The following is a 48,040-nucleotide window of genomic DNA, read 5'->3' as shown; positions in this document are numbered from 1 at the left end:
TCAGAAGTGAAACGCCGTAGCGCCGATGGTAGTGTGGGGTCTCCCCATGCGAGAGTAGGGAACTGCCAGGCATCAAATAAGCGAAGAGGCCATCCTGACGGATGGCCTTTTTGCGTTTTCGTCCCTCAGTAAATCAGGCATATTCCCAGTGCCCGTCAGAATGAAGACTCTCTCCAGCAGCAGTGCAAGCATATCTCACGCTGAGGATGTGCAGGTTTCCAGGCTAAGATCCTGAAATCATAGCAGGCAAATCATTTACACTGTATTTACTTTTGACCGGGGCGTAATCTGATTTCTCCAAAAAATCATGATTAAAAACAGGGGAGAAATATGGCAGAGGCTAGTACCCACCAGGGAGATAACACTGGAGATTTAACTGATGTGCGCCGCCGGATCTGGGCAATTGTTGGTGCTTCCTCTGGTAACCTCGTCGAATGGTTTGATTTCTACGTATATTCGTTTTGCTCACTCTATTTTGCCCATATCTTTTTCCCTGCCGGTAATACCACGACACAGTTACTCCAGACCGCGGGTGTTTTTGCTGCTGGATTCCTGATGCGCCCCATTGGCGGCTGGTTATTTGGCCGAATAGCAGACCGACGCGGGCGCAAAGCCTCGATGCTGATTTCGGTATGCATGATGTGTCTGGGTTCACTGGTAATTGCCTGCCTGCCGGGCTATGAGACAATTGGTACCTGGGCGCCCGCCTTGTTATTGCTCGCTCGCTTGTTCCAGGGACTTTCCGTTGGCGGAGAATACGGTACCAGCGCTACCTATATGAGTGAAATCGCGGTCGAAGGCAGAAAAGGTTTTTACGCCTCATTTCAATACGTCACGTTGATTGGTGGGCAGTTACTGGCACTGCTGGTTGTGGTGGTTTTACAGCAAATCCTGGATGATGCCGAACTTCGTGCATGGGGCTGGCGAATTCCTTTTGCCATGGGTGCTGCCCTTGCTGTTGTCGCGCTATGGCTACGCCGCCAACTGGATGAAACCTCAAAACAGGAGGTTCGTGCATTAAAAGATGCAGGCTCATTGCGAGGGCTATGGCGTAACCGCAAAGCCTTTATCATGGTGCTGGGGTTTACAGCCGGTGGTTCGTTAAGTTTCTACACCTTCACCACCTATATGCAGAAATATCTGGTCAACACTGCCGGAATGCATGCGAATGTGGCCAGCGTGATTATGACCGGCGCCCTTTTTGTCTTTATGTTGATACAGCCCGTGATTGGCGCGTTATCAGACAAAATTGGTCGCCGTGCATCCATGCTGTGTTTTGGCGGGCTCGCCACACTCTTTACTGTCCCGATACTGAGTGCTCTGCAAAGTGTGACTTCACCCTGGGCGGCTTTTGCTTTGGTTATGTGCGCACTGATTATTGTCAGTTTTTACACTTCAATTAGCGGGATCCTGAAAGCGGAAATGTTCCCGGCACAGGTGCGTGCTCTGGGCGTTGGCTTATCTTATGCCGTGGCGAATGCATTATTTGGTGGTTCAGCTGAATATGTGGCGTTATCACTTAAATCGGTAGGAATTGAAACAGCGTTTTTCTGGTACGTTACGGCATTATGCGGGCTGGCGTTTATCGTCTCACTCATGCTGCATCGCAAGGGAAAAGGGATCCGGCTTTAATCACGCGCCAGTTGCCAGACGGCATAGCCTGTCGTGGCTCCGGCCACGTCCCAGGCAAAATCTTTCCAGCTCCAGCCGCTTCCTTCCGGGCGGCTATCCCAGAGCTCTTTTGATGCCCCCAGGCTTATGGAAAACAACAGGCCATAAACTGCGCTGCGATCGCTGCTGATACCCTGATGTTGTGCGTATTCATTACCGGCTGCGGCTAACATTGCAGAGGCGATAAAATGTTGGGCCTTATCCTGACCGCTCCAGCGATCGTTTGCCGTATGAGCGCAACCCGTCAAAAGTACGATGCAGGAAAAGAGTAACGCTCGCATATCGGAACCTGAAAAAAAGCCCCATCGTAAGATGAGGCTGAGGATGTTAAAGGATACGGCTGATAAGCTTGTCGATGCGGATCCGACGCAGACGGCGGATCAGTTTACGCACCTTCACGGGATAATCAGCAATACTTTGCAGGTCACGATAGTGGTTGACTACCGTGGTATGCGTGCGAATAAGCTCCAGCTCTTTATCCCGTTGGGCGGTTAGTTGATGCTGTGGATCGTGGATCAAAATGGCATTTTCCAGATCCAGACGCCAGGCGCGCGGGTTAAGGTTATTCCCGGTAAGCAGCACCCATTCATCATCAACCCACATCCCTTTGAGATGGTAGCTGTTATCCTCGTCTTTCCACAGGCGCACGATCAGCTGATCGGTATTGACGTAATATTGCAAACGACTGAGGAAACGACGCAGGTTTATCTCATAAAGATAAGGCAATGCGCCGATAATTTTAAACGGCTGATCTTCGGGGATAAAAAAGTCATTTGCTGTTTTGTCACCGACAATAATCTCGACTTTTTTGCCATCCCGCAGGAGCTGAATAATATTACGTACCAGCACCGCCGGCAGGTTGAAATATGGCGTACAAATAATCAGTTTGTTTTCTGTGCAGGGCATCAGATGGAAGATGGTCTTATTTAACAAACTGGATTTGCCGAGTCCAACCAACGGCGTTACTGCCAGTTGATCGTTGTCCGCATCGCCCTGGAAGTGGTACGTCGCATCACGTAACTCCTGGCGATAAAGACGAATATCATTTTTAATTTCCGGGCTTTTTGGTCGTTGGGGATTATCCAGACGGTTAACCCCGCGTCCCTCAACCAGGTTTTGTTTCACCCAGTTGAGCATAACGTCAGCCATCTGCGGGTTGCGGATAAGCTGATAACGATCGTAGCGATATTTATCGTGCTGGTGCAGGTAGACATCATTAAGGCTTGCACCGCTGTAGAAGACGCTATCGTCGATAATAAAACCTTTGAAGTGCAGCACACCGAGCGCTTCACGCGTATTGACAGGGACGCCGTACACCGGGATCTCAATGCCTGGGTTTTCCTGCGCCATGCGGCAGTACCAGTCGGCATTGGTATTGGATGCCGCAGCACCGATACGGCCTCGCTGGGCACGATGCCAGTCAACGAGAACGCAAATGTCGAGTTCCGGGCGCAGACGTTTTGCATCATAAAGCGCGCTCAGAATCGCTTTTCCGCCATCATCCTGCTCCAGATAAAGAGCAATAATGCAGATGCGACGTGTGGCGCTGGCGATTTTTTCCAGCAGATTCTCCCGGAAATGAGAGGGAGAGTAAAAAAACGCTACATCATCAACTGACTGAGTAAGCTTAGGTAGTTGGGCAAGGTGTTGTTGATGTTTATTACGCTTAAATTTTGACAACATCACAGTGCGTATCTTCTCTGTTTATTGAAAGGGCCTCTGTTCGATGGAATCGACAGAAGCGGACGATGATAACACCAGTACCTGGTAAAGTGGGTAACATTTCCAGTACCTTACTTAGGTTTCACCGATCGGTACCAGATCTAAAGATAAACTCACAATCCCATCTTCCAACTGGATGCCAACATCGAATCCCAGTTTCTTCGCCAGCGTTACCATGCCGCGATTGTTTGGCATAGTAATACCATTCAAACGCTTAAGTCCGTGATCCCGCGTGTAACTGATGAGCTTTTCCAGCAAACGTCTGCCAAGGCCCAATCCCTTCAAATCGGAGCGTACCAACACTGCAAATTCGGCATCTATATTATCAGGATCCGAAATCGCACGGGTAACCCCTAAAATTTCCTCGAACTCGCCACTCTGTCGTACCGCAACAAACGCCATTTCCCGATCGTAGTCGATTTGCGTCATATTCGCTAAGTCATCATGGGCAAATTCATTGATCTCGTTGAAGTAACGATAATAGAGATCTTCCCGGGTAACCTGCGCAATAAACTGCTGCAGCTGCGGTTCATCTTCAGGAAGGATCGGGCGAAAGAGGGTCGTCTCGCCATTTTTAAGGGTGACATGTTCTTCAAGGTGTTGAGGATACGGCCGAATGGCAAGGCGGGTCTCACCATTACCGGCAAAGGCGGCAACGGTCAGGGTCACATCAAGCGCCGTAAATTCACTGCCGGAGACTAAAAGAGGATGAATATCGAGTCTCTGGATCTCCGGGCAGTTAACAATAAGGTTTGATACCTGCACCAGAAACTGACTCAGACCGGCAATATCCAGCGAACGTAGCGCGCTACGACCACGGATCTTCTTGTTTTTAATCGCCTGAATAACCAGATAACGGGCAAGATTCATATTTAGCGGCGGCAATGCAACCGCCGCTTGATCCTGAGCATGCCACTCAACGCCGCCTTCGCCCAGCATTATCAATGGACCAAAAACCGGGTCGGACTCCACCACGACACGAAGCTCTTGCGCCCCTGCGCGAATAGCCATGCTCTGGACTTGCAGACCATGGATCCGCGCCTGCGGCCAGTTCATTTTTACACGATCAAGGATGGCATCTGCCGCCTGCTGAACCTCGGTGGCGGTGCGTAAATAGAGCATCACCCCCTGCACTTCAGACTTATGCGGAATATCCGGTGAGCGTAATTTCAGTGCCACCGGATAACCAATTTGCCCGGCAATATGCACTGCCTCCGCGCTGTCGCCGGCTATCCATGTTGGCAGGGTCTGAATGCCCCAGGTGCTCAGAATGGGCTGCACTTCATGGGTATCGAGCGTCGTTGCCCCCTCGGCTATTGCCTGCTGCAACAGTCGGTGAGCCTCGGCGCTATTGGCCGTCAGGTGGACGGGAAAGGCCGGTGTCTCGCGCAACTGTTTCTGGTTACGGCGATACTCGACCATATGCATAAATGCCGTGATTGTCCCTTCCGGGGTGCGATAGGTCGGGAGGCCGGCACCGCTGAATAATCGCCGGGCCTCCTGCGATGAAAACTCCCCGCACCAGTTGGTTAAGACGGTAACAAATTTGCCACGCGGATGAAGCCTGAGCGTATTAATCAGCGTCTGGGCCGTTTCATTACCCGGCGCGGCAACGCTGGGGGAGTGGATCACCATCAGCGCATCATATTCCTGGCTATCGAGCAGAACATTTAACGCCGCGGCGTAGCGCTCATTACTGGCATCATCACGCAGGTCGAGAGGGTTCCCCGCGCTGACGTAATCTGGCAACTTCTCCTGTAGCAGCGCCAGCGTTTCTTCACTGAGTGAGGCCAGTTTGCCGTTACGCGACCAGAGTTCATCGAGGGCTAAAGCAGCAGGAGCCGCGCCGTTGCTGACTATCATCAAACGCTCACCGCGAAGTGGGCGCATGTGACTTAAGGTTTCGACAGCGGAGAAGAGTTCATGCGTGTCCTGAACGCGCAGCAGCCCGGCGCGTTGAATCGCGGCATCCCATGCCAGATCGAGGCCTGCGTGGGTTTGCAGCAACCGTTGCGCTTCCGGGCTACGGCCACTTTTGATGACCAGAATAGGTTTATTGCGGGAGGCACTACGGGCGGCAGAGACAAAGCGCCGGGCATCGCTTAACTGTTCCAGATAGAGCAGGATCGCGCTGGTTTTACTGTCACGGGCGAGAAAATCCAGCAACTCATCGACGTCAATATCCAGACTGTCACCGAGCGCAATAAAGTAGGAAAACCCCATCTCACGTTGTTGTGCCCAGTCGAGGATGGTATTGGATACCGCCGCCGACTGGGAAACAAACGCCAGTTTACCGCGGGTGATGGGCACCGGAGAAAAGCTGGCGTTAAGACCCTGCCAGGGAGCGAGCAACCCCATGCTGTTAGGGCCGAGTAACCGCATCTGGTAGCGGCTGGCGCAGGCCAGTAATTCGCTATGCTGTTCCGGCGGCGCGGAAAGGATAATGCAGGTTTTGCAGCCTTTTTTGCCCAGATCTTCCAGCAGTGAAATATTACGCTTTGCGTGGGTGCATAACACCGCGAGATCGGGCACGTAGGGAAGTTGGCTCACATCAGGCCAGGCGAGAACCCCCAGAACGGCTTTATAGGCGGGCGTCACTGGTAACACCGGCCCGGCAAATCCGTCACCCAGCAGATTACGCATCATCAGATAGCCAGCGCGGTCAGGTTTCATCGATGCACCAATAACCGCAATGGATTTAGGACGTAGTAGCGCTTCCAGCCCGCGTTGGCTCATACAGGTCTCCGCTTAAGAGTGACCTGATGATTTTAAACGTTTTGTGCTGAGTTTGCTGTGATACGGGCTGAATGATGCGCTTTTCCAGCAAGATAACGCTCGCGAAAGAGGCTGAAATGATCCCCCAGCCCTTTTGCCGCAAGGTTGTCACCTGCGATATCCAGCAGGGCGATAGCGACTTCAGCCGTACAGTATTGATCCTCAGCATGCGCTTCGCGCAGATGGTAAGCAGAAACGCGTGACAGATCGACTGAGATAACCGGCAGTGCATCCAGATAAGGGCTTTTGCGAAACATCTTGCGTGCTTTGGTCCAGGTGCCGTCGAGCATAATAAACAGCGGCGGCTTCCCTGAGGCGGGGGCCGCTAATACCTGACGCTCGCTGCCGGCATAGGAGGCCGGAAACACCACCATTGGCTGATATTCATCACTGGCGCATAAATCCACCAGCGCCTGGGGCGGCTCGGTTCGCGACCATAAAAAGGCCGTGGTTTCCGGCAGAATATCTGCAATTAAGCGTCCGGTATTGCTGGGTTTCAGGGGCTCGGTGTCAAACATCACCAGGCAAAAACGGCTGCGGGCGGCTACGGGTTGTACCGTCGCGCACAGGCAGCGTTTTTTGGGCAGCAGGCAACCCTGGCAGCGAATAACCCGATTACCACGAGCAAGAAAGGGGCGTGTCGAACGGGCAAGACGCTCCGCGCGAAGTTGAAGAACAGCGTTATCAGTCATGAAAGTTGCGTGAAAAACGCCATTGTCGCAGAGCTGAAAACGGGGCACAAGTGATGCCCCGTCAGGATCAGAGTGATTCGTTCAGCCAGCTATCAAACGGCGCCTTTGGCACCGCGCCGCTGAGCATATCGACCACCTCACCGTTCTTAAACAGCATAATGGTTGGAATACTGCGAATGCGAAAACGCGCGCTGAGCTCACGTTCGGCTTCGGTATTCACCTTCACAAAACGTACCTTGCCGCTGCGTTCTTCCGCCACATCTTCAAAGATTGGCGCGAAGCTTTTACAGGGGCCACACCATGGAGCCCAGAAATCGACAACAACGGGAAGGTCATCTTTGAGCAACTTATCCAGAGTGGCGCCGGTTGCATTGATGACATCACCATCAAATAGCTCATGCCCACAACGTCCGCATTTCGCGGCATCGTTTACCCGCTCATCGGGAATACGGTTTAACGCCTGGCAGCTTGCACATACGGTATTCATAACTAACCTCAGGGAAGCGTGGGTACAGAATGGCTCAGGGCCGATATGTTTCTAATATGTTACACATTATCGATGAGGAGGTTCTAAACGACAATGCGATTTATTCAATGAATATAATAGTCAGTAGCTTTTGAACGAATTAATGGCTAAGCGCCAGCACATCAGGTAATCTGCGCGCTTCGCGCAGCGCTGGTGGAGAAAAGCATGAACGATGAACTGAAAAACAAAAGCGGCAAAGTCAAAGTGATGTATGTCCGCAGTGATGATGATTCCGATAAACGCAGCCAAAACCCGCGTACCGGGAAAGGGCCAGCTCGTAGCGGATCGTCTCGTACCGATGCCGGCCGTCGCCCCGCTCGCGAAGAGAAAAACAGTGGTCGCCGTCCTGCTCGCGATGAAAGAAGCAACGATCGCGATCGCAACCACAAACAGAGCGATTCGCCGTGGCGTACCGTTTCTCGTGCGCCTTTTGAAGATGCTTCTGAGAAACCCGATCACGGTGGTATCAGCGGTAAAAGCTTTATCGATCCGGAAGTGTTACGCCGCCAGCGCGCTGAAGAGACGCGCGTCTATGGTGAAAACGCCTGCCAGGCACTGTTTAACAGCCGTCCGGACTGCATTGTTCGCGCCTGGTTTGTACAGAGCGTGACCCCACGCTTTAAAGAAGCACTGCGCTGGATGGCGGCTAACCGCAAAGCTTACCACGTTGTCGATGACGCAGAGCTGGCGAAGGCTTCCGGAACTGAGCACCACGGCGGTGTTTGTTTCCTGATCAAAAAGCGCAATGGCACCAGCGTCCAGCAGTGGATTTCGCAGGCGGATGCTGAAGATTGCGTGCTGGCGCTCGAAGATATCGGCAACCCACACAACCTCGGCGCGATGATGCGTAGCTGCGCGCACTTTGGTGTGAAAGGCGTGTTGTTGCAGGATGCGGCAGTGATTGAATCCGGCGCGGCTGTACGTACGGCGGAAGGCGGTGCTGAGCACGTGCAGGCTATTACGGGTGATAGCTTTATCGACGCGCTGGATGGATTCCGTAAAGCGGGTTATGCCATTGTGACCACCTCCAGCCACAAAGGCACGCCGCTGTTTAGCGCGACGCTGCCGAAGAAAATGGTGCTGGTGCTGGGCCAGGAGCGTGATGGTCTTTCTGATGCGGCGCTCGATAGCGCTGACCTGAGCGTTTCCATCAATGGCTCCGGCAACGTTGAAAGCCTCAACGTTTCTGTTGCAACCGGTGTGTTGCTTGCAGAATGGTGGCGTCAGAACAAAGCCTGACGACTAAACCAGCATGCCGCCCGGCGTGCTGGTTATCAGACTTTCACATCTGTGCATGAAAACCTGGGTTTACATGTACAGATGCCCTCTCAGAATGCATGCCGCCATAATCCATGCTGGTTACACCAGCTATACGCCGTGAAGCCCCGCTTACAGTTAAATTTGCATTTATTTCCCTTGCAGACCGGACGGTCGCAATAAACATAAGCATCGTTGCCAGCCAGCGCAAAGGTGGCTTCAGGTTCGTCTCCAGGCCGCAAAAATTTAAATTGCCCCCCCTCGAACGTATAGACATAGATCCATGCCAGTTGATGTTCAGGCGTCATAGGATGAGGTGAATCACCAACATTGACCCTGAGGGTGTTTGCCTCAAATCCGCCGGAAATGGTCATCATTGGGAGGTGCTGTTCTGCCAGCTCATCAGACGCCGAATGGGCAATGAGCGCACTTAAGGTTGCGCCGCAGCACTGAATATGTGGACTATCAAAACTGGTGTTGATGGTCACGAGGAACTGCCCGCAGCCTGGGCAGTGGTAAAATGTTGGCTCAGACTGAAGAAACGACGGCTTAGTGCTGTTCTTGATCCGGGTCGAGGTTCTTAAAGCCGGGCGAGTACTCCCCGACGCACTGTTTTTATTCAGCACCTGTCTCTCCTTTTCACTCTGAACCGACTTTGTCGAGAATGAGGTTACTGCTTTCACACTCAGCCAGCGTCAACCGTTTTATAATGTCTTTGCGTAAAAGGAACTTTTTGACTTTCCCCGAGGCGGTGCGGGGAAGAACGTCTGTAATGACCAGATATTCTGGATATTTATATTTGGCGATGCGTTTTGTCGCGAAGAAGGCGATAACGTCGGAAAGGGTCATATTCTTTGCCGAATGATTCAGGACGACCCAGGCACAGGAGCGTTCCCCCAGACGCTTATCAGGCATAGCAACGACGGCGGCATCGGCGATGTCCGGGTGTTGTAGCAGAATATCTTCGACCTCACGGCTACTGATATTTTCTCCGCCGCGCACAATAATATCTTTTTTGCGGCCAGTGATTTTTATATAACCTTGTTTATCGAGCCGACAGTAATCACCGCTGTAATACCAACCGTCGTCATCCAGCGCCTGGGCGGTTAATTCCGCTTCATCAAAATAGCCGACAAAAACATTGGGGCCGCGGGAAGCCTCTTCGCCTTCGCTGCCTTCCGGGAGGTTATTTCTTTTTTTATCGACGACTTTGATCTCAACGCCCGCCACCGCGCTTCCGTCAGTGTTGACCTGACGCATAAGCGAGTCATAAGGGCGAACAATGGTATGGGGCGCACTTTCGGTACTGCCATAAACGCCCAGCAGAGGAACGCCTGCTTTATGATACTCGCGGATCAGTTTTGCCGGAATCGTTGTTCCGCCACACAGGAAAAAACGTAATGAGGGGGGAATATGTTGCCGGCATTGCATGACTTTGAGTAAATCGCAGGCAAATGGCGTGGCTCCCATGATACAGGTGCACTGTTCCTGCTCCAGCAGATCGAGGCACCGATCGGCGACAAAAATATCCATCAGTATGCTTTGCGCGCCGATCATAAAAGGGGCTGTCACCCCATGCATAAAGCCCGTTGCATGGGCCAGGGGCGCAGGCATCAGAAAGACATCCGTCGCATTGAGATTCAGTGTCGCGCAGTAAGCCCGTTCACTGGCAATAAGGTTGTTATGCGTCAGCATCACCCCTTTCGGGCGTCCCTCGGTACCGGAAGTAAAAAGCAGAACGGCCAGATCGTCACTCCGGGTGGCGATGTCGTTAACCAGCGGCGTAGAGCTTGTGAGTATCTGGTTTAGCGTGATGCCGTAACCGGCAGGCTCCAGCTTTTCGACTGCGACAACGCTCTCCAGATAAGGAAGCAATGGCCGCAGAGCCGGGAGCATCTGAATGGGGCGGATATTTTTAAAGCGCGTAGGCGTAAATAACATCCTTGCCTGGCATTTATTCAAAATCCACGCCAGTTCCGACTCCCTGAATGCAGGAAGCAGGGGGACAACAACAGCCCCGCTTTTCAGACAGGCAAGATAGATAAGCGTAAATTCACACCAGCCGGGTAATTGCAATGCAACCCTGTCCCCTGGCTGAATGCCCTGTTCCACCATCCAGGCTGCCAGTGTGCCCGCTGCACGGTCCAGCTCGCTGTAGGTATAACGGGTGCCATGGTTGTCACAGACCGCCTGCTTATCTGCAAATGCTTTTGCCGACAGGCGCCAGCAGTCTGCAAGCGTAGCATCTCCCCAGTATCCCTGTTGCCGGTAGCGCGCTTTCAGCGTTTCATTGATTTTCATCGTCGCCATTTTGTTTTTCCGGGCCTGAGGCCGCTTAATGGGAGTTCGCAATAACCAGGCGCTGTTTCTTGCAGTACATCGCCAGCGCGCCTGCCAACAAAGGGAGTGGAAGGAACAGAAATACGTCACTAAATGTCCATCCTGCGGCGAGCATCATAGAGCCAGCCCCCGCACTGGTTATCGCCCCCAGTCGACCAATTCCCGTGGCCCAGCCCACCCCGGTTGCACGAATAGATGTGGGGTAGAAATGCGCCGCTAAGGCATAACAGCCTGGGCTGATACCGTTGATGGTAAAGCCGAGCAGCAATACCAGCAGACATAAGCCTGCTAACGACGGAGCATGTAATCCCAGAATAAGCGCTCCGCAGGCGCCCCCTAGCAGGGTCATGATGATGGCGCAGTGTTTGCCCCAGCGATCCATCTCTATCCCGATACAGAAGTTGCCTATTATCCCGCCAATCTGGAATACCGAACCCATCAGAACCGCCTGAGACAGCGTCAGCCCGCTATCTCTGATCATCAGCGGTAGCCAACTGGATAACAGGTAAACGCAGAACAATCCGCTAAACAGGGTTATCCAGAGAGCCAGGGTGCCCAGGGTGTATGGAGGATGAAAGAGCGATCTCGCCGTACTGGCATGTGCTTTTTGCGGCTCAGTGGTGAAAAAGTGGGTGTTTTCATCCGCAATACCAGGAACAAACGTGTTGAGCAACCTGCGCAGGTGCCGTTTATTTTCGCCATGTTGTACCAGGTAGTGCATGGATTCAGGCAGGTAGCGCAGCAATATCAGCGCCAGCAACAAAGGTAAGATGCCGCCAGTAATCAGTACTGAACGCCAGCCGTAAGTGCCGAGTAACTGCTGGCTTAGCAGGCCGCCCAGCGCGGCACCGGTATTGAAACCGCAGTGGATTAGTGTTGATAAGCGTGAGCGGTATCGCACGGGGGCATACTCGGCAACCAGCGTGGTGATATTTGGCATGGCTGCCCCCAGCCCCAGCCCGGTAATAAAGCGGAAGAACGTCAGACTGGATAAGTTCCATGAGCAGGCTGACAGCAGGCTGCTACAGCCGAAAAAGATCACTGACCCGATGATCAGTTTTTTACGCCCGTAACGATCCGCCAGCGGTCCGGAAATCAGCGAGCCGCCCGCCAGACCAAATAAACCACTCATCATCACCGGGCCTAACATATGACGTGATATTTGCCAGTCATCGATTAACGCCGGGGCAATAAATCCAATCGCCGTGACATCAAAGCCATCGATACCCAATACCAGGAAGCCCAGAGCAACAACCAACCACTGGCGTCGACTAATGGGGCGTTTATCTAAAACGCTGCTGATATCAATTTTTTCCTGAGCAGTCATAAATCCTCCCCTTATCCGGAGAGCGATGTTCACCAGTGAGGGTGGAAGGGGTTTGTGAAGGTGTTAGCCAAAGCGGAAATCAACACCAAATGTTCCCTGTGGGTATTCCCATTTTTCGAGTATTGTTCCTTCGCATAACACCCGGCATGTGCCGCACTCAAGGCATCCGGCATAATCAAAATGAATATTTCCTGCTTCATCCTCGCGATATAACCCGGCAGGGCAGGCGTTAATCAGTTTGCGGAATTGCTCGCGGTCGGGATCCGCGACCAGGATAATATGCGGATGCGTTTCATCAACCCTGAACTTGTTGACGCCCAGTTTTACATCGACATTTACCGTGCTCATAAAGCGCGTCCTCCGGTGATGCAGTCTTTAACGATATTCATAAGTCCGACAGGTTTGCTTCGTTTAAGCAATGTCGACCAAAGCGGCGTGGGTTTCGCTCCGTCAATCGTGAAGAGATCGGCCATAATATTCGCCACCATCTGCGGATACTGTTGAAATATTCGTGGATTCTCCATCAGCGCGGGCAATTTGCGGTAATGCCGCATATCCTGCATCACACAGCTTTGATCCAGTTTCTGTTGATATTGCGCCAACTGCCCGGCGCTGAAATCATTGCGCTCTTTGGCCGCAATGACCGTTTGCGCGGCAAGATCTGCCGCGGTAATCGCCAGATCCATTCCTCTGACGGTAAAACCCAGATTCAGGCACATACCTGCGGCATCGCCAACCAGCAATACGCCATCGCCCACCAGTTTCGGCAGCATAGCAAGGCCACCTTCTGGCACCAGATGCGCTGAATATTCCAGTAAGGTTCCGCCTTCAATCAGCGTTCTGACAGCAGGGTGCTGTTTGAAATCTTCAAGCATTTGTGGGACGGACTTGCAGGCTTTCTCAATCTCGCCCAGGCCGCAGACCAGTCCGAGTGAGACCGACTCGCGATTGGTATAGAGAAAACCACCGCCCATCAAACCGTCTGAGGGTGAGCCTGCAAACAGCCATGCGGCCCCTTCGTCGCCCGTGACACCGAAGCGATCCTGAATAGTTTTGGCCGGAAGCGAGATGAGCTCCTTGACGCCGACGGCATAGTGATGTGGATTAGATTTCTGCACCAGGCCGATGGAGCGCCCCAGCAACGAATTGACGCCATCCGCCAGCACCACCACGCTGGCTTCCAGGATATCTTCCCCGGCCTGGACACCCGTCACCCGCCCGTTTTCCTGAATCAGCGAATCCACTCTGACTCCGGTAATAAACTGTGCGCCAACGGCTTCTGCCTGCTCCATCAGCCAACTGTCGAAACCATGGCGTAAGACGGTCCAGGATTCTTTTGCCGGCTGTTCTTCGGCAGGTTGTGCCTGATAATCCAGCGTGACGGCGCTGGTGGTTGTCAGAAACGAGATTTTCTCTTTGGTTATCTTTCGCTCGACGGGGGCCGAGTGAGCAAACCCGGGCATAATGCTTTCCAGACTGTGTGCGTAAAGCCGCCCACCGGTCATGTTTTTGCTCCCGGCGGTGTCACCACGTTCAATCACCAGTACATCCAGACCCGCTTTTGCCATCACGTATGCGGCGACACAGCCTGCAACGCCTGCGCCAACGATAATGGCATCAAATTTTTCATCCGACATGCTCTGCACTCCTGAGCCGCCATCATTGATGGCGGCTTAATTATTATCGTTTTAATTATTTTTTTAATAACTCCGTTAACCCAGGTACGACTTTGTAAATGTCACCCACCAGTCCGTAATCCGCGTACTGAAAAATAGGGGCATTTTTATCTTTGTTAACGGCGATAATGGTCCTGGCGCCGTTACCTCCGACCATGTGCTGAATTTGACCTGAGATCCCCAGCGCAAGGTAAATATCGGACTTAAGCAGTACGCCGGAAACGCCAACATAACGTTCGCGATCCATCCAGTGCTCACCCTCTGCTATGGGGCGAGAGCAGCCCACTTCGGCGTCCAGCGCGGAGGCCAGATTCCATACCATCTCAAGATCGTCTTTTGCGACCAGGCCACGGCCAACGCCAATGACCCGACGGGCTTTGCCAAGGTCAACGCTGCTGGCGGTTTTGGCTCGCCGCTCCCGACACAACAGTTCATCCGGCGGGGCTATGTAGTCCACCAGCGTCAGTGGCGGCGTGCGGGTCGGGTTTTCTGCCAGCGGCTCATAGACACCACCTGCCAGCGTCATAACTGCGATTGGGGTGTTGATTCTCTCTTGTCCGAATGCCAGACCGCCGTACATACGGTGCTCTGCGTACAGCGTGCTGTCATGGTGTTCCACCAGGATAACGTCATTGACCAGCGCCGCCTGCAACAGCACGCTGAGTTTTGCCGCCAGATCTTTCCCGCGCCGCGTCGCTGCCAGCAGAACGACGGCTGGCCCTTGTGTTTTTGCAACCAGGGTTGCCAGCGTCTGTGCGTAGTTTTCAATACGCTGACTGGCATTTTGTCCGGCCAAAAGATAAACCGCATCTGCCTGTCTGACCTGAGTGATGTCACCTTCATTCCAGATCACCGCATTGACGCACTCTCCCAGTTGTCGCGCCCCGGCGAGCAGGTCTGCATAGCGATCTGTGCTATCGCTGAACACCCAAACATTACTGATTTTGCTCATGATTCGCTTCTCCGCAGCCGTTAGCTTAACGCGTTAGTCAGATAGTCACGCAGACGGGCGATCTCGTCCTGCCCATCGCCCTCGATGATGATGTGTTTGCGTTGAGTTTCCTGTGGGGCGTAGACGCTGAGCAGATCGGTACGGGATTTATCCGGCGTCCAGCCAATATCGTCGGCATGCCATTGGGTAACGCTTTTCTTCCCGGCACCGAGAATGGCTTTCATTGACGGAATACGCGGGACATTGATATCGGATGAGACGCATATCACCGCCGGGAGTGGGACATCCAGCACTTCCACTTCGTTTTCCAGCGTACGTTCGACGGTGATATATCCTTCATGCTTCTCAATATGGCTAACCGCATTGACCGCCGGAATATGTAGCAGCGCACCGACCAGCAGCCCTGTCTGTTGTGCGTAAAGGTCGCCAGAGCCTTCGCCAAAGATCAGCAGATCGAAGCCAATTTTCTGGCTGGCCGCAGCAATCACGCGCGCTGTTTCGTGAGGCAATGAACTCGTAAGGCGTTCATCGCTGACCAGATAAAGCGCATTTGGCCCACGAGAGAGGAGGTCTTTACGCAGTTTGGCGTTATCCAGGGCTTTCCCTCCGACACTTAACGCCAGCACTTCATCATCTTCGCCAGCCAGTTGCACTGCGGCTTCAATCGCATTCAGATCAAAGGGGCTGATTTTTTCCCCGGTCTGGTTTGTTGCCAGCGTCCTTTCGGCGGTGATCACGATGTCCTGTTCTTCAGGCACCAGTTTGTAGCAGGTAATTAATCTCATGGCTTATCCTGGTCTTATTCGTACTGTTTAAGGATCTGGCGAGCGGAGATGTAAACCATGATCTCGTCAGTGCCGCCGCCAATGCGGTTTACACGGGTATCCCGCCAGAAACGGGATACCCGGCTGTCGTCGGTATAACCCAGTCCGCCCAGGATCTGCATGGCGTCATCAATCACTTCGCAGGCCGATTGCGCGCAGTACAATTTGCACATTGGGGCAGAAAGGCGCATTGATATCTGGTTGTCGCACTCCCAGGCGGTGCGATAGACCATGTTTTTCATGTTCTGAATTTTGATGGCCATCTGAGTCAGTTTGAGCTGAATCATCTGGAACTGGCCGATGCTCTTGCCGAACTGGACGCGCTGGTTGGCATAACGGGCGGCATCTTCAAAGGCGCATTCTGCGACGCCCAGTGAATGAGCGGCGATCACCAGGCGTTCAATGTCGAAGTTTTGCATCATGTGGATAAAGCCATAGCCCTCTTTGCCCACCATGGCGCTCTCTTCCAGCTCCACATTATCGAGAAATACCTCGCAATTGCTGACCATATGCCAGCCCACTTTATGCAGGTTGTTGCGTTTCACTCCCGGCGAGTTAGGGTCCAGCCACCACAGGGTAAAACAGCGTTTGGGATCTTCGGGTTCAGGATTGCGAGCCAGGACCAGCATGTAGGGATAATCTTTCGCCCCGGTGATAAATGTTTTTTGGCCGTTGAGATACACTTTGCCGTTTTTACGGGTGTAGGTGGTGGCGATACGGTTGTTGTCGGAACCGGCCTGGGGTTCGGTAAAGGCCAGTGAATAGGCCGGGATCCCGGTTAAGCCCACCTCGGCAGTTTTGGCCAGTTGCTCTGCATTACCAAATGTCTGCATGTTATGAATGCATTGCCCTTCGGTCATTATGTATGCCGGGGCGCCCATCCGCGCTATCTCTTCCAGCACCAGCACCTGGGTCATCATATCGGCTGGCACACCGCCCAGTTCCTCGGGGATGCCTAATAAACCTATTCCGCTTTCGGCCAATGCGTTGAAGAACTCACGCGGGAAAGTTCGCGTCTCATCGCATCTCTTGAAGTACTCCTCGGGAAAGTCGCGGGTAATAAGCTCCCTGATACTTGCTAGCAGCAATTCTTGTTCTTCGCTCAGGCTAAAATCCATGACGCATCCTCATTGATAGGTTCTCCGCTGGGAATTGGCACAATAAAAACATTCCCCGGTACACTGTTTATTACCGATTGTTATTACTGATTTTGCTACCTGTTCAGCCAGTATGTTTATTAATTAATGGGTAGTGTTCGTTTTATCTTAAATAGTAATTAGCCGGGGTTAGGGGATATATAGACATATTTGACTTAATCCTGGACAAAACGATCATTGGAACGACTTTTGTGAACTGTGTTGGTAATTTAACAATTAATTTATTCCGTATTTTTGTAGTTTAATCTTTTGTTTTTATTGTGGTTTTCGTTATTTAACTTACCGATGGTATGTTCGATTTGTCCAATAATTGGTTGGATATGTCAATATCAAGGAACTTAGGGCTTTTTTATAATCGCCAGGTCAATTCGTGGAGAAGGGCGACAGAGGGTCCCGGAATTCATTTCAACCTGCATTTTTATCGTCTTAATTCTTCAATGGTGAGCTAATCATTTAATGTGAAGTGGGGTTGTCTATGTCCATATTATCTCAACAGCAACTGGAAGCACTGAAACAGAAAGTCAGAAAAGTAACGGAAACAGAGCTGGAGGAGATCCAGCTGGTGGTTGAGCGAACGAATGTTTTCCCGGACTCTTATTACGACGTCTGCCGTAAGAACGATCTATTCCGACTGGCAATTCCTGAAGAGTTTGGCGGACTGGGACTGAACTGCGAGCAATTTTTCTCAGTGATGGAAGAGTTCTGCCGTGGCCCGGGCGGTATGCGTATGAATCTTCATCATGCCAATGGCCTGAACTGGCGCATTATGTACGATCATGGCGCTGCCGATCTGCGGGCAAAATGGTTGCCGCTGCTGGCAAATAAAGATGCCTACATCAACTTTGCTCTCACTGAAGCAGAGTGCGGATCTGGCGCAGACATTCGTACTACGGCGGTGAAAAAAGGCGATAAGTATGTCCTTAACGGCACCAAAACGCTGATTTCACATACTGATATTTCTGACGGCAGCTATGTCATTGCCGTCACGGATGAAAACAAACGCAAAAAAGGCGGCCTGACGGCGTTCTTTATCGAAACCAACACGCCTGGCTACTACATCGATCCTATGCCGCACATGATGGGTTGTCGCGGTGCGGGCCATGCTTATTTGCGTTTTGAAAATTGCGAAGTGCCTGCGCATAACATCATGGGTAAAGAGGGCGATGGTCTGGATATTTTTATGGATGCGTTAGCGCACTCCAGAGCCATGATCGCCGTGACCTGCCTGGGTATGTCGCAGCGTTTCCTTGAACTGGCGATCGCCAGGGCAAAAGATCGCGTGACCTTCGGTAAGCCGCTGGTTGCCCGTCAGGCTATTCAACAGACGCTGGCCGATATGGGAACGCAGGTGCACGCCCTGCGCGTCATGCTACGCGATTGTGCACAAAAATTTGACCGTGGCGAAGATATCGAGATGGTCTCAGCGATGTGCAAACTGCATGGTATCGATACGGTGCGCACTGTCTCTGACAGTTGCCTTGAGATCTTTGGTGGCATTGGCTATTTCGAAGATAACCCTTACGGCCCGGTGGAGAGAATGTACCGCGATGCCCGCGCACTGTGGTTTGAAGAAGGTCCACGTACCGTTCAGCGCCTGACGATCGCACGTCCGCTGATTGCCGCGGCGGGCGAGATCCGCTAACCCGGCAGATCCCATACAACGAACGGGTATTGTGAGTCAGTGATAGTCGCTATACCCCGCCTGCGATCGCACATCATGCGTGTACTGCTGAGTGCGATCGCTCTTATTTTCTCGCGAGAGTGATCTATGAGTACATCACCAGGGAATAGACGTTGGGGCATTATTGTACTGCTGATTTTTGATTATTTTGTCATGTTTGTGGCACGTAGCAGTATGTCGATGTGCGGGCCAGCGCTGATGCAGGAATACGGCTGGACTGCTATCCAGTTTGGCTGGGTGTCTACCGCATTTTTCATCGGCTATGCGATAACGATGTTGCCGGCAGGGTTGCTGGCGGATCGTTTTGGCGGTGGGATCGTGCTGGTGACGGGCACATTGTGGTGGGTGGTCTTTACCTTTCTGACCCCGCTGGGTTCGACGCTGGGCGTCATGATGTTGCTGCGTATTCTGGTCGGTATCGGGCAAGGGTTGCTGGTGCCCGCCAATTTCTCGCTGGCTGCCCGCTGGGTGCCGAAAAGTGAATCCGGGAAGGCGACAGGATTCCTGCAGATTGGCTGCCCGGCAGGTATCGCTTTTGCAATGGTGCTGGCAGCCTGGATCATTCAGGCATGGGGCTGGAAATCGGCTTTTTATATCGTCTCAGCGCCAGGCCTGGTGTGGTGCCTGCTATGGTGGTGGTTGGGCAACAGCCGTCCGCAACAGGACAAACGCATCAACCCAAACGAGCTGGAGTATATTGAGGCCGGTCAGGTGCCTGCCACTAAGGCTCAACCGGACCAGAAAGCGGCTGGAGCATTAACGAAGGGCGATATTCTGGCGACGCCCTCAGTGTGGGCCTGTTCATTATGTTATTTCTGCACTAACTATCTTTTCTTTCTGTTTATGACCTGGTTACCCACCTATTTTGCGATGGGGCGTGGCATCGATCTTAAACAGAGCGCAATTTATTCCATGCTGCCCTATCTGGTGGCGATTCTGGCTTATCCGCTGGGCGGGCTGGTTACGGATGCCGCCTGCCGCCGCTTCGGACAAAACATTGGGCGTAAGCTGTCTCCGGTGCTGGGACTGCTGCTGGCCGGACTGTTTCTGATCCTCGGGACGCAGGCCAATAGTCTGTGGAGCGCCGCAACGCTGATTTCAGCCTCGAATTTCTTCCTGTGTTTCACCATGGCTGCGCATTTCTCCATTCCCATTATTTTCTCGCAAAAAGATACCGGCATGCTGGTGGGATTGAACGGCGTCTTTGGCACGCTGGCGGGTATTCTCTCCCCGGTGCTGGCGGGGTGGGTTATCGAAATCACCGGGCAATACGAATATGCGCTTTATCTGGGGGCCAGCGTGGCCATTGTGGGTGCATTTTTCATGCTCATCGCACGGATCAAACCCATTGAGAAAAAAGGTTCACGTAGTCATACATCTGCCGGAGGTACTGCCGACGGGTTTGCTGGCCACCAGGGCTATTCAAAACAGAAGGAACATGACTGATGAGACCATTAGAAGGAATTAAAGTTGTTGATCTGACTTCATTTCTGGCAGCACCGACGGTCGCTCGTATTCTGGGGGACTGGGGGGCTGATGTTATCAAAATCGAACCGCCAACGGGCGATCCCGGGCGTACTCAGGCCTCGGTTTTCAATATGCCTTACGCCGATGATGAAAACCCGGCGTTTGATATCTCAAATGCCAACAAGCGGTTTCTGTGCCTGAATCTGAAGAAAGAGGAGGCAAAAGCAGCGGCCTGGCGGATCCTCTCAACGGCGGATGTGGTTGTGACAAGCTATCGAACTAAGGCGCTGGAACGCTTAGGTTTTTCCTGGGAGGAGTTGCATTTACGCTTTCCGCGTTTAATTTTTGCGCAGATTCTGGGTTATGGCGAACAAGGGCCGGAGAAAGATACCGCAGGTTTTGATGCCACCGCCTATGTCTGCCGGGGCGGTATTCTTGGTTCGACCAATGAGCGCGGCGAGACGCCAATTAACTCCGTGAACGGATTTGGTGATTTCCAGGCCTCAATGTGTCTGGTCTCCGGTATTTGCGCTGCACTATACGGGCGCACGCTTTCTGGCAAAGGAGACAAGGTCACCGTCAGCCTTCATCATACGGCGTTGTTTATGATGAGTATTGCGGTCACTTCGGCGCAGTATGGCAATGTCTATCCTAAATCTCGTTGCGAAGTGTCTAACCCCTTCAACAATACCTACAAAACTGCGGATGGCCGCTGGATGGTGATTTGCATTCCGGAATACGACAGGTTCTTTAATAAATTTATGACCCTGCTGGGGCGCGAAGATCTGGTCGACAGCCCTGAATTCTGCCGTATTGCGGATGTGAACCTCTATGCCCGTAACCGTGACATTATTAATATTATCAGCGAGCAAATCGCAAAACGTTCGTTGAGTGAAATGATGCAGATGCTCAAAGAGAACGATTTTGCTCATGAAAAGGGTTTTACGCCAGATGAAATCCTTGAAGATGAGCAGGCGTGGGCAACTGACTGTCTGCGAAACGTTGACTACCCAACCGGCAGTCAACGGGTGCTGGTCACACCGCCAGTATCCATTCATAGCATGGGGCCTTCCCAGATAAGGCCATCACGACGACTGGGACATCACTCACAACAAATCCTGACTGAATATGGATACTCGCCTGAGGAGATCGAAACGCTGAGCCAGGAAGGCGCAGTTGTATTACCCAACTGACAAGAGCATCTGTTAACGAGTCTGCTGCGCTGGCCGGGGTAGTTTTCACCGGTCAGCGATGCTGTGCAGCAGCGCTGAGAAGAGTAGAGGAGCATTGATGGCAACCACTATTCCGAACTTTGCATTATACGGTGAGCAATCCGGACTGAGTTGGGAGAATTTTTTCAACGTTGAACGGATATCCTTGCGCTCAAAAGATATCAACTGGCGAGCTAACCCTCATGTACATGACTCGCTGATCCAGGTGCTGTTTATCCAGCGCGGGCAGGTTGAAGTGTTAATGAACTACAGCCGACAACAAGCCAGAGCCCCGTGCCTTATTCTGGTCCCTGCTCAGACCGTTCATGGTTTTCACTACACCCCTGATACCGAAGGATTAACCATTACTGCTTCTCAGCGGCCACTGGAATCGGTCATCACGACGCTGGCTCCGGACGTTCTTAAACTGATCCATAAGCCCTGTATTATTCCGCTTGAGTATTACCCGGAAGAGAAAGACATCGTCTGGCAATTTTATTGTTCGATGATGAATGAATTACGCGTGCCGATGATTAATCAAACGGCGATGTGTGCTTCGCTGTGTATCTCTCTGTTTGTCCATCTGTCGCGTATTATCGATCTGAATGTTGAAAACCAACAGATTGATAATTCGTCGCGCAAGGCATCGCAGATCAATAAATTCCTCGCCATCGTCGATCAAAAATTCCGCCAGCGGCTGACGGTCAATGACTATTCCTGCGAGATGGGCATGTCGCCAGGGCATCTCTCTCGCCTGTGCCGTTTAACGCTGGGTATGTCCAGCCTGGATGTCATTAATATGCGTGTTCTCCAGGAGGCGCAGCGAGAATTGGTCTATACCTCCAAAACCATCAAACAGCTGGCCGCTTTCCTGGGCTTTAATGATGAGGCCTACTTTACCCGTTTCTTCCATAAGCATGCAGGCGTTAGCCCCAGCCAGTTCAGAGAGCGGGCGGTCAGGGAAATAGCTATGGGTGAGGAGTATGTCTGACGCTTCCCGCATCTCTCTGCCAGCAGAAGGATGCGGGGGGAATATTATTCGTCCGATGCCGGCAGAACGGGCATCCAGTCAATCGGCGATTCACCTTTTTGTACCAGCCACTCATTTGCCAGCACAAAGTGACGACAGCCGAAGAAGCCCCGATGGGCTGACAACGGCGAAGGATGCGGCGCTCTCAGCACGTGATGGCGTTGACCATCAATGATCGCGCCTTTCTTCTGCGCATGTGCCCCCCACAATAAAAAGACGACCCCTTCACGGTGTTGGTTTATCAGGCTGATGACTTTGTCGGTAAAGGTTTCCCAGCCCAGACTGGCATGAGAATGGGCCTGACCGGCACGTACGGTAAGTACCGTATTCAGTAACAGCACCCCCTGGCGCGCCCAGCTTTCCAGATAACCATGTGACGGGCGAGTGAAGCCCGGTATCGACTGCTCCAGCTCTTTATACATATTCAACAGCGAGGGTGGAATGGCGACGCCCGGATGCACCGAAAACGACAGGCCGTGTGCCTGATTTGGTCCGTGATAGGGATCCTGTCCAAGGATCACCACTTTAACGTTGCCGAGTTCAGTAAAGCGAAACGCGTTAAAGACATCTTTTGACGGGGGATAGATGATGTTTCCTGACAGCCGTTCTGCATTAACGGCATTGAGCGTGTTAACAAAGTAAGGCTGCTGTTTTTCTTCCGCCAGCACATCGTGCCAGGTTAATGAGGTCGTCATTCCGCTCTCCTGTGGATCTTCATCTGCGTAGCTTAACTGCTTCTTTCTCCGGAACAAAATGCAGACCCGAATTCTGTGTCCTCTGGCTAAAATTAAGTTTAAAAATTACTAAAAATTTTAACGCAACGCAGATGCGTAACTTGATGTAAAACAATAATTTCCACTCATCACCACTTTCATGGTGTGGTTTTCTTTGATTTTAATCAAAGAATCAGGGGCAAACGGAGGGTATATATACACTCAAGCAACAATGGTTTTACCAATTGGCCGCTAACGAACCGGCCAAATCAAAAATAATGCCCAAGGAGGCACAATATGATTACTGGTATCCAGATTACTAAAGCCGCTAACGATGAACTGTTGAACTCTTTCTGGCTGCTCGATAACGAAAAAGGCGAAGCTCGCTGCGTATGCGCCAAAGCGGGTTATGCCGAAGATGATGTTGTTGCCGTAAGCAAACTGGGTGACATCGAATACCGTGAAATCCCAATGGAAGTACAGCCGGAAGTGCGCGTTGAAGGTGGTCAGCACCTGAACGTTAACGTACTGCGTCGTGAAACTTTGCTGGATGCGGTAGAAAACCCGGAAAAATATCCGCAGCTGACTATTCGTGTTTCAGGTTACGCAGTGCGTTTCAACTCCCTGACACCAGAACAGCAGCGTGATGTTATTGCACGTACCTTTACTGAAAGCCTGTAATTTAAGGTTTCAGCATTAAAAACGCCGGGATTATCCCGGCGTTTTTTTTACTCTTCGCTACTTTGTTGTTCAGAAGCAGCAGCCACCGCCGTTGGCTTACGACGTTTACCGATGTTTTTGGTATCGCGGTGACGTTTTTTCACGCGCGGCTTCTCTTTCTCTTTTTCTTTCTGCTCCTGGCGTCTGGCCTGCACTTTTTTCGACGGTTTACCCGTCATTTTCTCACTCGGTGCGCGGGTCGTCGGACGCAGTTCGTCAATAACGCGAGATTTCAGCGGTTCATCGACATAACGGCCCACTTTCAGCAGCAGCAAATGGTCGTGAGCTTCAACCAGGGAGATAGCGGTACCTTTGCGACCTGCGCGGCCAGTACGACCGATACGGTGCAGATAGGTGTCTCCACCGCGCGGCATATCGAAGTTAAATACATGGCTGACGTCCGGAATGTCGATGCCACGCGCGGCAACGTCAGTGGCGACGAGCACATTCACCCGGCCATCGGTGAGGCGCTTGATGCCTTCAACACGCTTAGCCTGCGCCATCTCACCTTCGAGATAACAGTTATTGATGCCTGCCTCACGTAACCAGCCAGCCAGTTCATGCACACGCTCGCGTTTACGCACAAACACGATAGAACGGGTGACATCATCCTGTTGTAACAGATTCACCAGCAAAGCGAGTTTATGTTTCACGTCATCTGCGCGGTAATACCACTGGTGGATCTTTTTACGTTCACGCGTCGAGGGCGTGGCGGAGACTTCAGCAGGCTCTTTAAGCAGACGCTCGGCAAAGTCTTTAATCGCTTCGCCTTCCAGCGTTGCAGAGAAGAGCATGGTCTGGTTACGCCAGCGGGTTTCACCGGCAATGTGTTCGATGTCCTGAGCAAAACCCATGTCGAGCATGCGATCCGCTTCATCAAGGATCAGCGTTTCTACAGCACGGCAGTCAAAATTCTCTTCTTTAATGTATTGCAGCAAACGCCCCGTCGTTGCGACCACAATGTCCTGGTTCTCACTGAACACCTCTGCGTGGTTCATGTAAGCCACGCCGCCGGTGATGGTGGCAATATCCAGATGGGTATTTTTCGCCAGCTCACGGGCGTGATCGGCAACCTGCATCGCCAGCTCACGTGTTGGTGTCAGGATCAGAATTCGCGGTGGACCCGATTTCTTACGCGGGAAATCTAACAGGTGCTGCAACGCAGGCAGCAAATATGCCGCCGTTTTACCCGTGCCTGTCGGCGCGGAACCGAGCACATCACGCCCTTCAAGCGCAGGCGGAATAGCGGCAGCCTGGATGGCGGTCGGGCGTGTGAAGCCTTTTTCCTGGAGTGCATCCAGCAGGCTTTCGTCAAGTTCGAGTTCGGAAAAAGTCGTTACAGTCATTATCTACCTCTGTGTGGGGCGACGATTATAGACGTTACGGCTGCAATCTTCATCTGTTTGTCTGCTTATTCCTTTTCCAGCGCTTCGCTTTACCCTATGCTAGCCCTGTTTCCGTACAGAGATTGTAAAAATGACCCAGCCAAAGGCTCAATTGCGCCGTGATGGCTTCACATTTAAACAGTTTTTCGTTGCACATGATCGTTGCGCCATGAAAGTCGGTACCGACGGTATCTTACTCGGTGCATGGGCGCCCGTCTCGCGTGCCAACCGTATTCTTGATATTGGCGCAGGAAGTGGTTTGATTTCGCTGATGCTGGCCCAGCGCACCGCTGATAATGTTGTGATTGATGCCATCGAACTGGATGAGCAGGCGGCCACTCAGGCTCAGGAAAATTTTCAGGCTTCCCCCTGGGCGTCGCGTTTGCGAGTGCATCAGGCCGATGTGGTTGAATGGAGCAACGGGCAAACGGTGCGATATTCCCTGATTGTCAGCAATCCCCCTTATTTTGAACAGGGTGTGGAATGTTCGACGGCACAACGTGAGCAGGCCCGCTACACCACCACGCTTGACCATGCTTCATTACTGGAATGTGCGGCTGCACTTATCAGCGAAGAGGGGTTTTTCTGCGTGATTTTACCCGTGGACGTCAGCGAAGCCTTTACCAGCAAAGCGCAGGGAATCGGCTGGCATCTCCGCTTACGCACTGATGTGGCGGAATATGAAACCCGACTGCCGCACCGTGTGTTGCTGGCGTTCTCACCAGCCGCCGGGGAATGTTTTACCGACCGACTGGTGATCCGCGGCGCCGATCAGCATTATTCTGAAAGCTACACCGCATTAACTCAGGCCTTTTACTTATTCATGTAAACCCGAGGCGCAAGCACCGTTGGCCCGGATTCAGGTAACAAATCCGGGTAATCCAGGGTGTAATGCAATCCGCGACTTTCTTTGCGTTGCATCGCGCAGCGGACAATTAACTCCGCAACCTGCACCAGATTACGCAGCTCCAGTAAATTATTCGACACCCGGAAATTGGCGTAATACTCGTCAATTTCCTGCTGCAAAAGCGTAATGCGCCGTAATGCGCGCTCCAGGCGTTTTGTCGAGCGAACAATGCCCACATAGTCCCACATGAACAGCCGCAACTCATGCCAGTTGTGCTGAAGGATAACGCGCTCGTCAGCATCATCCACACGACTTTCATCCCAGGCGGGCAGTGTTTTTATGCTACGGGTATGCGGGATGCGTCGGGCAATATCTTCTGCCGCAGACCATCCGTAGACCAGGCACTCCAGTAATGAGTTCGATGCCATACGGTTGGCGCCGTGCAGCCCGGTATAGCTGACTTCACCGATGGCGTACAGGCCATCAACATCGGCCCGGCCATGCTCGTCGACCATCACCCCGCCGCAGGTGTAGTGGGCTGCGGGCACAATGGGCACCTGGTCTTTGGTTAAATCGATACCGAGACTGAGCAGTTTTTCATAAATCATCGGGAAATGCTGGCGCACAAACTCTTCCGGCTTGTGGCTGATGTCGAGATACATGCAATCAGCGCCAAGGCGTTTCATTTCATGATCGATGGCACGGGCAACAACATCCCGTGGCGCCAGTTCGCCGCGCTCATCAAAATCTGGCATGAAGCGGGTACCATCCGGGCGTTTAAGATGCGCACCTTCGCCGCGCAGGGCTTCGGTGAGCAGAAAGTTACGCGCCTGGGGATGGAACAATGCCGTCGGGTGGAACTGATTAAATTCCAGATTGGCGACCCGGCAACCTGCCCGCCAGGCCATGGCAATACCGTCACCAGAGGAGATATCCGGGTTGGTGGTGTACTGGTACACTTTGGATGCGCCGCCGGTTGCCAGCACAACCGCCCTGGCATGGCAGGTTTCCACCACTTCTTTATTACGATTCCAGATCCATGCGCCCACAACTCGCCGCGTACCGGGCAAGCCAATTTTGTCGGACACAATCAGATCGACCGCATTGCTGCGCTCAAGAATATGAATATTAGGATGGTTAAGTGCTTTACCTACCAGCGTGGTTTCCACCTCTTTTCCGGTAGCGTCAGCAGTGTGAAGAATACGGCGATGACTGTGCCCGCCTTCACGGGTCAGGTGATAGCTTTCACCGCCGTCAGAATCAATCTGTGTATCAAACAGAACGCCCTGATCGATAAGCCACTGTACGCACTGACGCGCATTGCTGGCGACGAATTCGGCGGCGGAACGATCAACAATACCGGCTCCGGCAATTAAAGTATCTTCAACGTGAGATTCGATACTGTCCGTTTCATCGAAAACCGCGGCGATACCGCCTTGTGCGTAAAAGGTTGAGCCTTCACTCACCGGACCTTTACTTAAAACGATAACCTTGTGGTGTTCTGCCATGCGCAGCGCAACGGACAAGCCAGCGGCTCCACTGCCGATAACCAGCACATCGCAGGAAAGATCAGAGGTTGTTTTCATGATGTCTGTTTAATTTACTAAACAATGTAGCGGCAGCATAGCACCACAAAAGGCTGGATAGTACGTTTTTTTTACTATTTGTACTGGCGGCTAAACAAAGAGACGTCAGTTGCCTGTTGTCAGCATGCTGGACATAAGCGCAAATACGCAGGCGTTAAGTGAAACTGATTAGGTGATGAAAAAAAGGCGCTATTGCGTTACTCTCTGGCGGTCTTAGGCTTTTTCATGAGTAAAAATACAGAGTTCGGTGTTTCCAGACTTATAATGAGTCATAATGAAAAGTCTGCTGAACGATACAAAAACAAAGGCGTAACGGAACTTTTTTGCAATCCTACCCTCTAAATGGCTGCTTGCTCATTTTGCAGTATTGGAGTGGCGTTTCTTTTACGCGTGGAAATTGGTTTTGGGGAGACTTTACCTCGGATGAGCGAGCAGTTAACGGATCAGGTCCTTGTCGAACGGGTCCAGAAGGGAGAGCAGAAAGCGTTTAACTTACTGGTGGTTCGCTACCAGCATAAGGTGGCGAGTCTGGTTTCCCGTTATGTACCCTCAGGTGACGTGCCTGATGTCGTACAGGAGTCATTTATTAAAGCCTATCGCGCGCTGGATTCTTTCCGGGGGGATAGCGCTTTTTATACCTGGCTGTACCGTATTGCAGTGAATACAGCAAAAAATTATCTGGTTGCCCAGGGACGCAGGCCGCCATCAAGTGATGTTGATGCGATTGAAGCAGAAAACTTCGAAAGTGGCGGTGCGTTGAAAGAAATTTCGAACCCTGAGAACTTAATGTTGTCAGAGGAACTGAGACAAATAGTTTTCCGTACCATTGAGTCGCTCCCGGAAGATTTACGCATGGCAATTACCTTGCGGGAGCTTGATGGCCTGAGCTATGAAGAGATAGCGGTCATTATGGATTGTCCGGTGGGTACGGTACGTTCACGTATCTTCCGTGCGCGGGAAGCTATTGATAATAAAGTTCAACCGCTTATCAGGCGTTGACGATAGCGGGATACTGGAAAAGGTATTAGGCATGCAGAAAGAACAACTTTCCGCTTTAATGGATGGTGAAACGCTGGATAGTGAGTTGCTCGTTGAGCTGTCTCGCTCTCCTGAAATGCAGAAAACCTGGGAGAATTACCATCTTATCCGTGACACCCTGCGTGGTGATACGGCTGATGTTCTCCACTTCGATATCTCAGCCCGGGTAATGGCCGCGATTGAAAATGAACCTGTTCATCAGGCAACACCGCTAATTCCGGAAGCGCAGCCTGCGCCGCAGGAATGGCAGAAGATGCCGTTCTGGTCAAAAGTTCGTCCCTGGGCGGCACAGCTTACCCAGATGGGCGTGGCAGCATGTGTATCGCTTGCAGTAATCGTGGGCGTCCAGCACTATAATGGGCAGTCAGAATCTTCCCAGCAACCCGAGGCGCCGGTGTTTAACACGATGCCGATGATGGGTAAAGCCAGTCCGGTGAGCCTGGGAGTTCCGGCTGATGCGACGGCAGATGTCGGTCAGCAACAGCAAGTGCAGGAACAGCGTCGTCGTATCAACGCGATGTTACAGGACTATGAACTACAGCGTCGCCTGCATTCCGAACAGCTTAAGTTTGAGCAGGCACAAACGCAGCAAGCCGCTGTGCAGGTGCCAGGCAATCAAACGTTAGGAACTCAATCGCAGTAATGAAGCAACTTTGGTGTGCCATGTCCTTTGTGGCAGCAGGCCTGTTCTTCTCCAGCAACGCCTCGGCAGATACCTCGTCCGGGGCGTTGTTGCAGCAAATGAACGTGGCGAGCCAGTCACTCAATTATGAACTGTCCTTTATCAGCATCAGCAAGCAAGGGGTAGAGTCGTTACGCTACCGTCATGCGCGGATTAACAATCAGCTGCTTGCGCAGCTTTTGCAGATGGATGGCCCACGTCGGGAAGTGGTGCAGCGGGGCAGTGAGATCAGCTATTTTGAGCCTGGTCTTGAGCCCTTTACCCTGAATGGCGACTACATCGTCGACTCTCTACCTTCGCTGGTTTATACCGATTTCAAACGTCTTTCCTCGTACTACGATTTTATTTCTGTCGGACGCACCCGTATTGCGGATCGTCTGTGCGAAGTGATCCGGGTCGTGGCGAGAGATGGCACGCGATACAGCTATATCGTCTGGATGGATGCGGAAACCCGGTTACCGATGCGGGTTGATCTCCTCGATCGTGATGGCGAGACGCTGGAACAGTTCCGCGTGATTAACTATAGCGTCAATGCGCAGGTGGCCAGCAATATGCAGACGCTGGCAAAGGCGAGTTTACCGCCTCTGCTGTCGGTGCCCACAGGAGATAAAGTCACCTTTAACTGGACGCCATCCTGGCTGCCGCAAGGGTTTGTTGAAATCTCCAGCAGCCGCCGCAAGTTGCCGACCGTTGACGTGCCAGTAGAGTCGCGTCTCTACTCTGACGGTCTTTTTAGCTTCTCCGTCAACGTTAACCGCGCAAATCAGAACAGCAGCGATCAAATGCTACGCACCGGCAGACGTACTCTCAGTACCACCGTACGTGACAGTAATGAAATCACCATAGTCGGTGAGCTGCCTCCGCAAACGGCGAAGCGTATTGCCGACAGTATTAAGTACAAGGCGACACAATGATCAAAGAATGGGCAACCGTCGTCTCCTGGAATAAGGGCGAAGCCTTGGTAGAGTGTGATGTTAAAGCATCCTGTAGCAGCTGTGCTTCCCGTTCTGGTTGCGGCACCCGGGTGTTGAATAAACTGGGGCCACAGCTCACTCATACCATTGCCGTACCCAGTGAGCAGCCGTTGGTCAAGGGGCAGAAAGTTGAACTGGGTATCGGCGAAGGCAGCCTGCTGGGGTCGGCACTGCTGGTTTATATGTCTCCGCTGGTGGGGTTGTTCCTGATGGCGGCACTCTTTCAGAGCTTGTTTGGGCGGGATCTGGCAACCCTGTGCGGCGCTGTTCTCGGCGGCGTCGGTGGTTTCTTGCTGGCACGTCATGTTTCGTCAAAACTGGCCATGCGTAATGACTGGCAACCGGTGATTATCAGCGTCGGTCTGCCACCGAATATGGTGCGTATCGAGGATCCTTCCGTCGAGAACGGTCAGTAAATTTCCCGTCTTAATCGGGGAAATGTACAGGCGAATTTGTTAACCGTTTGAGCATTTCCCCGCATTGTCGTTGTAGTGTAGAATGCGGCGTTTCAGACATATGACGTCAGGCTCAGAACAGCGGCCTCTTAGTAATTCGTAAGGCAAAAAATCTCCCTATATGAAGAATATACGTAACTTTTCGATCATTGCTCACATCGACCACGGTAAGTCGACGCTGTCTGACCGTATTATCCAGATCTGCGGCGGCTTGTCCGATCGCGAAATGGAAGCTCAGGTTCTGGATTCCATGGATCTGGAACGTGAACGCGGTATTACCATCAAAGCGCAAAGCGTTACGCTGGATTTCAAGGCATCCGATGGCGAAACCTATCAACTGAACTTTATCGATACTCCCGGTCACGTTGACTTCTCCTACGAAGTATCCCGTTCGCTGGCAGCCTGTGAAGGGGCGTTGCTGGTAGTGGATGCAGGGCAGGGTGTCGAAGCTCAGACGCTGGCAAACTGCTATACGGCGATGGAAATGGACCTCGAAGTGGTACCGGTCCTGAACAAAATCGATCTACCTGCTGCCGATCCGGAACGTGTTGCCGAAGAGATTGAAGATATCGTCGGTATTGATGCTACCGATGCCGTGCGTTGCTCGGCGAAAACCGGCGTCGGCGTGGTTGATGTCCTCGAACGTCTGGTGCGTGAAATCCCTGCGCCGGAAGGCGATCCGGATGCTCCATTGCAGGCACTGATCATTGACTCCTGGTTCGATAATTACCTGGGCGTTGTCTCGTTGATCCGTGTGAAAAACGGTACCTTGCGTAAAGGTGACAAAGTTAAAGTGATGAGCACCGGTCAGGTTTATAACGCCGACCGCCTGGGAATCTTCACACCGAAGCAGGTTGATCGTACGCAACTGAATTGCGGCGAAGTGGGCTGGCTGGTTTGCGCCATTAAAGACATTCTGGGCGCGCCGGTTGGCGATACCCTGACGTTGTCGCGTAACGCTGCGGACAAAGCGCTTCCTGGCTTTAAAAAGGTGAAACCGCAGGTTTATGCGGGTCTGTTCCCGGTCAGCTCTGACGACTACGAAAACTTCCGTGATGCGCTCGGCAAGCTGAGCCTCAACGATGCTTCCCTGTTCTACGAACCGGAAAGCTCGACGGCTCTGGGCTTTGGTTTCCGCTGCGGCTTCCTCGGCCTGCTGCACATGGAAATCATCCAGGAGCGTCTGGAGCGTGAATACGATCTCGACCTGATTACCACGGCGCCGACGGTAGTGTACGAAGTTGAAACCACGGCGAAAGAGGTCATTTACGTCGACAGCCCGTCCAAGCTGCCGCCGTTGAACAATATCTATGAACTGCGTGAACCAATCGCTGAGTGTCATATGCTGTTGCCGCAGGAGTTTCTGGGTAACGTCATTACGCTCTGTATTGAAAAACGTGGTGTGCAGACCAACATGGTTTACCACGGTAAACAAGTTGCCCTGACCTATGAAATCCCAATGGCGGAAGTGGTTCTCGACTTCTTCGACCGTCTGAAGTCAACCTCTCGCGGCTATGCGTCGCTGGATTACAACTTCAAACGTTTCCAGGCTTCCAACATGGTGCGTGTCGATGTCATGATCAACGGTGAGCGTGTTGATGCGCTGGCGCTGATCACCCACAACGACAATGCGCCATACCGTGGTCGTGAACTGGTTGAGAAGATGAAAGAACTGATCCCGCGTCAGCAGTTTGATATCGCGATTCAGGCGGCTATTGGCAACCATATTATTGCCCGCTCTACGGTTAAACAGTTACGTAAAAACGTACTGGCAAAATGCTATGGTGGTGATGTCAGTCGTAAGAAAAAACTGCTGCAGAAACAGAAAGACGGTAAGAAACGTATGAAGCAGGTCGGTAACGTTGAGCTGCCGCAGGAAGCGTTCCTTGCCATTCTGCACGTCGGGAAAGACGGCAAATAACCTTTAAGGAGTTGGCATGGCGAACACGTTTGCCCTGATCCTGGTGATTGCGACCCTGGTGACGGGGTTATTATGGTGCCTGGATAAGTTTATTTTTGCGCCGAAGCGCCGTGAACAGCAGGCTGCCGCGCAGCTGGCTACTAACGACGCGCTTGATAAAAAAACGCTGAAGAAAGTCGGCCCGAAACCGGGCTGGCTGGAAACCGGGGCATCGGTCTTTCCGGTGCTGGCCATTGTGCTGGTTGTGCGCTCTTTTATTTACGAGCCTTTCCAGATCCCCTCTGGTTCAATGATGCCGACGCTGCTTATCGGTGATTTTATTCTGGTGGAAAAATTTGCCTACGGCATCAAAGATCCGATTTACCAGAAGACGTTGATCGAGACGGGCCATCCGAAACGCGGCGATATTGCAGTATTCAAGTATCCTGACGATCCGCGCCTGGATTACATCAAACGCGTTGTTGGCGTTCCGGGCGATAAAGTCAGTTACGATCCGGTTTCCAAACAGGTCACCGTACAGCCAAACTGCAGCTCTGGTCAGGCTTGCGCCAACGCGTTGCCGATTACCTACAGCAACGTTGAGCCAAGTGATTTTGTGCAGACTTTCGGTCGCCGTGAAGGCGGAGAAGCCAGCAGCGGTTTCTTCCAGTTGCCAAAAAGCGAAACCCGTGAAGACGGCGTTCGTCTGACTGAGCGTAAAGAGACCCTGGGCGATGTGACCCATCGCATTCTGACCGTCCCTATTGCGCAGGATCAGCTCGGTATTTATTACAAGCAGCAGGGCCAGCAACTGGCGACCTGGATTGTCCCGCCGGGCCATTATTTTATGATGGGTGACAACCGCGATAACAGCGCTGACAGCCGTTATTGGGGCTTTGTCCCTGAAGCCAATCTGGTGGGGCGCGCAACGGCTATCTGGATGAGTTTCGAGAAACAAGAAGGTGAATGGCCAACAGGTGTGCGCTTAAGCCGTATCGGTGGTATTCATTAAATTTATTGGGGTGCGGAATAATATCTGTACCCCAAATTATTTCCGCTATAAATCAGCTCAGACTAACGACATACCTTGTCGTTACGTATAGAATATTCCCCCGAAGTTTAAGGCTGGCTCCCCTGGGTGCCACAGCACACGAAACCGCGTTGGTTTTTTCTTCCAGGTCGGTTTCGTGTGCTGCATTGTTGACGCATTCATTTATTGGTATCGCATGAACCCCATCGTAATAAATCGGCTTCAGAAGAAGCTGGGCTACACTTTTCTACATCAGGAGCTGTTGCAGCAGGCATTAACCCACCGCAGCGCCAGCAGCAAACATAATGAGCGCCTGGAGTTTTTAGGCGACTCTATTTTAAGTTTTGTCATTGCTAACGCGCTTTATCACCGTTTCCCGCGTGTGGATGAAGGTGATATGAGCCGCATGCGTGCCACACTGGTACGTGGCAACACGCTGGCGGAAATTGCCCGCGAGTTCGAGCTGGGCGAATGTCTGCGTTTAGGGCCGGGCGAACTGAAGAGTGGCGGTTTCCGCCGCGAATCCATTCTGGCCGATACGGTTGAAGCTCTAATCGGTGGTGTTTTTCTGGACAGCGACATCCAGACCGTCGAACGACTGATCCTGAGCTGGTACCAGACGCGTCTGGACGAAATCAGTCCGGGCGATAAACAAAAAGATCCCAAAACGCGTTTGCAGGAGTTTCTGCAAGGTCGTCATTTACCGCTGCCATCTTATCTGGTGGTACAGGTACGTGGCGAAGCGCACGATCAGGAATTTACTATCCACTGCCAGGTCAGTGGCCTGAAAGAGCCGGTGGTTGGCACAGGGTCGAGCCGCCGCAAGGCTGAGCAGGCTGCCGCCGAACAGGCACTGAAAAATCTGGAGCTGGAATGAGCACTGAAGAAAAAAGTTACTGTGGCTTTATCGCCATCGTCGGTCGCCCTAACGTAGGTAAATCCACGTTACTGAACAATCTGCTTGGGCAGAAAGTGTCGATCACCTCGCGTAAAGCGCAGACCACGCGTCACCGCATTGTGGGTATCCACACGGAAGGGGCTTATCAGGCGATTTATGTAGACACCCCAGGTCTGCATATGGAAGAAAAGCGCGCCATTAACCGTCTGATGAACAAGGCGGCAAGCAGCTCTATCGGCGACGTCGAGCTGGTGATTTTTGTGGTGGAAGGGACGCGCTGGACGCCGGACGACGAAATGGTGCTGAACAAACTGCGTGACGGTAAGGCTCCGGTGATTCTGGCTGTCAACAAAGTTGATAACGTTCAGGAAAAAGCGGACCTGTTACCTCATCTGCAATTCCTCGGCAGCCAGATGAACTTTCTCGATATCGTCCCTATCTCTGCTGAGACGGGCTTTAACGTCGACACCATGGCGGGTATCGTGCGTAAACATCTGCCGGAAGCCACCCATCACTTCCCGGAAGATTACATCACCGACAGGTCCCAGCGCTTTATGGCATCGGAGATCATTCGTGAGAAACTGATGCGTTTCCTCGGTGCTGAGCTGCCTTATTCAGTGACGGTTGAAATCGAGCGCTTTGTCTCCAATGAACGTGGCGGTTATGACATTAACGGCCTGATTCTGGTTGAGCGCGAAGGGCAGAAAAAGATGGTGATTGGCAACAAAGGGGCCAAAATCAAAACCATCGGTATTGAAGCCCGTAAAGATATGCAGGAGATGTTCGAAGCGTCGGTGCATCTTGAACTGTGGGTGAAAGTGAAATCCGGTTGGGCCGATGATGAACGTGCACTGCGTAGTCTCGGTTACGTCGACGATCTCTAATACTCGTCGTCTTTCAAGCCGCAGGTGCGTTGGCTACGCTTGTTCGCCCCAGTCACATAGCTTTCTATGCTCCTGGGGACTCGCAAGCTTGCCGTCTTCCTGCAACTCGAAAGCCATAGAGTATCAGTCCTGATGGAAGGCTGGCAGCGCGCTTTCGTCCTGCATAGTCGCCCCTGGAGCGAAACCAGCCTGATGCTGGACGTCTTCACGGAAGAGTCGGGCCGCGTGCGTCTTGTTGCCAAAGGCGCACGTTCCAAACGTTCTAACCTCAAAGGTGCGTTACAACCCTTTACTCCCTTGCTGGTCCGTTTCGGTGGCCGTGGCGACGTCAAAACGCTGCGCAGCGCTGAAGCCGTTTCTCTGGCCCTTCCTCTCAGCGGCATCACCCTCTACAGCGGTCTGTACGTCAATGAGCTGATTGCGCGCGTCCTGGAGCATGAGACCCGCTTTTCTGAGCTGTTCTTTGATTACCTGCACTGTATCCAGGCCCTGGCGGGTGCGACGGGTTCGCCGGAACCAGCCCTGCGCCGTTTTGAACTGGCACTGCTTGGGCATCTGGGATACGGCGTCGATTTTCTGCACTGCGCGGGGAGTGGCGAAGCGGTAGATGACACCATGACCTATCGTTACCGGGAAGAGAAAGGATTTATCGCAAGCGTAGTGATTGATAACACCACCTTTACCGGACGGCATCTGCGTGCGCTGGCGGAACGTGAATTTCCTGATATGGATACGCTCAGAGCGGCGAAACGCTTTACCCGGATAGCGCTAAAGCCGTATCTTGGGGGCAAACCGCTCAAGAGCCGGGAGTTGTTCCGACAATTTTTCCCGAAGCGTTAATAATAACCGATTACCCGACTCGTACTCGCCTCTTTGAGGAGAGTGTCGCAGTGAGGGAAACATAAATCCGAACGGCAAAGAAATAGAGGACTGGCATGTCTGAATTACTGTTAGGCGTCAATATTGATCACATTGCTACCCTGCGTAACGCGCGTGGCACGGCGTATCCGGATCCGGTACAGGCGGCATTTATTGCCGAGCAGGCGGGTGCTGATGGCATCACGGTACACCTGCGTGAAGATCGTCGCCATATCACCGACCGGGATGTCCGCGTGCTGCGACAGACGCTGGATACCCGCATGAACCTCGAGATGGCGGTAACGGAAGAGATGCTGGCGATTGCCGTTGAGACTCAGCCGCATTTCTGCTGCCTGGTGCCGGAAAAACGTCAGGAAGTCACCACCGAAGGCGGGCTGGATGTTGCCGGTCAGCTCGACAAAATGCGTGATGCCTGCAAACGTCTGGCAGATGCCGGGATCCTGGTTTCCCTGTTTATTGATGCCGATGCTGAGCAAATCAAAGCCGCAGCCGATGTGGGCGCGCCTTACATCGAGATCCATACCGGCTGCTACGCCGAAGCGAAAAATGAAGTTGAGCAGGCCAAAGAGCTGGATCGCATTGCCAAAGCCGCAACCTATGCGGCAAGCCTGGGGCTGAAGGTCAACGCCGGGCACGGTTTGACTTATCATAATGTGCAGGCGATTGCCCGTTTGCCGGAAATGCATGAACTGAATATCGGTCATGCCATTATTGGCCGTGCGGTGATGAGTGGCCTCAAAGAGGCGGTCGCAGAGATGAAACGTCTGATGGTGGAAGCGCGTAAGTAATGGCAATTCTGGGCCTGGGTACTGACATCGTTGAAATTGCCCGTATCGAAGCGGTGATTGCCAGAAGCGGCGATCGCCTGGCGAAACGCGTGCTCAGCGACAACGAATGGGTTATCTGGGAAACGCATCAGCAACCGGTGCGTTTTCTGGCGAAGCGCTTTGCGGTCAAAGAGGCCGCCGCTAAAGCTTTTGGTACCGGTATCCGCAACGGTCTGGCGTTTAATCAGTTTGAAGTTTATAACGACGCGCTGGGCAAGCCCTGTTTGCGCTTATGGGGCGAGGCGTTAATACTGGCGGAGAAACTGGGTGTCGCGCATATGCACGTTTCCCTGGCCGATGAACGTCGTTATGCCTGCGCGACGGTGATTATCGAAAGTTAAATCTTATCGGCGTGGTGCATCTGGACAAACTTGTCCCACAGCTGCTCTTCGCTTTCCGGGTGTGCCGGATCCTGCAAAATGGTATTGGGGATCGGGCACACTTTCTGGCAGGTTGGTGTTTCGTAGTGGCCGACGCACTCCGTACAGCGATCGCTGTTAATCTCATAGATACTGTCGCCCATCGTAATGGCCTCATTCGGACATTCGGGTTCGCACATATCGCAATTGATACATTTTTTTGTGATTAACAGCGCCATCAGGAAAATCTCAGAAACCTCACACGAGCAGGGCGAGCATTATACGTGCATTCCCTGCTCAGACCAGTTTTTTCACCAATTCCTCACTATGGCGAATACGATCCGGGGCATGGTCCAAATCCTGCTGAACCAGAGCCATAAAGAGCACATCCACCAGCATCATCTGCGCGCTGGTGGAGGAAATGGCCGCGCTGCGTGTGGCCTGCTCTTCGGCAATGGTATACAGGCAGCGTGTCGCCCGCTGCTGTAACGCATTGGGCGTAAAGCCGGTGATCGCCAGGATCCTGCCGCCAACTCGCAGGGTTTCATCCGCCGCCATATTGATCTCACGACGCTCGCCGGAGTAGGAAATGGGCAGCAACAGATCCTGCGCCGACATTGCCTGTACCGTCGCCAGCAGGGCGTGCATATCCTGCTCCACCGCGGCATTCAGGCCGATTTTCATCAGCTTCCAGCCAAAATTGCGGGCCACCAGCCCTGAGGCGCCAATACCGGTGATGATGATCCGCCGGGCGCTGCGCAGCATCTCCACGCTTTCCCGCAGCTTCTGCTCGTTGTTGACGTCGAGAGTGGCGCGCATGGCGCTCAGGTTTTCATTGATCAGCTTCTCGCCGACCACGCGCAGGGGATCGTCGCCGAGAATATGGTTATGTACGGTCACTGACCAGGGTTCAGGCGCGCTGGCAAGGGCTTCACTCAGGGCCAGTTTCAATGCCGGAAAGCCTTTGAAGCCCAGTTTCTGGGCAAATTTCACCACGCTTGACTGACTCACGCCTGCATCAGCCGCCAGCTGTTGCGAGCTTAAATGGCGGGCCTGGTCAGGATTCGCCAGCAAAAAATCCGCCAGTTTCCGGTCACTCTGGGCAAACCCGGCATAGCGCTGGCGGATCTGTATCAAACAACTCATATCGTCTCCTGAGGCAAAATGTGACGGCGATTGCAAAAAACGCATTTTACGCAGGCTAATGAATTTTATATTCCATTTTATTACGGTTATTATGAATTAAAAATTCTTAAGGAGCAAAAATGAATCTTGGCGCACTGGTATCAGAGACCCGCAATCCACAAACCATGGATTTAGATGCATTGACGACCATAGAGTTAGTTAACCGTTTTAACCAACAGGATACGCTGGTCGCCGAAGCTGTCAAAGCGACATTGCCGGAGGTCGCCAGAGCCGTCGATGCCGCCGCAACGGCATTGCAGGCGGGTGGGCGCATTATCTATATGGGTGCCGGAACCAGCGGGCGGCTTGGCGTGCTGGATGCTTCTGAATGTCCGCCGACTTTTGGCGTCCCCCACGGTCTGGTGGTGGGTCTGATAGCCGGGGGGCCAGGGGCGTTGCTGAAAGCAGTTGAAGGGGCGGAGGACAACGCGCAGCTTGGTGCTGATGACCTGCTGGCGCTCTCCCTTACCGCCGACGATCTGGTGGTTGGACTGGCAGCGTCCGGACGCACGCCTTATGTCATCGGTGGGCTGAAATATGCCGCTGGTCTTGGCTGTACTACGGTTGCCGTCTCCTGTAATCCGGATTCCCCCATTGCGCGGGAAGCGGATATTGCCATCTCTCCGGTGGTGGGCCCGGAAGCCTTAACCGGCTCAACGCGCCTGAAATCCGGTACTGCGCAGAAACTGGTGCTGAACATGATCTCCACCGGGGCGATGGTTAAATTCGGCAAGGTTTATCAGAACCTGATGGTGGACATGAAAGCGACCAACGTGAAGCTGGTGGACAGGGCCTGCCGGATGTTGATGGAAGCCACCGGCGTGGCGCGTGAGCAGGCTGAAACCGTGCTTAAACAGACGGATTATGAGGTCAAACCGGCCATTCTGATGGTGCTCAGCGGTCTGGACGCTGCCTCTGCGCGGAACAGGCTTGATCTTCACCAGGGTTTTTTACGCGCAGCACTGGAAAAATAAAGGAGCGGTGATGGAAAAGACAGCGGCACTTGCCAGCGGCATCCTTGCGGGTGTGGGTGGACAGAGTAATATTCTGCGGCTCGAAAACTGTATGACGCGTGTGCGTATTGAGATACAGGATGAAGACAAGCTGGATCTGACGGGCGTGAAACAACTGCCTGGCATCAGCGGCTACGTGAAGCAGGGTCAGCAGCACCAGTTTATTGTCGGCCCGGGCAGAGCGGCGCAGGTGGTGGATGCCATGCAGGCGCAAATGGCTGAGGGGCCGGCGGTTGCTCCTTTTGACGATGCTGAACGCAACAAAGCGCAGGCCAAAGCCAGATACAAAGCGCCGATGAGCGATGCGCTGCGTCAGTTAGCCAACGTCTTTATTCCCCTGATCCCGGCGTTTATCGCTTCCGGCCTGATAACCGGCATTATTAACATCTTAAAACGCCCGGATATTGTCGGTGATTTCGCCACCCAATACCCTAACATGCTGGGACTGCTGGCTATTTTCGGCAGTGCTGTGTTTGCCATTATGAACATCCTGGTCGGGGTGAACACCGCAAAAGTGTTTGGCGGTTCGCAGGCGCTCGGGGGCGTCATGGCCGGGATCCTCTCCAGCCCACAGTTGGCGCAGATAACTCTCTTCGGCGAGGCGCTTTCGCCAGGGCGTGGCGGGGTTATTGCCGTCCTGTTGGTGGTGGTGCTGATGTGCTGGATTGAAAAGCGTCTGCGTCGCATATTGCCCGGCTCCGTCGAACTCATTCTCAATCCGTTACTGACCACATTGATTGCCGGTACGATCGCTATTGTTGCTCTTCAACCCGTCGGGGGCTTTATTTCTGAAGCTATCGCCCATGGGGCCACCTGGGCTATTGACCGGGGCGGCGTGCTGGTGGGGGCGGTGCTGGCCGGAACCTTCCTGCCGTTGGTGTTAACGGGGCTGCATCAGGGGCTGGTGCCTATTCACGTTGAGCTGGTACAGGCGCACGGTTACAACGCGCTACTGCCAATACTTGCTATGGCGGGTGTGGGGCAGGTGGGGGCGGCTATTGCGGTCCTCATGAAAACCCGCAATACCCGGCTCAGGAAAGTGATTAAAGGCGCGCTTCCCGTTGGTCTGTTGGGGGTGGGCGAGCCGCTGATTTTCGGGGTCACATTGCCGTTGGGCAAACCTTTTCTTGGCGCCTGCTTAGGTGGTGCGGTGGGCGGCGCGTTTATCAGCTATTGCAAAGTCGCAACGGTTATCACTTTTGGTATCTCCGGCCTGCCGATGGCATTAACTATCGTTACCGGAAAAGTGATGTTCTATCTGTTAGGCTATCTGATAGCGGTTATTGCCGGGTTCCTGTTCACCTGGTTTTTAGGCTTTAACGATCCCGAGGAGTAAGATTTGACTACCAGCGAGCGTCGCGTTGTTTTTTTCGATCTTGATGGCACTTTGCACCAGCAGGACATGTTCGGCACTTTTCTGCGCTATGTTCTGCGTCATCACCCGCTTAACGTCTTGCTGGTACTGCCTGTTTTACCGGTCATCGGTATTACTCTTCTGGTTAAAGGACGCGCGGCGCGCTGGCCGATGAGTTTGCTGCTATGGGCCTGTACCTTTGGCTACAGCGAAGCGCATATGAAGCAGCTGGAGCAAAAGTTTGCGCACTGGTTTCGGGCTAAGGTCACCGCTTTCCCGGTGGTTCAGGAGCGGCTCACCAATTACCTTCTGGCCTCAGATGCGGATATCTGGCTGATTACCGGCTCTCCACAGCCGCTGGTGGAGCAGGTCTATTGTGATACGCCCTGGCTGCCGCGTGTGAATATCATCGCCAGCCAGACTGGACGTCGTTATGGCGGTCAGGTGCTGACAATGCGCTGTCTGGGGCATGAAAAAGTGGCGCAGCTTGAGCGGCAGATCGGCACGCCGCTGCGTCTCTACAGCGGCTACAGCGACAGCAAGCAGGACAACCCGTTGCTCTATTTTTGCCAGCATCGCTGGCGGGTTACGCCGCAGGGTAAGCTCCAGCAACTGGAATGAGTGATGTGTAACCGATAACGGATGTGTATAATGCGCCCCGCTTGTTAACTGGAGTGCTTCCCTTGTCCAACCCCGAACTGAATCATGATTACTGGATGCGTCACGCTCTGACGCTGGCAAAGCGCGCGTGGAACGAAGGTGAAGTGCCCGTGGGCGCCGTGCTGGTGCACAATAATCAGGTGATTGGTGAGGGCTGGAACCGTCCGATTGGCCGTCATGATCCTACCGCCCATGCGGAAATCATGGCGCTGCGTCAGGGCGGAATGGTGCTGCAGAACTACCGTCTTATTGATACCACGCTGTATGTGACCCTCGAGCCCTGTGTGATGTGTGCAGGGGCGATGGTGCACGGTCGCATTGGGCAACTGGTTTTCGGCGCGCGCGATGCAAAAACCGGCGCCGCTGGTTCTTTGATGGACGTCCTGCATCATCCGGGTATGAATCACCGGGTAGAAATCATTGAGGGCGTGTTACAGGATGAATGCGCCGCCATGCTGAGCGACTTCTTTCGTCAGCGCAGGCTGGAGAAAAAAGCCCTTAAAAAAGGGCCTGAGTCTCTTATTTGACGCTTGCCGGTATCCCGATCGTCAGCCTGTCCGGCACGATCAGTGGATTACGTGGGAAAGCATCGCTGGGGCTCGGATTAAAGGCGCTGAAGGGCATCACGCCGTAAGGCGTCCGGTTAAACTCTTCAGAAGCCACCACCGGGTAACTCTGAGCTATTTTCAACGCCTTCGCTGCTTCTTTCTCTTTTTCCAGCAGATAACCCACCAGGCTTATTTCATACTTACGAATATTTTCCACATAAGCATAGGCTTCATGACCTCGGGCGTAGCCGTAGGTGAGCTTGCTGTAATACGGTTTCTGGCTCAATAGCGGCAGACGCTGCTTCACGTCTGCCCAGCTGTCGGGATTACCTTTGGTTTTACTGGTCAGAGCCCGGGCATCAAGCATATGAGCGTAACCCATATTGTAAGCGGCGAGGGCAAACCAGACCCGCTCTTCCTGCGGGACGGTTTCCGGCACTTTCACCATCATATCCTGCAGGTAGCGCGCACCGCCGCTGATACTCTGTTCGGCATCGGTTCTGTCGCTCAGACCCAGGCTCTGGGCGGTATTTTTGGTGAGCATCATCAACCCACGAACGCCAGTGGGCGATGTGGCCTGGGTATCCCAGTGCGATTCCTGATAAGAAATCGCCGCCAGCAAACGCCAGTCGATATTCTGCGCATATTTAGTGAACAGCGGTTGTAGATCCGGCAGCACGCTGTCAACGGCCCGCAGGAACGAACGGGTATCGACATAGTCAAAATCATTGCCGTGTCCGAGGTATTTCTCCTCCAGGCGCGCCAGGGTGCCATCTTCATTAATGTTGTTGTAAAAATCGAGCATGGCCGCAGAGAGCGTATTGTCGCTGTCACGGGCACTGAACCAGGTCACCGGCTGTTCGTCGCTAATGTCGAGCGCCACCGCGAGTTCGGGGTGGACACGCTGGAATAAGCTGATGGCCACCGAGTCCGCCACTGTATAACTCAGTTTGCCATTCACCACCTCGGCCAGCAGATCGCTGGTGCCCATCTTCTCATCCACTTTCCAGCTCAGGTCCGGGAATTTTTTCTCTTTTAATTCGCGCAGATCATTGATGGCGACATGACCAGGGGCAATGGTTAACTGGCTGTCAGTCACGCTGGCAAGCGTGCGGGGACGGTAGCTGCCCACCCGGTAAACCAGCTGTTGAGATACCCAGTAGTACACCGGGCCTGGTTGATAATGCTGAATTCTTTCGTTGTTATAAACCAGACCGGCGGCCAGCATGTCGGCTCTGCCATCGTCCAGATCGTCAAACAGCTGGCTGATATTTTGCCGAACGGTCACCTGCAACTTCACGCCGAGATAGCTGGCAAACTGCTGGGCCAGTTCATAGTCCAGGCCATAGGATTTTTGGTCTATGTTTGCATAGGTAACTGGAGAGGCAATGGTACTGATGCGCAGCTCACCGCGCGCCTTTATGGCGGCAATACGGTTCTCCGCTTTACCGAACCAGGGAACAGAAGGCCATAAGGCTGCTGCCAGCAGCAGAGTGACAATGCCGATGAGCAGATAATTAATCTTAAATTTTTTCAATTAGTTAATTCTCTGCACCACGGGATGCCTCAAAAAATAGCCGCCATAACTAAAGGGATGTTTAACGACGATTGAGCGGCATTCTGCGCAACAAAACGCCAGTTGGCAACTAATTAGCAAAAAGGCCATTTGTCGATGCCAAATGACAGGCATAATTTTATTTCCACGCAAACGGTTTCGTCGCTGCTCAGTATTCACTATAATGACGCCCGTTTTCCCCCTGATGCACACTTAAAGCTTCGAAGACGAGAGACTTATGATGGAAATTCTGCGTGGTTCGCCTGCACTGTCCGCATTTCGTATTAACAAACTGCTGGCGAGTTTTCAGGCAGCCCGGCTCCCGGTGAGCAACATTTACGCTGAGTATGTCCATTTCGCCGATGTAAACGATCGGTTGAACGACGAAGAACTGACCCGGCTGCAACGACTTCTGCAATACGGGCCGAGCTTAAGCAGCCACACCCCGTCCGGTAAATTGCTCCTCGTTACACCTCGCCCTGGCACAATCTCTCCCTGGTCTTCTAAAGCAACGGATATCGCGCATAACTGCTCACTGACCAAAATCAATCGCCTTGAGCGAGGCGTGGCGTACTACGTTGAAGCCTCAAACCTGAGCGATGAGCAGTGGGCAAGCGTCGCCGCCGAATTGCATGACCGCATGATGGAGACGGTCTTTAGCGCAGAAGCCGATGCAGCGCAGCTGTTTGAGCATCATCAGCCTGCGCCAGTGCAGAGCGTGGATCTGCTCGGTGAAGGTCGTCAGGCGTTGATCGACGCTAACCTGCGTCTGGGGCTGGCGCTGGCGGAAGACGAAATTGATTACCTCCAGGATGCGTTTACCCGTCTTGGTCGTAACCCTAACGATATCGAGCTGTACATGTTCGCGCAGGCTAACTCCGAACATTGCCGCCACAAAATTTTTAACGCCGACTGGATTATTGACGGTGAGCAGCAGCCTAAATCGCTGTTCAAAATGATCAAAAATACCTTCGAGAAAAACCCGGAGTATGTGCTGTCAGCCTACAAAGACAACGCCGCGGTAATGGAAGGTTCCGAGGTCGGGCGCTTCTTTGCTGACCACGAAAACGGTCGCTATGACTTCCACCAGGAAGCGGCGCATATCCTGATGAAGGTCGAAACCCATAACCACCCGACGGCGATTTCTCCGTGGCCGGGCGCGGCAACAGGCTCCGGCGGTGAAATCCGCGATGAAGGCGCAACGGGCCGTGGGGCAAAACCGAAAGCCGGTCTGGTGGGCTTCTCCGTGTCTAACCTGCGTATTCCGGGTTTTGAACAGCCGTGGGAAGAGGATTTCGGTAAGCCGGAACGTATCGTCACCGCGCTGGATATCATGACCGATGGTCCGCTGGGCGGCGCGGCGTTTAACAACGAGTTTGGTCGTCCGGCTCTGACCGGTTACTTCCGTACCTATGAAGAAAAAGTGAACAGCCACAACGGCGAAGAGCTGCGCGGCTACCACAAACCCGTCATGCTGGCAGGCGGTATCGGTAATATCCGTGCCGACCATGTACAGAAAGGTGAAATCACCGTTGGCGCGAAGCTGATTGTGCTGGGCGGTCCGGCCATGAACATCGGCCTTGGCGGCGGCGCGGCTTCGTCAATGGCTTCCGGCCAGTCTGACGCGGATCTCGATTTTGCCTCCGTTCAGCGTGATAACCCGGAAATGGAACGTCGTTGCCAGGAAGTGATCGACCGCTGCTGGCAGTTGGGCGATGCCAACCCTATTCAGTTTATCCACGATGTGGGCGCCGGTGGTTTGTCCAACGCGATGCCTGAGCTGGTAAGTGATGGCGGGCGCGGCGGTAAATTCCAGCTGCGCGACATCCTCAGCGACGAGCCGGGAATGAGCCCGCTGGAGATCTGGTGTAACGAATCCCAGGAACGCTATGTGCTGTCTGTGGCTGCCGACCAGCTGCCGCTGTTCGACGAGCTGTGCCGTCGCGAACGCGCGCCTTATGCGGTGATCGGCGAAGCGATTGCTGAGCAGCATCTGAGCATGGACGACAGCCACTTTGACAACCAGCCGATCGATTTGCCGCTGGATGTGCTGCTTGGCAAAACGCCGAAAATGACCCGTGACGTGCAGACGCGCAAAGCCGTCGGAGACGCCATTGATTCACGTAACATCTCCATTGCCGACGCGGTAAACCGCGTTCTGCATCTGCCTGCGGTTGCCGAGAAAACCTTCCTCGTGACCATCGGCGATCGCACGGTGACCGGTATGGTCTCTCGCGACCAGATGGTGGGGCCGTGGCAGGTGCCGGTTGCTAACTGCGCGGTGACCACCGCCAGTCTGGACAGCTACTACGGTGAAGCGATGTCCATCGGCGAACGTGCGCCTGTCGCACTGCTGGACTTCGCCGCCTCCGCCCGCCTGGCGGTAGGGGAATCCCTGACCAACATGGCGGCAACGCAGATTGGCGAACTTAGTCGCATTAAGCTCTCTGCAAACTGGATGGCCGCAGCCGGTCACCCGGGCGAAGATGCGGGCCTGTATGCCGCCGTGAAAGCGGTAGGTGAAGAGCTTTGCCCGGCGCTTGGCCTGACCATTCCGGTGGGTAAAGACTCCATGTCGATGAAAACCCGCTGGCAGGAAGGTAGCGAGCAACGCGAGATGACCTCGCCGCTGTCGCTGGTTATCACCGCTTTTGCCCGCGTGGAAGATGTCCGTCGCACCGTAACGCCGCAGCTCTCGACCGAAGACAACGCCCTGTTGTTAATCGATCTGGGTAAAGGTCACAATGCGCTGGGCGCAACGGCGCTGGCGCAGGTATATCGCCAGCTGGGCGACAAAACCGCCGATGTCCGTGATGTTGCGCAGTTAAAAGGCTTCTGGAACGCCATGCAGGCGCTGGTGGCAGAACGTAAACTGCTGGCCTGGCATGACCGCTCTGACGGTGGCCTGCTGGTGACCCTCGCAGAAATGGCCTTTGCCGGTCACTGTGGTGTGAACGTCGATATCGCAAGCCTGGGCAGCGACCATCTGGCGGCTCTGTTCAATGAAGAGCTGGGCGGCGTGATTCAGGTGCGTGCGGCAGATCGCGACGCGGTTGAAGCGCTGCTTGCGGCAAACGGTCTGGCGGATTGCGTTCACTACCTTGGTCAGGCGACCGCCAGCGATCGCTTTGTGGTTGCAGCCGCAGGTCAGACGGTGTTCAGCGAAAGCCGCACCACGCTTCGTATGTGGTGGGCCGAAACCACCTGGCAGATGCAGCGCCTGCGTGATAACCCGGAGTGTGCCGATCAGGAACACGACGCCAAAGCCAATGATGCCGATCCGGGCCTCAACGTGAAGCTCTCCTTCGATATCAGCGAAGATATCGCCGCACCTTATATTGCCACCGGCGCTCGTCCGAAAGTGGCTGTCCTGCGTGAGCAAGGGGTTAACTCCCACGTGGAGATGGCGGCCGCGTTTTACCGTGCGGGCTTCGATGCGATTGATGTCCATATGAGCGATTTGCTGGCGGGCCGTACCGGTCTGGAGGACTTCCAGGCGCTGGTGGCCTGCGGTGGCTTCTCTTACGGCGATGTGCTGGGCGCAGGCGAAGGCTGGGCGAAGTCTATTCTCTTCAACAACCGTGTGCGTGACGAATTCGAAACCTTCTTCCACCGTCCGCAGACGCTGGCGCTGGGCGTGTGTAACGGCTGTCAGATGATGTCTAACCTGCGTGAGCTGGTGCCGGGCAGCGAATTGTGGCCGCGTTTTGTGCGTAACCACTCTGATCGTTTCGAAGCACGTTTCAGCCTGGTTGAAGTCACCCAAAGCCCGTCATTGCTGCTGCAGGGAATGGTCGGTTCGCAGATGCCGATCGCCGTTTCTCATGGTGAAGGTCGCGTAGAAGTACGTGATGCAGCCCACCTGGCTGCGCTTGAAAGCAAAGGGCTGGTGGCACTGCGTTTCGTTGATAACTTCGGCAAAGTGACGCAAACCTACCCGGCAAACCCGAATGGCTCGCCAAACGGTATTACCGCAGTGACCAGCGAAAGCGGTCGCGTAACGCTGATGATGCCGCATCCGGAGCGTGTGTTCCGTACCGTGAGCAACTCCTGGCACCCGGAAAACTGGGGCGAGGACAGCCCGTGGATGCGTATCTTCCGCAACGCGCGTAAGCAACTGGGTTAAGTATCATCGCCACTGCTAAAAGGCTCTCCTGATGGAGTAATGCCGATCAGTTAAGGATCGGTTGACCGATCCTTAATCTGCGGCACTATAACGGCTTCCACAACAGGGAGCCGT

The 48,040-nt window shown here is 53.3% G+C and carries 44 protein-coding genes; 25 read left to right on the top strand and 19 right to left on the bottom strand.

The annotated features are described in order from the left end of the window. Positions 1-330: 330 nt before the first annotated feature. Positions 331-1,632 (top strand): MFS transporter, encoded by a 1,302-nt coding sequence (locus tag ACSZO4_RS07435; protein WP_437888245.1) that lies wholly within the window; start codon positions 331-333, stop codon positions 1,630-1,632. Here ACSZO4_RS07435 and ACSZO4_RS07430 read toward each other — a convergent pair. The 5 genes from ACSZO4_RS07430 to trxC all read right to left on the bottom strand — a co-directional run bounded on the left by ACSZO4_RS07430 (position 1,629) and on the right by trxC (position 7,347). Next, positions 1,629-1,952, bottom strand: a complete 324-nt coding sequence (locus ACSZO4_RS07430; RefSeq protein WP_437888244.1) for a YfiM family lipoprotein — start codon at positions 1,950-1,952, stop codon at positions 1,629-1,631. The genes ACSZO4_RS07435 and ACSZO4_RS07430 overlap by 4 nt on opposite strands. A 46-nt stretch (positions 1,953-1,998) precedes the next feature. Next, positions 1,999-3,354 carry a CDP-diacylglycerol--serine O-phosphatidyltransferase gene (gene pssA / locus ACSZO4_RS07425; protein WP_437888247.1) on the bottom strand — a complete coding sequence of 452 codons (1,356 nt, stop codon included), beginning with the start codon at positions 3,352-3,354 and terminating at the stop codon, positions 1,999-2,001. A 114-nt stretch (positions 3,355-3,468) separates the two neighbouring features. After that, positions 3,469-6,129, bottom strand: coding sequence for a bifunctional acetate--CoA ligase family protein/GNAT family N-acetyltransferase (locus tag ACSZO4_RS07420; protein ID WP_437888243.1), 2,661 nt, complete (start codon positions 6,127-6,129; stop codon positions 3,469-3,471). Between the two features lie 32 nt (positions 6,130-6,161). Beyond that, positions 6,162-6,860, bottom strand: coding sequence for a tRNA-uridine aminocarboxypropyltransferase (locus ACSZO4_RS07415; protein ID WP_437888242.1), 699 nt, complete (start codon positions 6,858-6,860; stop codon positions 6,162-6,164). A 67-nt stretch (positions 6,861-6,927) separates the two neighbouring features. Then, positions 6,928-7,347 (bottom strand): thioredoxin TrxC, encoded by a 420-nt coding sequence (gene trxC / locus ACSZO4_RS07410; protein WP_437888241.1) that lies wholly within the window; start codon positions 7,345-7,347, stop codon positions 6,928-6,930. Positions 7,348-7,551: 204 nt separating this feature from the next. On the opposite strand from trxC, the gene ACSZO4_RS07405 reads away from it, so the two are divergent. Further along, positions 7,552-8,625 carry a tRNA/rRNA methyltransferase gene (locus ACSZO4_RS07405; protein ID WP_437888240.1) on the top strand — a complete coding sequence of 358 codons (1,074 nt, stop codon included), beginning with the start codon at positions 7,552-7,554 and terminating at the stop codon, positions 8,623-8,625. Positions 8,626-8,714: 89 nt separating this feature from the next. Here the strand turns inward: ACSZO4_RS07405 and ACSZO4_RS07400 are convergent, their stop codons facing one another. From ACSZO4_RS07400 to ACSZO4_RS07365, 8 genes are all read right to left on the bottom strand, one after another. Next, the gene (locus ACSZO4_RS07400) at positions 8,715-9,269 is read right to left on the bottom strand and encodes a desulfoferrodoxin family protein (protein ID WP_437888239.1); all 555 of its coding nucleotides are present in this window, start codon (positions 9,267-9,269) and stop codon (positions 8,715-8,717) included. 13 nt (positions 9,270-9,282) lie between these two features. Continuing rightward, a complete protein-coding gene (gene fadK / locus ACSZO4_RS07395) occupies positions 9,283-10,953 on the bottom strand; it encodes a medium-chain fatty-acid--CoA ligase (protein WP_437888238.1) in 1,671 nt (556 codons plus the stop codon). 25 nt (positions 10,954-10,978) lie between these two features. Continuing rightward, the gene (locus ACSZO4_RS07390; RefSeq protein WP_437888237.1) at positions 10,979-12,310 is read right to left on the bottom strand and encodes an MFS transporter; all 1,332 of its coding nucleotides are present in this window, start codon (positions 12,308-12,310) and stop codon (positions 10,979-10,981) included. A gap of 63 nt (positions 12,311-12,373) precedes the next feature. Further along, a complete protein-coding gene (locus ACSZO4_RS07385) occupies positions 12,374-12,658 on the bottom strand; it encodes a ferredoxin family protein (protein WP_437888236.1) in 285 nt (94 codons plus the stop codon). Further along, positions 12,655-13,947: an FAD-dependent oxidoreductase gene (locus ACSZO4_RS07380; protein WP_437888235.1), complete on the bottom strand. Its 1,293-nt coding sequence runs from the start codon at positions 13,945-13,947 to the stop codon at positions 12,655-12,657. Before ACSZO4_RS07380 ends, ACSZO4_RS07385 begins: the two co-directional genes overlap by 4 nt. Before the next feature lie 55 nt (positions 13,948-14,002). After that, positions 14,003-14,938 carry an FAD-binding protein gene (locus ACSZO4_RS07375; protein ID WP_437888234.1) on the bottom strand — a complete coding sequence of 312 codons (936 nt, stop codon included), beginning with the start codon at positions 14,936-14,938 and terminating at the stop codon, positions 14,003-14,005. A 20-nt stretch (positions 14,939-14,958) separates the two neighbouring features. Further along, a complete protein-coding gene (locus ACSZO4_RS07370; protein ID WP_437888233.1) occupies positions 14,959-15,723 on the bottom strand; it encodes an electron transfer flavoprotein in 765 nt (254 codons plus the stop codon). 14 nt (positions 15,724-15,737) lie between these two features. Beyond that, positions 15,738-16,880 carry an acyl-CoA dehydrogenase gene (locus tag ACSZO4_RS07365; RefSeq protein WP_437888232.1) on the bottom strand — a complete coding sequence of 381 codons (1,143 nt, stop codon included), beginning with the start codon at positions 16,878-16,880 and terminating at the stop codon, positions 15,738-15,740. Between the two features lie 514 nt (positions 16,881-17,394). On the opposite strand from ACSZO4_RS07365, the gene ACSZO4_RS07360 reads away from it, so the two are divergent. The 4 genes from ACSZO4_RS07360 (at position 17,395) to ACSZO4_RS07345 (ending at position 22,269) form a co-directional block, all read left to right on the top strand. Beyond that, the gene (locus ACSZO4_RS07360) at positions 17,395-18,561 is read left to right on the top strand and encodes an acyl-CoA dehydrogenase family protein (protein WP_437888231.1); all 1,167 of its coding nucleotides are present in this window, start codon (positions 17,395-17,397) and stop codon (positions 18,559-18,561) included. Positions 18,562-18,687: 126 nt separating this feature from the next. Continuing rightward, the gene (locus tag ACSZO4_RS07355) at positions 18,688-20,046 is read left to right on the top strand and encodes an MFS transporter (RefSeq protein WP_437888230.1); all 1,359 of its coding nucleotides are present in this window, start codon (positions 18,688-18,690) and stop codon (positions 20,044-20,046) included. Further along, complete coding sequence (locus tag ACSZO4_RS07350; RefSeq protein WP_437888229.1) at positions 20,046-21,260, top strand: CaiB/BaiF CoA transferase family protein; 1,215 nt, start codon at positions 20,046-20,048, stop codon at positions 21,258-21,260. Before ACSZO4_RS07355 ends, ACSZO4_RS07350 begins: the two co-directional genes overlap by 1 nt. Positions 21,261-21,357: 97 nt before the next feature. After that, positions 21,358-22,269 (top strand): helix-turn-helix domain-containing protein, encoded by a 912-nt coding sequence (locus ACSZO4_RS07345; protein ID WP_437888228.1) that lies wholly within the window; start codon positions 21,358-21,360, stop codon positions 22,267-22,269. A 44-nt stretch (positions 22,270-22,313) separates the two neighbouring features. Here the strand turns inward: ACSZO4_RS07345 and ung are convergent, their stop codons facing one another. Then, positions 22,314-23,003, bottom strand: a complete 690-nt coding sequence (ung, locus tag ACSZO4_RS07340; RefSeq protein WP_437888227.1) for a uracil-DNA glycosylase — start codon at positions 23,001-23,003, stop codon at positions 22,314-22,316. Between the two features lie 315 nt (positions 23,004-23,318). On the opposite strand from ung, the gene grcA reads away from it, so the two are divergent. Beyond that, positions 23,319-23,702: an autonomous glycyl radical cofactor GrcA gene (grcA, locus tag ACSZO4_RS07335; protein WP_437888226.1), complete on the top strand. Its 384-nt coding sequence runs from the start codon at positions 23,319-23,321 to the stop codon at positions 23,700-23,702. 47 nt (positions 23,703-23,749) lie between these two features. Here the strand turns inward: grcA and srmB are convergent, their stop codons facing one another. Next, positions 23,750-25,087: an ATP-dependent RNA helicase SrmB gene (gene srmB, locus ACSZO4_RS07330; RefSeq protein ID WP_437888225.1), complete on the bottom strand. Its 1,338-nt coding sequence runs from the start codon at positions 25,085-25,087 to the stop codon at positions 23,750-23,752. Positions 25,088-25,217: 130 nt separating this feature from the next. Between srmB and trmN the strand changes: the two genes are divergently transcribed. Continuing rightward, positions 25,218-25,955 (top strand): tRNA(1)(Val) (adenine(37)-N(6))-methyltransferase TrmN, encoded by a 738-nt coding sequence (trmN, locus tag ACSZO4_RS07325; RefSeq protein WP_437888224.1) that lies wholly within the window; start codon positions 25,218-25,220, stop codon positions 25,953-25,955. Here trmN and nadB read toward each other — a convergent pair. Beyond that, positions 25,940-27,559 carry an L-aspartate oxidase gene (gene nadB, locus ACSZO4_RS07320; RefSeq protein ID WP_437888223.1) on the bottom strand — a complete coding sequence of 540 codons (1,620 nt, stop codon included), beginning with the start codon at positions 27,557-27,559 and terminating at the stop codon, positions 25,940-25,942. The two genes, trmN and nadB, sit on opposite strands and share 16 nt — an antisense overlap. A 367-nt stretch (positions 27,560-27,926) precedes the next feature. Here nadB and ACSZO4_RS07315 point away from each other — a divergent pair, with 367 nt between their 5' ends. The 12 genes from ACSZO4_RS07315 (at position 27,927) to acpS (ending at position 37,467) form a co-directional block, all read left to right on the top strand. Continuing rightward, positions 27,927-27,986 (top strand): hypothetical protein, encoded by a 60-nt coding sequence (locus ACSZO4_RS07315; RefSeq protein WP_437434421.1) that lies wholly within the window; start codon positions 27,927-27,929, stop codon positions 27,984-27,986. Beyond that, positions 27,983-28,558 carry an RNA polymerase sigma factor RpoE gene (rpoE, locus tag ACSZO4_RS07310; RefSeq protein ID WP_437888222.1) on the top strand — a complete coding sequence of 192 codons (576 nt, stop codon included), beginning with the start codon at positions 27,983-27,985 and terminating at the stop codon, positions 28,556-28,558. Before ACSZO4_RS07315 ends, rpoE begins: the two co-directional genes overlap by 4 nt. Positions 28,559-28,589: 31 nt before the next feature. After that, positions 28,590-29,240, top strand: a complete 651-nt coding sequence (gene rseA / locus ACSZO4_RS07305) for an anti-sigma-E factor RseA (protein ID WP_437888221.1) — start codon at positions 28,590-28,592, stop codon at positions 29,238-29,240. Beyond that, positions 29,240-30,193, top strand: coding sequence for a sigma-E factor regulatory protein RseB (gene rseB / locus ACSZO4_RS07300; protein ID WP_437888220.1), 954 nt, complete (start codon positions 29,240-29,242; stop codon positions 30,191-30,193). Before rseA ends, rseB begins: the two co-directional genes overlap by 1 nt. After that, positions 30,190-30,669, top strand: a complete 480-nt coding sequence (rseC, locus tag ACSZO4_RS07295; RefSeq protein WP_437888219.1) for a SoxR-reducing system protein RseC — start codon at positions 30,190-30,192, stop codon at positions 30,667-30,669. The genes rseB and rseC overlap by 4 nt, the downstream gene beginning before the upstream one ends. Before the next feature lie 160 nt (positions 30,670-30,829). Beyond that, positions 30,830-32,629 carry a translation elongation factor 4 gene (gene lepA, locus ACSZO4_RS07290; RefSeq protein ID WP_437888218.1) on the top strand — a complete coding sequence of 600 codons (1,800 nt, stop codon included), beginning with the start codon at positions 30,830-30,832 and terminating at the stop codon, positions 32,627-32,629. Positions 32,630-32,645: 16 nt separating this feature from the next. Continuing rightward, positions 32,646-33,620 (top strand): signal peptidase I, encoded by a 975-nt coding sequence (gene lepB / locus ACSZO4_RS07285; RefSeq protein WP_437888217.1) that lies wholly within the window; start codon positions 32,646-32,648, stop codon positions 33,618-33,620. A 214-nt stretch (positions 33,621-33,834) separates the two neighbouring features. Beyond that, the gene (gene rnc / locus ACSZO4_RS07280; RefSeq protein WP_437888216.1) at positions 33,835-34,515 is read left to right on the top strand and encodes a ribonuclease III; all 681 of its coding nucleotides are present in this window, start codon (positions 33,835-33,837) and stop codon (positions 34,513-34,515) included. After that, positions 34,512-35,420 carry a GTPase Era gene (era, locus tag ACSZO4_RS07275; RefSeq protein ID WP_437888215.1) on the top strand — a complete coding sequence of 303 codons (909 nt, stop codon included), beginning with the start codon at positions 34,512-34,514 and terminating at the stop codon, positions 35,418-35,420. The genes rnc and era overlap by 4 nt, the downstream gene beginning before the upstream one ends. Positions 35,421-35,552: 132 nt before the next feature. Next, positions 35,553-36,260 carry a DNA repair protein RecO gene (gene recO, locus ACSZO4_RS07270; RefSeq protein WP_437888246.1) on the top strand — a complete coding sequence of 236 codons (708 nt, stop codon included), beginning with the start codon at positions 35,553-35,555 and terminating at the stop codon, positions 36,258-36,260. 95 nt (positions 36,261-36,355) lie between these two features. Further along, positions 36,356-37,087, top strand: coding sequence for a pyridoxine 5'-phosphate synthase (pdxJ, locus tag ACSZO4_RS07265; RefSeq protein WP_437888214.1), 732 nt, complete (start codon positions 36,356-36,358; stop codon positions 37,085-37,087). Beyond that, entirely contained in the window at positions 37,087-37,467 is a 381-nt protein-coding gene (acpS, locus tag ACSZO4_RS07260; RefSeq protein WP_437888213.1) for a holo-ACP synthase, read from the top strand. Before pdxJ ends, acpS begins: the two co-directional genes overlap by 1 nt. Here acpS and ACSZO4_RS07255 read toward each other — a convergent pair. Both ACSZO4_RS07255 and ACSZO4_RS07250 read right to left on the bottom strand, forming a co-directional pair. After that, positions 37,464-37,724, bottom strand: a complete 261-nt coding sequence (locus tag ACSZO4_RS07255; protein WP_437888212.1) for a YfhL family 4Fe-4S dicluster ferredoxin — start codon at positions 37,722-37,724, stop codon at positions 37,464-37,466. The genes acpS and ACSZO4_RS07255 overlap by 4 nt on opposite strands. A 58-nt stretch (positions 37,725-37,782) precedes the next feature. Beyond that, on the bottom strand, positions 37,783-38,631 hold the full coding sequence (locus ACSZO4_RS07250) for a MurR/RpiR family transcriptional regulator (RefSeq protein WP_437888211.1): 849 nt from the start codon (positions 38,629-38,631) through the stop codon (positions 37,783-37,785). Positions 38,632-38,750: 119 nt separating this feature from the next. Here ACSZO4_RS07250 and murQ point away from each other — a divergent pair, with 119 nt between their 5' ends. Genes murQ through tadA form a run of 4 tightly spaced genes read left to right on the top strand, consistent with a single transcriptional unit; the run spans position 38,751 to position 42,224 of the window. Further along, positions 38,751-39,644 carry an N-acetylmuramic acid 6-phosphate etherase gene (murQ, locus tag ACSZO4_RS07245; RefSeq protein WP_437888210.1) on the top strand — a complete coding sequence of 298 codons (894 nt, stop codon included), beginning with the start codon at positions 38,751-38,753 and terminating at the stop codon, positions 39,642-39,644. Positions 39,645-39,654: 10 nt separating this feature from the next. Next, positions 39,655-41,019, top strand: coding sequence for a PTS transporter subunit EIIC (locus tag ACSZO4_RS07240; RefSeq protein ID WP_437888209.1), 1,365 nt, complete (start codon positions 39,655-39,657; stop codon positions 41,017-41,019). 3 nt (positions 41,020-41,022) lie between these two features. Next, positions 41,023-41,658: a phosphatidylglycerophosphatase C gene (gene yfhb / locus ACSZO4_RS07235; RefSeq protein ID WP_437888208.1), complete on the top strand. Its 636-nt coding sequence runs from the start codon at positions 41,023-41,025 to the stop codon at positions 41,656-41,658. 23 nt (positions 41,659-41,681) lie between these two features. Beyond that, positions 41,682-42,224, top strand: coding sequence for a tRNA adenosine(34) deaminase TadA (gene tadA, locus ACSZO4_RS07230; protein WP_437888207.1), 543 nt, complete (start codon positions 41,682-41,684; stop codon positions 42,222-42,224). On the opposite strand, the gene mltF is transcribed toward tadA, so the two are convergent. Then, the gene (mltF, locus tag ACSZO4_RS07225; RefSeq protein WP_437888206.1) at positions 42,217-43,782 is read right to left on the bottom strand and encodes a membrane-bound lytic murein transglycosylase MltF; all 1,566 of its coding nucleotides are present in this window, start codon (positions 43,780-43,782) and stop codon (positions 42,217-42,219) included. The two genes, tadA and mltF, sit on opposite strands and share 8 nt — an antisense overlap. A 256-nt stretch (positions 43,783-44,038) precedes the next feature. On the opposite strand from mltF, the gene purL reads away from it, so the two are divergent. Continuing rightward, positions 44,039-47,926 (top strand): phosphoribosylformylglycinamidine synthase, encoded by a 3,888-nt coding sequence (purL, locus tag ACSZO4_RS07220; protein ID WP_437888205.1) that lies wholly within the window; start codon positions 44,039-44,041, stop codon positions 47,924-47,926. The last annotated feature ends 114 nt before the right edge of the window (positions 47,927-48,040 follow it).

Origin of the sequence: Phytobacter sp. V91 (assembly GCF_965644225.1) — a bacterium.
Lineage (GTDB): Bacteria > Pseudomonadota > Gammaproteobacteria > Enterobacterales > Enterobacteriaceae > CBFFRJ01.
Note: the sequence above shows the minus strand (reverse complement) of the source record. Positions and strands in the feature narration are given on the sequence as shown.

What these genes read in the sequence shown, in the direction of transcription:
- ACSZO4_RS07420 (WP_437888243.1), bottom strand. Translation starts at nt 6,129, where the DNA reads ATGAGCCAACGCGGGCTGGAAGCGCTACTACGTCCTAAATCCATTGCG.
- ACSZO4_RS07370 (WP_437888233.1), bottom strand. Translation starts at nt 15,723, where the DNA reads ATGAGATTAATTACCTGCTACAAACTGGTGCCTGAAGAACAGGACATC.
- lepB (WP_437888217.1), top strand. Translation starts at nt 32,646, where the DNA reads ATGGCGAACACGTTTGCCCTGATCCTGGTGATTGCGACCCTGGTGACG.
- rseB (WP_437888220.1), top strand. Translation starts at nt 29,240, where the DNA reads ATGAAGCAACTTTGGTGTGCCATGTCCTTTGTGGCAGCAGGCCTGTTC.
- trmN (WP_437888224.1), top strand. Translation starts at nt 25,218, where the DNA reads ATGACCCAGCCAAAGGCTCAATTGCGCCGTGATGGCTTCACATTTAAA.
- fadK (WP_437888238.1), bottom strand. Translation starts at nt 10,953, where the DNA reads ATGGCGACGATGAAAATCAATGAAACGCTGAAAGCGCGCTACCGGCAA.
- ACSZO4_RS07385 (WP_437888236.1), bottom strand. Translation starts at nt 12,658, where the DNA reads ATGAGCACGGTAAATGTCGATGTAAAACTGGGCGTCAACAAGTTCAGG.
- pdxJ (WP_437888214.1), top strand. Translation starts at nt 36,356, where the DNA reads ATGTCTGAATTACTGTTAGGCGTCAATATTGATCACATTGCTACCCTG.
- trxC (WP_437888241.1), bottom strand. Translation starts at nt 7,347, where the DNA reads ATGAATACCGTATGTGCAAGCTGCCAGGCGTTAAACCGTATTCCCGAT.
- recO (WP_437888246.1), top strand. Translation starts at nt 35,553, where the DNA reads ATGGAAGGCTGGCAGCGCGCTTTCGTCCTGCATAGTCGCCCCTGGAGC.
- rpoE (WP_437888222.1), top strand. Translation starts at nt 27,983, where the DNA reads ATGAGCGAGCAGTTAACGGATCAGGTCCTTGTCGAACGGGTCCAGAAG.
- ung (WP_437888227.1), bottom strand. Translation starts at nt 23,003, where the DNA reads ATGACGACCTCATTAACCTGGCACGATGTGCTGGCGGAAGAAAAACAG.
- ACSZO4_RS07360 (WP_437888231.1), top strand. Translation starts at nt 17,395, where the DNA reads ATGTCCATATTATCTCAACAGCAACTGGAAGCACTGAAACAGAAAGTC.
- srmB (WP_437888225.1), bottom strand. Translation starts at nt 25,087, where the DNA reads ATGACTGTAACGACTTTTTCCGAACTCGAACTTGACGAAAGCCTGCTG.
- ACSZO4_RS07240 (WP_437888209.1), top strand. Translation starts at nt 39,655, where the DNA reads ATGGAAAAGACAGCGGCACTTGCCAGCGGCATCCTTGCGGGTGTGGGT.
- murQ (WP_437888210.1), top strand. Translation starts at nt 38,751, where the DNA reads ATGAATCTTGGCGCACTGGTATCAGAGACCCGCAATCCACAAACCATG.
- rseC (WP_437888219.1), top strand. Translation starts at nt 30,190, where the DNA reads ATGATCAAAGAATGGGCAACCGTCGTCTCCTGGAATAAGGGCGAAGCC.
- acpS (WP_437888213.1), top strand. Translation starts at nt 37,087, where the DNA reads ATGGCAATTCTGGGCCTGGGTACTGACATCGTTGAAATTGCCCGTATC.
- ACSZO4_RS07355 (WP_437888230.1), top strand. Translation starts at nt 18,688, where the DNA reads ATGAGTACATCACCAGGGAATAGACGTTGGGGCATTATTGTACTGCTG.
- ACSZO4_RS07380 (WP_437888235.1), bottom strand. Translation starts at nt 13,947, where the DNA reads ATGTCGGATGAAAAATTTGATGCCATTATCGTTGGCGCAGGCGTTGCA.
- ACSZO4_RS07375 (WP_437888234.1), bottom strand. Translation starts at nt 14,938, where the DNA reads ATGAGCAAAATCAGTAATGTTTGGGTGTTCAGCGATAGCACAGATCGC.
- ACSZO4_RS07350 (WP_437888229.1), top strand. Translation starts at nt 20,046, where the DNA reads ATGAGACCATTAGAAGGAATTAAAGTTGTTGATCTGACTTCATTTCTG.
- ACSZO4_RS07405 (WP_437888240.1), top strand. Translation starts at nt 7,552, where the DNA reads ATGAACGATGAACTGAAAAACAAAAGCGGCAAAGTCAAAGTGATGTAT.
- ACSZO4_RS07390 (WP_437888237.1), bottom strand. Translation starts at nt 12,310, where the DNA reads ATGACTGCTCAGGAAAAAATTGATATCAGCAGCGTTTTAGATAAACGC.
- rnc (WP_437888216.1), top strand. Translation starts at nt 33,835, where the DNA reads ATGAACCCCATCGTAATAAATCGGCTTCAGAAGAAGCTGGGCTACACT.
- grcA (WP_437888226.1), top strand. Translation starts at nt 23,319, where the DNA reads ATGATTACTGGTATCCAGATTACTAAAGCCGCTAACGATGAACTGTTG.
- ACSZO4_RS07250 (WP_437888211.1), bottom strand. Translation starts at nt 38,631, where the DNA reads ATGAGTTGTTTGATACAGATCCGCCAGCGCTATGCCGGGTTTGCCCAG.
- lepA (WP_437888218.1), top strand. Translation starts at nt 30,830, where the DNA reads ATGAAGAATATACGTAACTTTTCGATCATTGCTCACATCGACCACGGT.
- ACSZO4_RS07430 (WP_437888244.1), bottom strand. Translation starts at nt 1,952, where the DNA reads ATGCGAGCGTTACTCTTTTCCTGCATCGTACTTTTGACGGGTTGCGCT.
- pssA (WP_437888247.1), bottom strand. Translation starts at nt 3,354, where the DNA reads ATGTTGTCAAAATTTAAGCGTAATAAACATCAACAACACCTTGCCCAA.
- era (WP_437888215.1), top strand. Translation starts at nt 34,512, where the DNA reads ATGAGCACTGAAGAAAAAAGTTACTGTGGCTTTATCGCCATCGTCGGT.
- ACSZO4_RS07365 (WP_437888232.1), bottom strand. Translation starts at nt 16,880, where the DNA reads ATGGATTTTAGCCTGAGCGAAGAACAAGAATTGCTGCTAGCAAGTATC.
- ACSZO4_RS07345 (WP_437888228.1), top strand. Translation starts at nt 21,358, where the DNA reads ATGGCAACCACTATTCCGAACTTTGCATTATACGGTGAGCAATCCGGA.
- rseA (WP_437888221.1), top strand. Translation starts at nt 28,590, where the DNA reads ATGCAGAAAGAACAACTTTCCGCTTTAATGGATGGTGAAACGCTGGAT.
- ACSZO4_RS07255 (WP_437888212.1), bottom strand. Translation starts at nt 37,724, where the DNA reads ATGGCGCTGTTAATCACAAAAAAATGTATCAATTGCGATATGTGCGAA.
- ACSZO4_RS07435 (WP_437888245.1), top strand. Translation starts at nt 331, where the DNA reads ATGGCAGAGGCTAGTACCCACCAGGGAGATAACACTGGAGATTTAACT.
- ACSZO4_RS07415 (WP_437888242.1), bottom strand. Translation starts at nt 6,860, where the DNA reads ATGACTGATAACGCTGTTCTTCAACTTCGCGCGGAGCGTCTTGCCCGT.
- purL (WP_437888205.1), top strand. Translation starts at nt 44,039, where the DNA reads ATGATGGAAATTCTGCGTGGTTCGCCTGCACTGTCCGCATTTCGTATT.
- nadB (WP_437888223.1), bottom strand. Translation starts at nt 27,559, where the DNA reads ATGAAAACAACCTCTGATCTTTCCTGCGATGTGCTGGTTATCGGCAGT.